The organism is Billgrantia lactosivorans (assembly GCF_003254665.1).
Taxonomy (GTDB): Bacteria; Pseudomonadota; Gammaproteobacteria; order Pseudomonadales; family Halomonadaceae; genus Halomonas; species Halomonas lactosivorans.
On record NZ_QHGY01000014.1, the window covers coordinates 1 to 56126 of the forward strand.

General features: G+C 68.0%; 50 protein-coding genes, 2 tRNA genes, 1 other RNA gene and 1 pseudogene (1 of these 54 running past the window's edge). 31 read left to right on the forward strand and 23 right to left on the reverse strand.

Going from position 1 to position 56126, the window contains the following annotated elements; all coding sequences use genetic code 11:
• Positions 1-344, reverse strand: a pseudogene (locus tag DIS04_RS18100) (pyruvate kinase); the annotation flags it as partial.
• Positions 345-732: 388 nt separating this feature from the next.
• Here DIS04_RS18100 and gap point away from each other — a divergent pair.
• Entirely contained in the window at positions 733-1755 is a 1023-nt protein-coding gene (gene gap, locus DIS04_RS18105; RefSeq protein WP_111415195.1) for a type I glyceraldehyde-3-phosphate dehydrogenase, read from the forward strand.
• Positions 1756-1864: 109 nt separating this feature from the next.
• On the opposite strand, the gene DIS04_RS18110 is transcribed toward gap, so the two are convergent.
• From DIS04_RS18110 to DIS04_RS18120, 3 genes are all read right to left on the reverse strand, one after another.
• Positions 1865-3169 (reverse strand): aspartate kinase, encoded by a 1305-nt coding sequence (locus DIS04_RS18110; RefSeq protein WP_162623117.1) that lies wholly within the window; start codon positions 3167-3169, stop codon positions 1865-1867.
• A 143-nt stretch (positions 3170-3312) separates the two neighbouring features.
• Positions 3313-4464 carry a carboxynorspermidine decarboxylase gene (gene nspC, locus DIS04_RS18115; protein WP_111415197.1) on the reverse strand — a complete coding sequence of 384 codons (1152 nt, stop codon included), beginning with the start codon at positions 4462-4464 and terminating at the stop codon, positions 3313-3315.
• The gene (locus tag DIS04_RS18120; protein ID WP_111415198.1) at positions 4461-5660 is read right to left on the reverse strand and encodes a saccharopine dehydrogenase family protein; all 1200 of its coding nucleotides are present in this window, start codon (positions 5658-5660) and stop codon (positions 4461-4463) included. Before DIS04_RS18120 ends, nspC begins: the two co-directional genes overlap by 4 nt.
• A 350-nt stretch (positions 5661-6010) precedes the next feature.
• Here DIS04_RS18120 and DIS04_RS18125 point away from each other — a divergent pair, with 350 nt between their 5' ends.
• Positions 6011-6754, forward strand: coding sequence for a Crp/Fnr family transcriptional regulator (locus DIS04_RS18125; RefSeq protein WP_245904604.1), 744 nt, complete (start codon positions 6011-6013; stop codon positions 6752-6754).
• Positions 6755-6807: 53 nt separating this feature from the next.
• Here the strand turns inward: DIS04_RS18125 and ssrA are convergent.
• Positions 6808-7187, reverse strand: a transfer-messenger RNA (tmRNA) gene (gene ssrA, locus DIS04_RS18130).
• 122 nt (positions 7188-7309) lie between these two features.
• Positions 7310-7801, reverse strand: coding sequence for an SsrA-binding protein SmpB (gene smpB, locus DIS04_RS18135; protein WP_111415200.1), 492 nt, complete (start codon positions 7799-7801; stop codon positions 7310-7312).
• Positions 7802-7927: 126 nt separating this feature from the next.
• Between smpB and DIS04_RS18140 the strand changes: the two genes are divergently transcribed.
• Together DIS04_RS18140 and DIS04_RS18145 are read left to right on the forward strand one after the other, a co-directional pair.
• A complete protein-coding gene (locus tag DIS04_RS18140; RefSeq protein ID WP_111415201.1) occupies positions 7928-8362 on the forward strand; it encodes a type II toxin-antitoxin system RatA family toxin in 435 nt (144 codons plus the stop codon).
• Position 8363: 1 nt separating this feature from the next.
• The gene (locus DIS04_RS18145) at positions 8364-8660 is read left to right on the forward strand and encodes an RnfH family protein (protein WP_111415202.1); all 297 of its coding nucleotides are present in this window, start codon (positions 8364-8366) and stop codon (positions 8658-8660) included.
• Positions 8661-8675: 15 nt separating this feature from the next.
• Here the strand turns inward: DIS04_RS18145 and DIS04_RS18150 are convergent, their stop codons facing one another.
• The gene (locus DIS04_RS18150; protein WP_111415203.1) at positions 8676-9170 is read right to left on the reverse strand and encodes an outer membrane protein assembly factor BamE; all 495 of its coding nucleotides are present in this window, start codon (positions 9168-9170) and stop codon (positions 8676-8678) included.
• 72 nt (positions 9171-9242) lie between these two features.
• Here DIS04_RS18150 and fur point away from each other — a divergent pair, with 72 nt between their 5' ends.
• Positions 9243-9689, forward strand: coding sequence for a ferric iron uptake transcriptional regulator (gene fur / locus DIS04_RS18155; RefSeq protein ID WP_111415204.1), 447 nt, complete (start codon positions 9243-9245; stop codon positions 9687-9689).
• Between the two features lie 77 nt (positions 9690-9766).
• On the opposite strand, the gene recN is transcribed toward fur, so the two are convergent.
• Entirely contained in the window at positions 9767-11443 is a 1677-nt protein-coding gene (recN, locus tag DIS04_RS18160; RefSeq protein WP_111415205.1) for a DNA repair protein RecN, read from the reverse strand.
• A 224-nt stretch (positions 11444-11667) separates the two neighbouring features.
• Here recN and grpE point away from each other — a divergent pair, with 224 nt between their 5' ends.
• From grpE to DIS04_RS18185, 5 genes are all read left to right on the forward strand, one after another.
• Positions 11668-12297, forward strand: coding sequence for a nucleotide exchange factor GrpE (gene grpE, locus DIS04_RS18165; protein ID WP_111415206.1), 630 nt, complete (start codon positions 11668-11670; stop codon positions 12295-12297).
• A gap of 118 nt (positions 12298-12415) precedes the next feature.
• The gene (gene dnaK / locus DIS04_RS18170) at positions 12416-14347 is read left to right on the forward strand and encodes a molecular chaperone DnaK (RefSeq protein WP_111415207.1); all 1932 of its coding nucleotides are present in this window, start codon (positions 12416-12418) and stop codon (positions 14345-14347) included.
• A 105-nt stretch (positions 14348-14452) separates the two neighbouring features.
• Positions 14453-15604, forward strand: a complete 1152-nt coding sequence (gene dnaJ / locus DIS04_RS18175; RefSeq protein ID WP_111415208.1) for a molecular chaperone DnaJ — start codon at positions 14453-14455, stop codon at positions 15602-15604.
• A gap of 206 nt (positions 15605-15810) precedes the next feature.
• Entirely contained in the window at positions 15811-16092 is a 282-nt protein-coding gene (locus tag DIS04_RS18180) for a DUF2218 domain-containing protein (RefSeq protein WP_111415209.1), read from the forward strand.
• Positions 16089-17003: a DMT family transporter gene (locus DIS04_RS18185; protein WP_245904605.1), complete on the forward strand. Its 915-nt coding sequence runs from the start codon at positions 16089-16091 to the stop codon at positions 17001-17003. The genes DIS04_RS18180 and DIS04_RS18185 overlap by 4 nt, the downstream gene beginning before the upstream one ends.
• Here DIS04_RS18185 and DIS04_RS18190 read toward each other — a convergent pair.
• The gene (locus DIS04_RS18190) at positions 17000-18976 is read right to left on the reverse strand and encodes an MBL fold metallo-hydrolase (protein WP_111415211.1); all 1977 of its coding nucleotides are present in this window, start codon (positions 18974-18976) and stop codon (positions 17000-17002) included. The two genes, DIS04_RS18185 and DIS04_RS18190, sit on opposite strands and share 4 nt — an antisense overlap.
• Positions 18977-19108: 132 nt before the next feature.
• Here DIS04_RS18190 and dapB point away from each other — a divergent pair, with 132 nt between their 5' ends.
• The 4 genes from dapB to greA all read left to right on the forward strand — a co-directional run bounded on the left by dapB (position 19109) and on the right by greA (position 25079).
• Positions 19109-19915 (forward strand): 4-hydroxy-tetrahydrodipicolinate reductase, encoded by an 807-nt coding sequence (gene dapB, locus DIS04_RS18195; RefSeq protein WP_111415212.1) that lies wholly within the window; start codon positions 19109-19111, stop codon positions 19913-19915.
• 256 nt (positions 19916-20171) lie between these two features.
• Positions 20172-21317: a glutamine-hydrolyzing carbamoyl-phosphate synthase small subunit gene (gene carA, locus DIS04_RS18200; protein ID WP_179951304.1), complete on the forward strand. Its 1146-nt coding sequence runs from the start codon at positions 20172-20174 to the stop codon at positions 21315-21317.
• A 58-nt stretch (positions 21318-21375) separates the two neighbouring features.
• Complete coding sequence (gene carB, locus DIS04_RS18205) at positions 21376-24606, forward strand: carbamoyl-phosphate synthase large subunit (RefSeq protein WP_111415214.1); 3231 nt, start codon at positions 21376-21378, stop codon at positions 24604-24606.
• The gene (gene greA / locus DIS04_RS18210; protein ID WP_111415215.1) at positions 24603-25079 is read left to right on the forward strand and encodes a transcription elongation factor GreA; all 477 of its coding nucleotides are present in this window, start codon (positions 24603-24605) and stop codon (positions 25077-25079) included. The genes carB and greA overlap by 4 nt, the downstream gene beginning before the upstream one ends.
• 102 nt (positions 25080-25181) lie before the next feature.
• Here greA and yhbY read toward each other — a convergent pair whose 3' ends face one another.
• Positions 25182-25508: a ribosome assembly RNA-binding protein YhbY gene (gene yhbY, locus DIS04_RS18215; protein ID WP_111415216.1), complete on the reverse strand. Its 327-nt coding sequence runs from the start codon at positions 25506-25508 to the stop codon at positions 25182-25184.
• A gap of 162 nt (positions 25509-25670) precedes the next feature.
• On the opposite strand from yhbY, the gene rlmE reads away from it, so the two are divergent.
• From rlmE to pnp, 15 genes are all read left to right on the forward strand, one after another.
• Positions 25671-26327, forward strand: a complete 657-nt coding sequence (rlmE, locus tag DIS04_RS18220) for a 23S rRNA (uridine(2552)-2'-O)-methyltransferase RlmE (RefSeq protein WP_111415217.1) — start codon at positions 25671-25673, stop codon at positions 26325-26327.
• A gap of 227 nt (positions 26328-26554) precedes the next feature.
• Positions 26555-28567 (forward strand): ATP-dependent zinc metalloprotease FtsH, encoded by a 2013-nt coding sequence (gene ftsH, locus DIS04_RS18225; protein ID WP_111415218.1) that lies wholly within the window; start codon positions 26555-26557, stop codon positions 28565-28567.
• Positions 28568-28654: 87 nt separating this feature from the next.
• The gene (gene folP, locus DIS04_RS18230) at positions 28655-29521 is read left to right on the forward strand and encodes a dihydropteroate synthase (RefSeq protein ID WP_179951302.1); all 867 of its coding nucleotides are present in this window, start codon (positions 28655-28657) and stop codon (positions 29519-29521) included.
• Positions 29514-30863 carry a phosphoglucosamine mutase gene (gene glmM, locus DIS04_RS18235; RefSeq protein WP_111415219.1) on the forward strand — a complete coding sequence of 450 codons (1350 nt, stop codon included), beginning with the start codon at positions 29514-29516 and terminating at the stop codon, positions 30861-30863. Before folP ends, glmM begins: the two co-directional genes overlap by 8 nt.
• 72 nt (positions 30864-30935) lie before the next feature.
• Complete coding sequence (gene tpiA, locus DIS04_RS18240; protein WP_111415220.1) at positions 30936-31685, forward strand: triose-phosphate isomerase; 750 nt, start codon at positions 30936-30938, stop codon at positions 31683-31685.
• Positions 31686-31689: 4 nt separating this feature from the next.
• Positions 31690-32049 (forward strand): preprotein translocase subunit SecG, encoded by a 360-nt coding sequence (gene secG / locus DIS04_RS18245; RefSeq protein ID WP_111415221.1) that lies wholly within the window; start codon positions 31690-31692, stop codon positions 32047-32049.
• A gap of 24 nt (positions 32050-32073) precedes the next feature.
• Positions 32074-32160 (forward strand) — tRNA-Leu (locus DIS04_RS18250).
• 135 nt (positions 32161-32295) lie between these two features.
• A tRNA-Met gene (locus DIS04_RS18255) sits at positions 32296-32372 on the forward strand.
• 211 nt (positions 32373-32583) lie between these two features.
• Positions 32584-33045, forward strand: coding sequence for a ribosome maturation factor RimP (gene rimP / locus DIS04_RS18260; RefSeq protein WP_111415222.1), 462 nt, complete (start codon positions 32584-32586; stop codon positions 33043-33045).
• Between the two features lie 56 nt (positions 33046-33101).
• Positions 33102-34595 carry a transcription termination factor NusA gene (gene nusA, locus DIS04_RS18265; protein ID WP_111415223.1) on the forward strand — a complete coding sequence of 498 codons (1494 nt, stop codon included), beginning with the start codon at positions 33102-33104 and terminating at the stop codon, positions 34593-34595.
• Between the two features lie 27 nt (positions 34596-34622).
• Positions 34623-37148, forward strand: coding sequence for a translation initiation factor IF-2 (gene infB, locus DIS04_RS18270; RefSeq protein ID WP_111415224.1), 2526 nt, complete (start codon positions 34623-34625; stop codon positions 37146-37148).
• Between the two features lie 18 nt (positions 37149-37166).
• A complete protein-coding gene (gene rbfA / locus DIS04_RS18275; protein WP_111415225.1) occupies positions 37167-37577 on the forward strand; it encodes a 30S ribosome-binding factor RbfA in 411 nt (136 codons plus the stop codon).
• Complete coding sequence (gene truB, locus DIS04_RS18280; protein ID WP_111415226.1) at positions 37577-38494, forward strand: tRNA pseudouridine(55) synthase TruB; 918 nt, start codon at positions 37577-37579, stop codon at positions 38492-38494. Before rbfA ends, truB begins: the two co-directional genes overlap by 1 nt.
• Positions 38495-38596: 102 nt before the next feature.
• Positions 38597-38866: a 30S ribosomal protein S15 gene (gene rpsO / locus DIS04_RS18285; protein ID WP_111415227.1), complete on the forward strand. Its 270-nt coding sequence runs from the start codon at positions 38597-38599 to the stop codon at positions 38864-38866.
• A gap of 199 nt (positions 38867-39065) precedes the next feature.
• On the forward strand, positions 39066-41198 hold the full coding sequence (pnp, locus tag DIS04_RS18290; protein ID WP_179951305.1) for a polyribonucleotide nucleotidyltransferase: 2133 nt from the start codon (positions 39066-39068) through the stop codon (positions 41196-41198).
• 198 nt (positions 41199-41396) lie between these two features.
• Here the strand turns inward: pnp and DIS04_RS18295 are convergent, their stop codons facing one another.
• The 11 genes from DIS04_RS18295 to dksA form a co-directional block, all read right to left on the reverse strand.
• Positions 41397-42572, reverse strand: coding sequence for an acetyl-CoA C-acetyltransferase (locus DIS04_RS18295; protein ID WP_111415229.1), 1176 nt, complete (start codon positions 42570-42572; stop codon positions 41397-41399).
• Between the two features lie 111 nt (positions 42573-42683).
• Complete coding sequence (gene panD / locus DIS04_RS18300; RefSeq protein ID WP_111415230.1) at positions 42684-43064, reverse strand: aspartate 1-decarboxylase; 381 nt, start codon at positions 43062-43064, stop codon at positions 42684-42686.
• 35 nt (positions 43065-43099) lie between these two features.
• The gene (panC, locus tag DIS04_RS18305) at positions 43100-43948 is read right to left on the reverse strand and encodes a pantoate--beta-alanine ligase (protein WP_111415231.1); all 849 of its coding nucleotides are present in this window, start codon (positions 43946-43948) and stop codon (positions 43100-43102) included.
• Positions 43949-43978: 30 nt separating this feature from the next.
• Positions 43979-44770, reverse strand: coding sequence for a 3-methyl-2-oxobutanoate hydroxymethyltransferase (panB, locus tag DIS04_RS18310; RefSeq protein WP_111415232.1), 792 nt, complete (start codon positions 44768-44770; stop codon positions 43979-43981).
• A gap of 110 nt (positions 44771-44880) precedes the next feature.
• On the reverse strand, positions 44881-45384 hold the full coding sequence (folK, locus tag DIS04_RS18315) for a 2-amino-4-hydroxy-6-hydroxymethyldihydropteridine diphosphokinase (RefSeq protein ID WP_111415233.1): 504 nt from the start codon (positions 45382-45384) through the stop codon (positions 44881-44883).
• Positions 45381-46781 (reverse strand): polynucleotide adenylyltransferase PcnB, encoded by a 1401-nt coding sequence (gene pcnB / locus DIS04_RS18320; RefSeq protein ID WP_111415234.1) that lies wholly within the window; start codon positions 46779-46781, stop codon positions 45381-45383. The genes folK and pcnB overlap by 4 nt, the downstream gene beginning before the upstream one ends.
• Positions 46782-47641: 860 nt before the next feature.
• Positions 47642-49036: a sigma-54-dependent transcriptional regulator gene (locus DIS04_RS18325; RefSeq protein WP_111415235.1), complete on the reverse strand. Its 1395-nt coding sequence runs from the start codon at positions 49034-49036 to the stop codon at positions 47642-47644.
• Positions 49014-51971: an ATP-binding protein gene (locus DIS04_RS18330; RefSeq protein ID WP_111415236.1), complete on the reverse strand. Its 2958-nt coding sequence runs from the start codon at positions 51969-51971 to the stop codon at positions 49014-49016. Before DIS04_RS18330 ends, DIS04_RS18325 begins: the two co-directional genes overlap by 23 nt.
• Positions 51961-52137 carry a hypothetical protein gene (locus tag DIS04_RS20575; protein ID WP_179951303.1) on the reverse strand — a complete coding sequence of 59 codons (177 nt, stop codon included), beginning with the start codon at positions 52135-52137 and terminating at the stop codon, positions 51961-51963. The genes DIS04_RS18330 and DIS04_RS20575 overlap by 11 nt, the downstream gene beginning before the upstream one ends.
• 9 nt (positions 52138-52146) lie before the next feature.
• Complete coding sequence (gene gluQRS / locus DIS04_RS18335; protein WP_111415237.1) at positions 52147-53025, reverse strand: tRNA glutamyl-Q(34) synthetase GluQRS; 879 nt, start codon at positions 53023-53025, stop codon at positions 52147-52149.
• A gap of 87 nt (positions 53026-53112) precedes the next feature.
• A complete protein-coding gene (gene dksA, locus DIS04_RS18340) occupies positions 53113-53550 on the reverse strand; it encodes an RNA polymerase-binding protein DksA (protein ID WP_111415238.1) in 438 nt (145 codons plus the stop codon).
• A gap of 226 nt (positions 53551-53776) precedes the next feature.
• Here dksA and DIS04_RS18345 point away from each other — a divergent pair, with 226 nt between their 5' ends.
• Together DIS04_RS18345 and sfsA are read left to right on the forward strand one after the other, a co-directional pair.
• Positions 53777-54937: an aminotransferase class I/II-fold pyridoxal phosphate-dependent enzyme gene (locus tag DIS04_RS18345; RefSeq protein WP_111415239.1), complete on the forward strand. Its 1161-nt coding sequence runs from the start codon at positions 53777-53779 to the stop codon at positions 54935-54937.
• A gap of 10 nt (positions 54938-54947) precedes the next feature.
• The gene (gene sfsA / locus DIS04_RS18350) at positions 54948-55706 is read left to right on the forward strand and encodes a DNA/RNA nuclease SfsA (protein ID WP_111415240.1); all 759 of its coding nucleotides are present in this window, start codon (positions 54948-54950) and stop codon (positions 55704-55706) included.
• Here sfsA and DIS04_RS18355 read toward each other — a convergent pair.
• Together DIS04_RS18355 and DIS04_RS18360 are read right to left on the reverse strand one after the other, a co-directional pair.
• Complete coding sequence (locus tag DIS04_RS18355; protein WP_218938195.1) at positions 55665-55994, reverse strand: Rieske (2Fe-2S) protein; 330 nt, start codon at positions 55992-55994, stop codon at positions 55665-55667. The genes sfsA and DIS04_RS18355 overlap by 42 nt on opposite strands.
• A 3-nt stretch (positions 55995-55997) precedes the next feature.
• Positions 55998-56126 carry the end of a DUF4426 domain-containing protein gene (locus DIS04_RS18360; RefSeq protein ID WP_111415241.1) on the reverse strand. It continues 333 nt past the right edge of the window, so the window shows 129 of its 462 coding nt (coding positions 334-462); the start codon falls outside the window, past its right edge; its stop codon occupies positions 55998-56000.

Here is a 56126-nt window from a genome sequence, read left to right on the forward strand (position 1 = left end):
AGCCCGCCGCCCTGCTTGTTGATGCCCTTGTTGTTGGAGAGCCTGCCGCCGGTGACCACGGTGGTGTGGACCTGTTCGCCCGCGACGCGCTCGACCACGAGCACCAGGCGGCCGTCGTCGAGCAACAGGCGGTCGCCGGCGCTGACGTCGTCGGCCAGCTGGGCGTACTCGCAGCCGACGCGGCCGGCGTCGCCGGCTTCGGTGTCCATGCCCATGTCGAGCACGAAGGGCTGGCCCTCCTCGAGCGTGACCGCGCCGTCGCGGAAGCGCGCGATGCGGATCTTGGGCCCCTGCAGGTCGCCCAGCGCGGCGACGCTCTTGCCCAGGCGGTCGGCGATCTGGCGNATGTGCGGCGGTGGCTTCGGCATGTCGAGGCGCCTCCTGAAGGGAAGGAAAGGTTGTCAGACTACAACAATAGCCGTTTCGCGGTAAGTTTACTACATCGTGTCCTGGCGCGAGCTGCCCCCTCTTCGCCCTGCATGGGCTGGCGATTTCGCTAGGTTGCGAAGGGTCTCGAGGCGCGCGGGTGAATCCAGGTGGATCGATTCATCAAACCGCTTATGTTGTAAAGTTACTAAAAAAATCTTGAGTCCCTGATCGGTTTGCGTCACATTTAGGAGACAGACTGACAGGAGCCGCAGGCTGCCCAGCCGGCATCGCCGATGCCCGAACTCTGCCCACCGGCTCTATCCCTACCTGAAAGCTACAGAGACGCTCTGGAGGAGAGAGGACATGACGCTCAAGATCGCCATCAACGGCTTCGGTCGCATCGGTCGCAACGTGCTGCGCGCTCTGTACGAGAACGGCTACCGCAACCGGGTGAAGGTGGTGGCCATCAATGACCTGGGCGACCCCGCCCTCAACGCTCACCTGCTGCGCCACGACACCGTGCACGGTCACTTCCCGTTCAAGGTGACACACGACGAGGAGAGCCTCAGCGTGGACGGCGACCGCATCGCCATCCTCTCCCAGCGCGATCCGGCCGCGCTGCCGTGGCAGACGCTGGGCGTCGACCTGGTGATGGAGTGCACCGGCCTGTTCACCAAGCGCGAGGCCGCCGCCAAGCACCTCGAGGCCGGCGCCAAGCGCGTATTGATCTCCGCGCCGAGCCCCGACGCCGACGCCACCGTGGTCTACGGCGTCAACGAAGACGTGCTGGGCCCCGAGCACAAGGTGGTCTCCAACGCCTCCTGCACCACCAACTGCCTGGCACCGGTGGCCAAGGCGCTCAGCGAGACGGTGGGCATCGAAAACGGCCTGATGACCACGGTGCACGCCTACACCAACGACCAGAACCTCTCCGACGTCTACCACAGCGACCCCTACCGGGCGCGCAGTGCCACCCACTCGATGATCCCGACCAAGACCGGCGCCGCCGCCGCGGTGGGCCTGGTGCTGCCGGAGTTGGCCGGCAAGTTCGACGGCCTGGCGGTGCGCGTGCCGGTGATCAACGTCTCGCTGGTCGATCTGGTCTTCACCGCCAGCCGCGAGACCACCAAGGAGGAGATCAACGCCATCATCGCCAAGGCCGCCGAGGCCTCGCCGGTCCTCGCGGTCAACGCCCAGCCGCTGGTATCGATCGACTTCAACCACGACGCCCACTCCTCCACCTTCGATGCCAACCACACCCGTGTGAACGGCCGCCTGGTCAAGGTGATGGCGTGGTACGACAACGAGTGGGGCTTCTCCAACCGCATGCTCGACACCGCCCTGGCCATGCAGGCCGCGAGCGACGCCAAGCGCGAGGCGGCCTGAGGCCTGGATTGGCCGATCGGCCAGAAGGCTGAATCGGAACGCCGGGGCGGGAAACCGCCCGAGCCGAACAGGTCGCGCCTGCCCATGAGCAGGCGCGGCGCTTTCCCTTCTAGCGCTCTTCCGGTATGTGCCAGGTGGCGGGGCAGTCGCGGCTGCGGAACAGACGCTGGGCGGTGGTGGCGTTGCGCCGCTCGGCCAGTGCCTCGCGACCCTCGCTGAGGATATCCAGCATTCCCCGCTGGGGATGGCGCACGGTCAGCAGCGTCAGCGCCTCCTCGCGATTGACGTCGTAGTCGGCCTCGAGCGCGCCGATCAGACCCTCGAGCCGCTCGGGCCTGTCGTCCAGACAGAGGGCGAAGCGCATGGCGCTGCTGTCGACCAGGTTGGCGTGCAGGCCGGCCTCCACCAGGCGGCCCAGGATGTCGTGCTGGCGCGGTTCGTCCATGAACGAGAAGTCGCGCGGGCGCACCTCCACCCAGACCTGGTTCTCGCGCAGGATGCAGCAGGGGACGTCGGCATCGAAGCGGCGTTCGGCGTCGATCACGCTGGGGGCGGCGTCGGGCGTCTCGAAGGAGCGCACCATCAGCGGGATCGATTTTTCCTGAAGCGGCCCCAGCGTCTTGGGGTGGATCACCTTGGCGCCGTGCCAGGCCAGTTCGGTGGCCTCGGCGTAGGAGATCCGCTCGAGCTGCACGGCGTTGTCGAAGCGCCGCGGGTCGGCGTTGAACAGCCCCGGCACGTCCTTCCAGATCACCACCTCGCGGGCCTCGAGGCAGTGGGCGAAGATCGCCGCGCTGAAATCGGAGCCCTCGCGGCCCAGCGTGGTCGAATCGCCCTCCGCCGTGCCACCGATGAAGCCCTGGGTCAGGATCACCCGGTCGCTGCCCGCCAGGCGCTCGCGAACGGCCGCGGCGGTGGCCGGCCAGTCGACGTTCGCGGCCTGATGGCAGGCATCGGTGCGCACCAGCTGGCGGGCGTCTTGCCAGTCGGTGGCGATGCCGCAGTGGTCGAGCCAGGCCGCGACGAGGGTGGTGGAGATCAGTTCGCCGTAGCAGACGGTCTCGTCGTAGTGCCTGGCGTAGGCATCGCGGCGGTGCTCGCGGTGCTTGGCGTCGAGCTCGTCGAACAGGGCGTCTATCCGCTCGGCGGGGGAGTCCGGTGAATCGCCGAACAGGGATTCGATCGCCTGGCGATGCCCGGTCTGCAGCGCCTCGAGGCACTCGCGGTAGTCGTCTCTGCGGCCCTCGTCGCGGGCGGCGGCGAGCAGCGCCTCGAGCTTGTTGGTGGTCTTGCCCATGGCCGAGACCACCACGACCAGCGGGCGCTCCCGGTGGGCCTCGATCAGCGGGGTCAGGTGGCGAATGGCATCGGCATCCTTGATCGAGGCGCCGCCGAACTTGAACACGGTCGTCATGTCGGGCTCTCCCTGTCTGGTGACGTCGTGCCCTACACCATGGGACATAACGCCGGCCGGGGAAAGGGGAGGCCGGCATGCCGTGCAAGTGGCGGTGCAGATACGAAAAAAGCCCCCGCGGGGGCTTTCTCGTGCCGACGCGCCTAGCTGAGGCGCTCCTTGTAGGCCTCATAGCCGAAGCGCTTCACCGTGCGCACCTCGCGGCTGACCTCGTCGACCCGGCAGATCGACGGCAGGCGAATGCCGTTGAAGGTGGTGGTCTTGACCATGGTGTAGTGGGCCATGTCGGTGAACACCAGGCGGTCGCCGATGGCGAGCGGCTGGTCGAACGAGTAGCGACCGATCACGTCGCCGGCCAGGCAGGTCGTGCCCCCGAGGCGGTAGGTGTGGGCCTTCTCGTCCGGCTCGCCGGCACCGATGATCTGCGGCCGGTAGGGCATCTCCAGCACGTCGGGCATGTGCGCGGTGGCCGAGGTGTCGAGGATGGCGTTGGGGCCGTCGTTCTCGACGACATCCAGCACCGTGCAGACCAGGTAGCCGGTGTTCAGCGCGATCGCCTCGCCCGGCTCGAGGTAGACGGTGAGATGCGGGTGGCGCTCGCGGAAACCGCGGATCACCCGCACCAGCCGCTCGATGTCGTAGTCGGGGCGGGTGATGTGGTGTCCACCGCCGAAGTTGACCCACCGCTTGTCGGCGAGGTACTGGCCGAACCTGGCCTCGAAGGCCTCCAGGGTGCGCTCCAGGGCGTCGCTGTTCTGCTCGCACAGGGTGTGGAAGTGCAGCCCCTCGAGCCCGGCGAGATCGGCCCCCTCGAAGTCCACCGCCCGCGTGCCCAGCCGCGAGCCGGGCGCGCAGGGATCGTAGATCGCCACCTTGCCCTCGGAGTACTCGGGGTTGACCCGCAGCCCGCACGAGACCTGGCGCGGCGCCGCCGCGACGGTGGCGCGGAAGCGCTGCCACTGCCCCGGGGAGTTGAAGCTGACGTGGTCGGCATAGCGCAGTACCACGCCCATCTCCTCCTCGGTGAAGGCCGGCGAATAGACGTGCACCTCGCCGCCAAAGGTCTCCGCGCCCAGGCGCGCTTCGTCCTGTCCGCTGGCGGTGGTGCCGACCAGGTACTGGCTCACCAGCGGGAAGGTGTCCCACATGGCGAAGCCCTTCAGCGCCAGCAGGATCCGTGCCCCGCTTGCCTCCTGGACCTGCCCGAGCAGCTCCAGGTTCTTGCGCAGCAGGGCATCGTCGACCACGTAGGCCGGCGACGGACAGGCGTGGATGTCGAAGTCGGGGTAGCTCATGCCAGCGGATCGTGGTCCGGGTCGAGTTCCACCACCTGCCACGGCAGGCCCATGTCGCCGATGCGCGCCATGAAGGGATCGGGGTCGAGCTGCTCGACGTTGAACACGCCCGCGCCCTTCCAGATGCCTTCCAGCATCAGCATGGCGCCGGTCACCGCCGGCACGCCGGTGGTGTAGGAGATCGCCTGGGACTGCACCTCGCGGTAGCAGGCCTCGTGGTCGCAGATGTTGTAGATGTACACCTTGCGCCGCTTGCCGTCCTTGATGCCGTCGGCAATGATGCCGATGTTGGTCTTGCCCTTGGTGCGCGGGCCGAGCGAGGCCGGGTCGGGCAGCACCGCCTTGAGGAACTGCAGCGGGGCGATCTCGCAACCGTTCACCTCGATGGGCTCGATGCTGGTCATGCCGACGTTCTCGAGCACCTTGAGGTGGGTGATGTACTTCTCGGAGAAGGTCATCCAGAAGCGGATGCGCTCCAGTCCCTTGATGTTCTTGCTGAGCGACTCGAGCTCCTCGTGATAGAGCAGGTAGATGTCCTTCTCGCCGATGCCGTCGAAGTCGAACTTGCGCTTCTCGGCCAGCGGCGGGGTCTCCTTCCACTCGCCCTTCTCCCAGTAGCGGCCGTTCGCGGTGATCTCGCGAATGTTGATCTCCGGGTTGAAGTTGGTGGCGAAGGGGTAACCATGGTCGCCGCCGTTGGCGTCGAGGATGTCGATGCGGTGAATCTCGTCGAACAGGTTCTTCTGGGCGTAGGCGCAGTAGATGTTGGTCATGCCCGGGTCGAAGCCGCAGCCCAGGGTGGCCATGTTGCCCGCCTCGACGTAGCGGTCGTGGAAGGCCCACTGCTCCTTGTACTCGAACTTGGCCTCGTCCGGGTGCTCGTAGTTGGCCGTGTCGAGATAGGGCACCCCGGTTCTCAGGCATGCCTCCATGATGGTCAGGTCCTGATAGGGCAACGCCACGTGGATCAGCACGGCCGGCTTGAACGACTCGATCAGTTGCACGAGGTCGTCGACGCTGTCGGCGTCCACCTGTGCCGTCTGTATGGGACGTTTCAGCTGGGCCGCGATGGCCTTGCACTTCTCTTCGTTGCGGCTGGCCAGGCAGATCTCGCTGAAGACTTCGGGATGCTGTGCACACTTGTGGGTGACGACGCCTCCGACGCCACCGGCGCCGATAATCAGGACTTTGCTCATGGGCCTCTCGAATCCAGATCGGGAATGTCTATGAAAGGGTAGGGTCTTATCGGATTTTCGGCCATCTCGTCATGCCCGTGCCCGATGCCAACCCGGTCTTGCATCGCTTGCGCGCTGATGATGGCCCCCAGCGCAGCCGGGAGCAAGTGATTTTGTCCTGCCGCATTAGACCAAAGCAGGGGTGGGGGAAGGGTCGTGGCCTCTCGGGCGGGCGGTGGCCGGAGGCCGCCACGGTGGAGGTGTGCCGACGATCGTCCGGCCATTATCGAGCGTCGATAACCTGCGTTATGAATCTCTATATAAGCTTGTGTTTTAGTATGCTTCGACCTAACAAGCCGGAGAGGCAGAGCGTGACCCTACTCGACAGTGTTGTGATGCAGGGACTTGGCCGTCACGGAGCGCTGACGGAGGAGGACAAGACCCTGTTGCTGGGCCTCGAGCTCAATCCAAGGCGCGTGTCGGCCGGGGAGGTTCTGTGGCAGGAGAGTGCCGACGTGGACCTGTTCTGCGTGATCAAGGAGGGGTGGGCCTACTCCTACCGCAACCTGGGCAACGGCTCGATGCAGATCCTCAAGGTCTACCTGCCGGGCGATATCATCGGCATGCGGGACTTCGGTTTCGCCCGGCGCCTGGCGGGGGTGGCGATGATCAACGAGGGCGTGATCTGCCCCTTCACCCACCAGCAGCTGTTCGAGATTTTCGGCTGTTCCCCGGCCCTGGCTGTCGGCCTCATCGCCATGACGGTGCGCCAGCAGGCGATACTCACCGAGCGCCTGGTCTACCTGGGCCGCTACGCCGCCCACGAGCGTCTGGCGCACTTCCTCTACGAGCTCTACCTGCGCCTCAAGCGGATCGGCGCGGTGGAGGACAACGGCTTCTTCATGCCGCTGTCCCAGGAGCAGGTCGGCGATGCGCTGGGGCTGAGCGCGGTGCACGTGAGCCGCACCTTCTCGATGCTGCGCGACGAGGGCCTGGTCGTGCGCGACCGCCAGCACGTGACGCTGCCCGACCCCGAGGCGCTGGCGCGGCTGGTCGAGTTCAACGACACCTACATCGACGAGGCCCTGCCGGCGGTGTTCCAGAGTTTCACCTAGGAGGGCCTCGGAAACGAAAAAAGCACCCGAGGGTGCTTTTTTCGTTGCTGAATTGGTGGAGGCGGCGGGGATCGAACCCGCGTCCGCCGGTACTCGCTCTTCGGCTCTACATGCTTAGGTCCGTCTTTTCGTTTAACGCTGCTGGCTCCGACGGGCAGGATCCAGCAACGCGATTCCTCTAAGGTTTAGCGATTGGCGAGAGGACACCACCAACCGCGATCCCATCAGTCTTGGCTCATATCCCCTCCGCGATGAATGGGCACATCGCTTTGGGGCCGGACTAGAAGCTAACAGCTATTAAGCTGCCAGCGCGCCCTGAGCGTAGGTGTCGTCGTTTGCGACTATTTAGTCGTGATGTTGGATTTACGAGATACATCACGCTCTCGGCATGCACCTAGGAGGTTGTCACCGGCGTCGAAGCCATGTCGCCCCCGTAGCAGGCCCATCTTACCGCATGGGCAACGCTATGACACCTGTTGGGTGGAGTGGTTCCTGCCTTTCCCCGATATTTGCCGATTCCCGGGAGCCACCCTCCGTGTCTCCCACTCCGACACCTCATGCCTTGGTATGTTCCCGCATGATGCGACCCTTCTGGCGCTGCCAGTCGCGGTCCTTCTCGGTGGCGCGCTTGTCGTGCAGCTTCTTGCCCGTCACCAGGGCCAGTTCGCACTTCACCCGGTTGCCCTTCCAGTACAGCTTGAGCGGCACGCAGGTATGCCCCTTCTCCTGCGAGCGCGAGAAGATCCTGGCGATCTCCTTCTTGTGCAGCAGCAGCTTGCGCGTGCGCGAGGGATCGGCGATCTCGTGGGTACTGGCGGTGTTGAGCGGCGTGATGTGGCTGCCCAGCAGCCAGGCCTCGCCGTCCTTCACCAGGATATAGGTATCGGTGAGCTGGGCCTTGCCGGCACGCAGGCTCTTCACCTCCCAGCCGGCCAGCACCAGGCCGGCCTCGAAGGTCTCGTCGATGTGGTACTCGAAGCGAGCCTTCTTGTTCTGGGCGATGACGCTGCTGCCGGGACCCTTGCCCTTGCCTTTCTTGTTGGCCATGGAACCTCATGTCATGTTCTGCCGTGGCACGCTGCCTTCGATGTGGGGGGAAGCGTGGTACCATTCAAGGCGTGAAATAACCGCTCATGATACGCCCTGGGCACTGTGAAGTCAGCGGAGAGCTCAATGCCAATGGTCAATCGGTCCGCCCTGGTGCGGCACACCCCTCAGGACATGTTCGAACTGGTCAACGACTTCGAGCGCTATCCCGAGTTCCTGCCGGGCTGTCGGCGGGCACGGCTGCTCGAGCGCGACGAGTCGCACCTGATCGGTGAGATGACCCTGGGGCGGGCGGGCCTGGAGCAGAGCTTCACCACGCGCAACGACCTGATCGAGCCGGAGCGCATCGAGATGTCGCTGGTCAGTGGGCCCTTCAAGCGCCTGCGCGGGCGCTGGCTGTTCCTGCCGATGGGCGAGGGCGCCTGCAAGGTGTGCCTGGAGCTGGAGTTCGAGTTCGCTAACCGCCTGCTGGGCATGGCCTTCGGCAAGCTCTTCCAGCAGGTGGCCGGCCAGCTCGTCGACGCCTTCACCCGTCGCGCCGACGAACTGTACGGGCGCTGACGTGGGTCTCGCGGTGGAAGTCGCCTTCGCCCTGCCCGACCGGCAGCAGGTAGTCGCGCTGGAGGTGGCGCCGGGCACCACGGCGCGCCAGGCCGTCGCCCTGGCCGAGCTCGAGAGGCGCTTCCCCGAGGTGCCGGCCGCGTTCTTCGCCGAGGCGGACCTGGGCATCTTCGGCAAGCGGCTGCGCGACCCCGACGACCACCGCCTGCGCGCCGGCGACCGGGTCGAGGTCTACCGTCCGCTCGAGATCGACCCCAAGCAGGCGCGCGCTCGGCGCGCGGCGCGTGCCGGGCGCTAGCGAGAGACGCCTGGGCTAGAGCGCGGGGGAGCTGGAAGCCGGCTCGCCGCCCTGCGGCACGGTGCCGCCCGCGTCCGGGGCGCGTTCGGGCGTGCGTTCCGGGGTGGCTTCGGGCTGGCCCTGGGGCATCATGCCGGCGGGGTCGGCGCTCTCCGCCGCCGGGCCGATGTCGTCCTGCGCACGCAGCTCGATGTCCTCGGAGAAGTCGCCCTCCTGCTGGACGTTGGCCAGGCGCTCGCCGTCGAAGGTCAGCGTCAGTCGGCGCTGCTGCACGCCGCCGTAGGCCTCGTCGAGGCGGAAGACGTAGTCCCACTGGTTGGCATCGAAGGGCGCTTCCAGCAGCGGCCTGCCCAGCAGGCCGACGACCTGCGTGCGGGTCAGGCCGGGCTGGAGCTGCTGGACCATGCCCTCGGTGATGTAGTTGCCCTGGGGGAGGTCGCGCTTGTAGACGCAGCCGCTGACCACGGTCAGGGCGATGACGAGAGGGATGGTTTTGATCAGCTTTTGCATTTGTGTCCGTTCTTCACTATCGTGGATTCGGTCGATCATACCCGACCCTACCTGATACTGCGAAGAGCGACCATGGCCGACCAGAACCATGAACTGCGCAAGGCGGGCCTCAAGGTCACCTTGCCCCGAGTGAAGATCCTGCAGATTCTCGAGAATGCCACGGGCCAGCACCACCTGAGCGCCGAGGATGTCTACAAGACCCTGCTGGAAGCCGGGGAAGATGTCGGCCTGGCCACCGTCTATCGCGTGCTGACCCAGTTCGAGTCGGCCGGGCTGGTGATTCGCCACAACTTCGATGGCGGCCACGCCGTGTTCGAGATCTCCCAGGAGGAGCACCACGACCACATGGTGTGTCTCGACAGCGGCGAGATCATCGAGTTCTTCGACGAGACCATCGAGCGCCGCCAGAAGGAGATCGCCGAGGAGCACGGCTTCGAGCTCGTCGACCATGCCCTGGTGCTCTACGTGCGCCCGCGGGGCTCCAGTGCCACGCGCCAGGAAGGCGCGCCGCGCAAGTAACCGCCTTCGCTCGACGACACGACACGGCCCCGATCCTCATCGGGGCCGTTTGCGTTGGGCGCGGCGGGCCGCCGTCGCTAGTGGGAGGCGCCCTGCTGGCTGGCATCGAGCATCTCGCGGGCGTGGGCCAGGGTGCGGTCGGAGAGGCTCACTCCGCCGAGCATGCGGGCCAGCTCGCTGACCCGGCCGGCCTCGTCGAGCAGCGCCATGCGCGTCAGGGTGGTGTCGCGCTTGGCCTGCTTCTCGATATGCAGGTGATGATGGGCCTGGGCCGCTACCTGGGGCAGGTGGGTCACGGTCATCACCTGGCCGTTGGCGCCGAGCCGGCGCAGCAGCTGGCCGACGATCTCGGCGGTGGCGCCGGAAATGCCCACGTCGACCTCGTCGAACACCAGGCTGGGAATGGTCGAGTGGCGCGCCGCCACCACCTGGATCGCCAGGCTGATGCGCGACAGCTCGCCGCCGGAGGCGACCTTGGCCAGCGGCCGCGGCGGCTGGCCGGGGTTGGTGCTGATCAGGAAGCGCACCGCCTCCATGCCGTCCGCCTGCGGCGACTGCCGGGCCTCCACTTGCACCTCGAAGCGCGCCTTGCCCATGGCCAGGAAGGCGAGCTGTTCCTGCACCGCCTTGCCGAAGCGGCCCGCCGCCTGGCGGCGGGCCTCGCCCACCGCACGCGCGCCTTCGCGCCAGCTGTCGCGCAAAGCCTCGACCTCGCCGCGCAGCGCCTCGAGGTCGTGCTCGCCGCCTTCGAGGCCTTGCAGTTCGCTGTGCAGCCGGCGGTGCAGCGCGGGCAGCTCCTCGGGCATCACGTGGTGCTTGCGGGCGATGCGGTGCACCTCGCCCAGGCGCGATTCGACCCAGGCCAGGCGCTCCGGGTCGAGCTCGGTGGCGTCGGCGAAGCGATTGAGTTCGCGTACCGCCTCCTCGACCTGGATGCGCGCCTCGCCGAGCATGGCGAGCACCTCCGCCAACGCCCCTCGGTCGCTGCCCGGCAGCGGGTCGAGGCGCTGGCTCGCCTGATTGAGCAGCGCCAGCACGCCGCCCTCGTCGGCGTCGCAGCACTCGGCGGCGAACTGCGCCTCGCGCAGCGTCTCCTCGGCATGGGCGAGCTGCTCCTGCTCGTGCTCCAGGGTGGCGAGCTCCTCCTCGCCCAGCGCCAGGGCGTCGAGTTCCTCGACCTGGTAGCGCAGCAGTTGGCGGCGTGCCTGCACCTCGTCGCCGCTCTCGGTCAGCTGCCTGAGGCGGCGGCGGGCCGCCTGCCAGCGGCGGAAGGTCTCGGTCAGCTCGCCGACCGCGGCGCGATTGCCGGCGAAGTCGTCGAGCAGACGCAGGTGGGTCTCCTCGCGCAGCAGCAGCTGGTGAGCGTGCTGGCCGTGGATCTCGACCAGGTGCTCGCCCAGCGCCTTGAGGTCGGCCACTGTGGCCGGCTGGCCGTTGATCCACGCCTTGGAGCGGCCCCCGGCGGTCACCACGCGGCGCAGCAGGCAGTCGTCGTCGGGCAGTTCGCGCTCCGCCAGCCAGCGGCGGGCGGCGGGCAGCGCGGCGATGTCGAAGCGCGCCGAGATATCGGCGCGTTCGCCGCCGTGGCGCACGCTGCCGGCGTCGGCGCGTTCGCCCAGGCACAGCCCCAGGGCCCCCAGCAGGATCGACTTGCCCGCCCCGGTCTCGCCGGTGATGGCGGTCATGCCGCCGGCAAGCTCCAGGTCGAGCGTATCGACGATGGCGTAGTCGCGAATGGCAAGCTGCGTCAGCATGGGACCTCCCGGTAGCCGGCTCACAAGGCTGGATATCCATACACGGTATTGCGTTTTTATACAGTAGTCGAGGCGGGCGCTCAACGCACCCGTTGCCGCATCGGCGTACCGGCTCTCTTGAGATTGCGGGCACGACCCCCATATAGGCCGCAGACCGTAAAGGCTTTCACCGAATCGAAACCGTTCCGACCCTCGCCGGGTCGGTGTTGCTTCAGGAGATGCGCATGGCTAAAGAACCCCAGACCCCGCTTGACGACGAGCTGGAAAGGCGCGAGCAGGAGGCCCGGCCGGAGCCGATGGAAGGCGAGCTGGACGATGCGGCCGGCGTCGGGGACGACGAGGCCGTCGCGTCCGAGGAGCCGACGACGGTAAGCGACAACCCCGAGGCCGACATGCTGGCCGCCCAGGTCGAGGAGCTGGAGCAGAGCCTGGCCGAGGCCAAGGATCAGGCGCTGCGCGCCGCCGCCGAGGCGCAGAACGTGCGCCGCCGCGCCGAGCAGGAGGCCGAGAAGGCGCGCAAGTTCGCCCTCGAGCGCTTCGTCAAGGAGCTGCTGCCGGTGGTCGACAGCCTGGAGAAGGCGCTCGAGGCCATGGGCGAGGGTGCCAGCGACGCCCATCGCGAGGGCGTCGCCATGACGCTGAAGATGCAGCAGGACGTGCTCGCCAAGTTCGGCGTCGAGCCGGTCGAGCCGGCCGGCGAGCCGTTCGACCCGCAGTACCACGAGGCGATGGCCATGGTGCCCAACCCCGAGCTCGAGCCCAACAGCGTGATGGAAGTGGTGCAGAAGGGCTACCTGCTCAACGGCCGCCTCGTCCGCCCGGCCATGGTGGTGGTCAGCCAGGCCGCCGGCTGAAGGGCGAAGGAAAACGGGGGCGGGACTTGAAAAGCTCGTTGGCGCCCCCCAGATAGACGTCAACCGCGGCAGATGCCGCTGAAATGGAATCAAGGCAAACGATTTTCGAGGATTTCCTATGGGACGCATCATCGGTATTGACCTGGGGACCACCAACTCCTGTGTGGCCGTGCTCGACGGCGACAGCGCCAAGGTGATCGAGAACGCCGAAGGCGCCCGCACCACGCCCTCCATCATCGCCTACACCGATGATGGCGAGATTCTGGTGGGGCAGGCGGCCAAGCGCCAGGCGGTCACCAACCCGCAGAACACCCTGTATGCCATCAAGCGCCTGATCGGTCGTCGCTTCAAGGACGACGTGGTGCAGAAGGACATCAAGATGGTGCCCTACGGCATCGTCGAGGCCGACAACGGCGACGCCTGGGTCGAGGTGAAGGGCAAGAAGCTGGCACCGCCGCAGGTCAGCGCCGAAGTGCTGAAGAAGATGAAGAAGACCGCCGAGGACTACCTGGGCGAGACCGTCACCGAGGCGGTGATCACGGTGCCGGCCTACTTCAACGACTCCCAGCGCCAGGCCACCAAGGACGCCGGGCGCATCGCCGGCCTCGAGGTCAAGCGCATCATCAACGAGCCCACCGCGGCGGCGCTGGCCTACGGCATGGACAAGGCGCGCGGCGACAAGACCATCGCCGTGTACGACCTGGGCGGCGGCACCTTCGACATCTCGATCATCGAGGTGGCCGACGTCGATGGCGAGACCCAGTTCGAGGTGCTGGCCACCAACGGCGACACCTTCCTGGGTGGCGAAGACTTCGACATGAAGCTGATCAACTACCTGGTCGATCAGTTCAAGGCCGACAGCGGCATCGACCTCTCGGGCGACAACCTGGCCATGCAGCGCCTCAAGGAAGCCGCCGAGAAGGCCAAGATCGAGCTGTCCAGCGCCCAGCAGACCGACGTCAACCTGCCCTACATCACCGCCGACAACACCGGGCCCAAGCACCTCAACGTCAAGGTGACCCGGGCCAAGCTGGAGTCGCTGGTGGAGGAGCTGGTGCAGCGCTCGCTGGGGCCGTGCAAGACCGCGCTGTCCGACGCCGGCCTGTCCGCCTCGGAGATCGACGACGTGATCCTGGTCGGCGGCCAGACCCGCATGCCGCTGGTGCAGAAGAAGGTCGCCGACTTCTTCGGCAAGGAGGCGCGCAAGGACGTCAACCCGGACGAGGCCGTGGCCGTGGGCGCGGCGATCCAGGGCGGCGTGCTGGGCGGCGACGTCAAGGACGTGCTGCTGCTCGACGTCACCCCGCTGACCCTGGGGATCGAGACCCTGGGCGGCGTGATGACCCCGCTGATCGAGAAGAACACCACCATCCCGACCAAGAAGACCCAGACCTTCTCGACCGCGGACGACAACCAGACCGCCGTGACCATCCACGTGCTGCAGGGCGAGCGCAAGCAGGCGTCGCAGAACAAGTCGCTGGGTCGCTTCGACCTGGCCGACATCCCGCCGGCGCCGCGCGGCGTGCCGCAGATCGAGGTGGCGTTCGACCTCGATGCCAACGGCATCCTCAATGTCTCGGCCAAGGACAAGGCCACCGGCAAGGAGCAGTCGATCGTCATCAAGGCCTCCAGCGGTCTCACCGATGAAGAGATCGAGCAGATGGTGCGCGACGCCGAGGCCCATGCCGACGAGGACAAGAAGTTCGAGGAGCTGGTGGCCCTGCGCAACCAGGCCGACGGCATGATCCACGCCTCGCGCAAGACCCTCGAGGAGGCGGGCGACAAGGCCAGCGACGAGGAGAAGCAGGCCATCGAGACGGCCATCTCCGAGCTGGAGGAGGCGCTCAAGGGCGACGACAAGGACGCCATCCAGACCAAGCTCGATGCGCTCACCGAGGCCTCCGGCCAGCTGGCGCAGAAGATGTACGCCGAGCAGGCCGAGGCCGCCCAGCAGGCGGGCGATGAAGGTGCCGAAGCCGGTGCCAAGCAGGACGAGGACGTGGTCGACGCTGAGTACGAAGAAGTCAACGACGACCAGAAGAAGCAGTAATCGCCAAGGCGATGCCACGGACGACGGTAGCGCGGGGGGACGACTCCCGCGTTGCCGTTTCCGCGGATCGGGCAGAACTGCCTAGACCAGGAGGCGCACGGACCCATGTCCAAACGCGATTATTACGAAGTGCTCGGCGTCGAACGCGGCGCCGACACCAAGGACATCAAGAAGGCCTACCGACGGCTGGCGCAGAAGTACCACCCGGACCGCAACCCGGGCGATGACAGCGCCGCCGAGAAATTCCGCGAGGTGTCGGAGGCCTACGAGGTGCTGGCCGACAGCGAGAAGCGTGCCGCCTACGACCAGTTCGGCCACGCCGGCGTCGACGGCCAGGCCGGCGGCTTCGGTGGCGGAGGCTTCGGCGGCGCGGGGGCCGGTGGCTTCAGCGACATATTCGGCGACGTCTTCGGCGACATCTTCGGCGGCGGCGGCGCTCGCCGCAGCCCCCATGCGCCGCAGCGCGGCAGCGACCTGCGCTACAACCTGGAGCTCGATCTCGAGAGCGCCGTCGCCGGTACCACGGTGGACATCCGGGTGCCGCGCCACGTGGAGTGCAATCGCTGCGACGGCAGCGGTGCGGAGCCGGGTTCCTCCAAGGAGACCTGCCCCACCTGCAACGGCCATGGCCAGGTGCGCATGCAGCAGGGCTTCTTCGCCGTGCAGCAGACCTGCCCCACCTGCCATGGCAGCGGCGTGCACATCAAGGTGCCGTGCCACAAGTGCCATGGCGAAGGGCGCATGCGCGAGACCCGCACCCTGTCGGTGAAGATTCCCGCCGGGGTGGACAGCGGCGATCGCATTCGCCTCAACGGCGAGGGCGAGTCGGGGATCAACGGCGGCCCGCCGGGTGACCTCTACGTGCAGGTGGCGATCAAGCCGCACCACATCTTCCAGCGCGACGGCAAGCACCTGCAGTGCGAGGTACCGATCAACTTCGTCGACGCCGCGCTGGGCGGCGAGCTTGAGGTGCCGACGCTGGACGGGCGGGTCAAGCTCAAGATCCCGCCCGAGACCCAGACCGGCAAGCTCTTCCGCCTGCGCGGCAAGGGCGTCAAGCCGGTACGCGGCGGCCCCCCCGGCGACCTGCTGTGCAAGGTGGTGGTGGAGACCCCCGTCAACCTCAACGAGGAGCAGAAGGCACTGCTGCGCCAGCTCCAGGAGAGCCTCGACGGCAGCAACAGCCGCAGCCACTCGCCGAAGAAGACCAGCTTCTTCGACGGCGTGAAGAAGTTCTTCGAGGACATGAAGCCGTAATCCAGGCGCTGGCCCGCTGGCCCGCTGGCCCGCTGGCCCGCTGGCCCCCGGTGCCCTTGGCACCGGGGGCTTTTGCTTTGTGGCGGCTATCCACTGGTTCGCCGGCTCGAACCTCTCGTTCCGCTTGGCGCATCGTGCCGGGGCTGGCGCCGAACCGCCCCGGCGTCTTAGTCTGTTGACTTCCAATACGAATGGAGATCGTTGCTATGCCGATGTCGCGTGCCGAGATCGCCACCGAGTCCGGGGCGAGGCTGATGAACCGCCTGTGCAAGCACTGGGCGCACAAGCTGGAGGTGGAGCAGGGAGAGGAGGAGAGCCGCGTAGCGTTCGACGAGGGCTCCTGCGTGATGCGCGTCGAGCCGGGCAAGCTGGTGGTGGCCGTCGAAGCGCTGGAAGAAGAGAGCCTCGACCGCCTGGAGGGTGTCATCGACGCTCACCTGCAGCGGATGGCGGGCGACGAGGAGCTGGCCATCGTCTGGGAAAATTGAGCGCGCCGTCGGCGCCGCGCCTCGCTCATCTGGGCATGCTGCTGTGGGCACTGCTGGTGGGGCTGTCGTTTCCCGCCGTGGGGCTGATGAGCGAGCTGCCGCCACTTTCGCTCACCGCCCTGCGCTTCGCCATCGCCTGCGCCGGGCTGTGGTGGCTGGCGCGACGCTCGCGCGACTTCCTGCCGTCCTGGCGTCTGCTGCCGCTCTATGCGCTGATGGGCCTGTGCCTGGCCGGTTTCTTCGGCGCCATGTTCTGGGCCGCCCACCACGCCACCGCGCTCTCCATGGCCACGCTCTATGTCACCGTGCCGCTGCTGGCGTACCTGCTGGGGCTCGGCTTTCGCGTCGAGCAACTGAGCTGGCAGCTCCCGGCCATCCTGGCGCTGGGCGCGACGGGGGCGCTGGGGCTGGCCTTCGCCGAGGCGCTCAGCCACGGTGACGCCATGCAACTGGGCGTGGGCGAGGCGGTGTTCTTCCTCGGCTGCGTGTCGTCGGCGCTCTATCCGGTGCTGAGCAAGTGGGGGCTGGCCCGCGGCTGGCTGCCGGCGTCGGCGGCGGTGCGCACCTTCTGGAGCCTGGGCCTGGGCGGGCTCGCCATCGGCCTGCTGGGCCTCGCCATCGAGCCCGCCGGCCAGCTCATGGCGATGCGCTGGCAGGACCTGGCCCTGGTGGTCTATCTCGGCCTCTTCTCCAGCGCGCTGACCTTCTGGCTGATGCAGCGCGCCACCGCGGTGCTCACGCCCGGCGCCGTCACCGCCTACGGCTACCTGGTGCCGTTCGTCTCGATGCTGCTGCTGTTCGCCACCGCGCCCGAGCAGATCGGCTGGCACTGGCTGCCGGGCAGTGCGCTGGTGCTCGCCGCCATCGGGCTGCTGCTGCGTCAGGATGGCCAAGGGGCTCAAGCGCGCTAATCCAGTGCCTCGCTATCCGGCTCGCTGCCAGGCGTGGCGGCCAGCCGCGGGAAGTGGCGGCGAATCTCGGCGTAGAGGGCGCGGACGTCCTCCGCATGGCGGCGCGAGAAGTGGAACGGCACCAGCTGGCCGACCTCCGCCGCGGCGGCGATCTCGCCGCAGGCGCGGGCGGTCAGGTGGCCGGTGCGCCGGGCCTGCTCGGCCTGATCCTCGCGGAACGAGGCCTCGCAGAACAGCACCTCGGCGCCCTGGGCAAGTCGCTGCAGGCGCTCGCGGTTCTCGGGCGTGTCGCCGAAGTCGGTGGCGTAGACCAGGCGCTGGCCCGGCTGCGAGAACAGCAGCAGCTCCGCCAGCTCGGCGACCGGGCGCCGGCTGCCATCGGGCAGCGCGATATCGCCCGCGTCATCGCGCTCCAGCTTGCGCTGCTTGAGCTCGCCGAGCCAGGGTCCCGGCGCCCAGCCGTGGGCCTCGAGCCCCTCCTTGCGCACCTTGAGCTGGGTTTCCGGTTCATAGGCGAAGGCCAGTACCGGGGTGCCGTGGTCCAGGGTGATCGCTCTGACGCGAAAGCCGGGCTCTGCGTGGATCACACCGGCGTCCACCTCACGCGGGGAGAGCGCCTTCATCGGCTCTCCGGCCACCAGGCGGTAATGTGCCAGGCGCTCGCCGTGCAGCTCGAAGACCTCGAAGCGCGGCGCCTTCTCCTCGACGCGATCCCACAGGATGCCGCGCATCAGCCCGTCCAGATGCCCGGCGAGCCCGGGCGGGCCATAGCACCGGCACGGCGTGTACTCGCCGATGCGTGAGCGCAGCAGCCATAGAAAGCCGCCGATGTGGTCGAAGTGGGCATGGCTGATGAAGACATCGCTGACCTGATGCGCCAGCCGTGCCGACAGGCGCCCGGGGTCGCCCAGGTCGAACAGCAGGCTGCGCTTGCGGTGACGCAGGCGCAGGTGCAGCAGCGGGTCGCCGAACACGCCGTTGACCAGCGTGGCACGCAGGCCGTCGAGGCGCAGCGTGGGCCGCGGCGCGTGCTGCGGCGGCTGGAGCGCCGAGCTGAGCGCCGGCTCGTCGTCGGGGGCCGTGGCCCGGGGCGGGCGATAGGGGCGTGCCGTGCCGAGATGGCCGTCGGCATGGCGCCTGGCGTCACGTAGCACCAGGGTGCGAGGGGCGTCACCCGGTGGCGGCGCCAGCAGCTTGAGCCGCTCACCTTCCAGCGCCAGCAATTCCCCCAAAGCCAGGGTGCGGCCGGTAGCGTCGAGCAGGCCGACCTGGCGCCCATCCCAGGCGTGAGGGGCGTCGCGCGGAGGTGGGGTGCCGACGATGGCCAGGCCGGCAAGATCGATTTCCTGAGCAGTGGCCGCGGCCAAATAGGCATCCCACGCCTCGGTACGTCGCTGGGTGCGAAGCTGGCGCCCCGGGTGGCGTGCCTCCGGGGCGGCGGTCAATGTCAGGACTTCCAGGCCCAGCGCCGCACGCTCCTGCGCGTAAGGGTCGGGCGCGTTTTCCGGCGCTAGCCGCACCACGGCGCCAGCGCTGCTGGCGCTGATGAGTGCTGCGAGCAGCTCGGCGCCGCCGATGCCGCGTTCCACACCTGGCGCGTCGATCAGTAGCGGGCCGGCTTCGATGCGTTCAGCCAGACCACGCACCGCCTCGGCCAGTGGCAGGCGAAAGCGCGCGCTGTCGAGGGTGGCCAGGGCCGCGATGGTCTCCAGCCGCCAGTCGCCTCCTTTCTCCAGCGTCGAGTCCCAGCGCCCCAGGCTCACGGCACCGGGTGGGCCGAAACCGGGCAGGCCGGGGTCGGCGGCCAGGCAGCGGCAGGCCTGGCCCTGACGGGCCAGCGCGGCCGCGGCGGACCGGGCCAGGGTGGTCTTGCCGCTGCCGGGCGGGCCGGTCAGCAGCACACGGGAATGACGCGCCAGCAGCTCGAGCAGGGCGGCTTCATGGGTCGAATCGGACGGCATCGGGCTCGGCATGGCGTTCCTTGCATCGCGTCGTCATGACCAGTGTGGGTGATTGTTGCGCCGCTGCCCAAGGCTCGGCCCGACGGTCCGTCGCTCTGATATACTGCCCCTCGATCCCACTCTTCAGATTTCGCAGGAGTCCGCATGACCCGTATCGCCATCGTCGGGGTCGCCGGCCGCATGGGCCGCACCCTGGTCAACGCCGTGCAGCAGGATGCCGGGGCCAGCCTGGCCGGCGGCATCGTCGAGCCGGGCAGCACGCTGGCCGGGGCCGATATCGGCGAGCTGGCCGGGCTGGGCAGGCTGGGCGTCGCCGCGGTGGATTCGCTCGATGCCATCGTCGACGACTTCGACGTACTGATCGACTTCACCGCGCCGCGGGTGACCCTGGCCAACCTGGCCTTCTGCGCCGCCCACGGCAAGCGCATGGTGATCGGCACCACCGGGCTCGCCGACGACGAGCTGGCCGAGCTCGACGGCTACCGCGAGCGGCTGCCCTTCGTCTTCGCCCCCAACATGAGCGTGGGGGTCAACCTGACCCTCAAGCTGCTCGAGACCGCCGCCCGGGCGCTGGGCGACGAGGGCTACGACATCGAGGTGATCGAGGCCCACCACCGCCACAAGGTCGACTCGCCCTCCGGCACCGCGCTCAGGATGGGCGAGGTGGTGGCCGAGAGTCTCGGTCGCACGCTCAAGGAGCACGGCGTGTTCGAGCGCGTCGGCCAGTGCGGGCCACGCACCGACAAGGAGATCGGCTTCGCCACGGTGCGCGCCGGCGACATCGTCGGCGAGCACACGGTGATGTTCGCCACCGAGGGCGAGCGCATCGAGATCACTCACAAGGCCTCGAGCCGCATGACCTTCGCCAGGGGCGCGGTGCGCGCGGCGCGCTGGGTGGCCGAGCAGGGTAACGGGCGCTACGGCATGCAGGACGTGCTGGGCTTGGACTAAAGGGGTGGTCGAGAAGGGCAGAATCCTGTAACATCTCCAAAATTTTGGCCGGGCGCCTGAAAACAGCAGTCCAACTGCGCGCTTGTTGCGTGGCCAGCCCCCGAGCAAACAGACAACAAGCGGGATGAAACCGGTTCCTTATCGGCTTCGTCCCGCTTTTTTACGAGCCGAATCTGTCGCTGTGACGATAGCCGCCGAGCCTGCGCCCCTCAGGCTCGCATCAGCATGGGAGGACCTTGTCTTGAACAGCCCCGCATTGAACAGACCCGCGATACTGGCCCTGGAAGACGGCAGTATCTTTCACGGCACCGCCATCGGCGCCGATGGGCAGACCAGCGGCGAGGTGGTGTTCAATACGGCCATGACCGGCTATCAGGAGATCCTCACCGACCTCTCCTACACCCGGCAGATCGTGACCCTGACCTACCCGCACATCGGCAACACCGGCATCAACGCCGAGGACGTCGAATCGGGCTCGATCGCCGCTGCCGGCCTGGTGATCCGCGACCTGCCGCTGATCGCCAGCAACTTCCGCTCCGAGCAGTCGCTCTCCGACTACCTCAAGGGCCAGAACGTGCTCGGCATCGCCGACATCGACACCCGCCGCCTGACCCGCATCCTGCGCGACAAGGGCGCCCAGAACGGCGCGATCCTGGCCGGCGCCGAGGCCGAGGGCGCCGACGCCGTCGAGCGCGCGCTGGCCGCGGCGCGCGACTTCCCCGGGCTCAAGGGCATGGACCTGGCCAAGGAGGTCTCGTGCCGCGAGGCCTACGAGTGGAGCGAGGGCGAATGGGTGCTGGGCCAGGGCAACGTCGATGCCGGCGGCAGCGAGCGCCCCTTCCGCGTGGTGGTCTACGACTACGGCGTGAAGTACAACATCCTGCGCATGCTCGCCTCGCGCGGCTGCCGCCTCAGCGTGGTGCCGGCCCAGACCCCGGCCAGCGAGGTGCTGGCGCGCAATCCGGACGGCATCCTGCTGGCCAACGGCCCCGGCGACCCCGCACCCTGCGACTACGCCATCCAGGCGATCCGCGAGATCCTCGAGACCAACGTGCCGGTGTTCGGCATCTGCCTCGGCCACCAGCTGCTGGCGCTGGCCGCCGGGGCCAAGACGGTGAAGATGAATCACGGCCACCATGGCGCCAACCACCCGGTCCAGGATCTCGACAGCGGCCGCGTGATGATCACCAGCCAGAACCACGGCTTCGCCGTCGACGAGGCGAGCCTGCCGGGCAACGTGCGCGCCATCCACCGCTCGCTGTTCGACGGCACGCTGCAGGGCATCGAGCTGACCGACCGTCCGGCCTTCAGCTTCCAGGGCCACCCGGAGGCGAGCCCCGGGCCGCGCGACGTGGCGCCGCTGTTCGATCGCTTCGTGACGATGATGCGAGAGCGCCGCTGAGCCGCGCCCTCCAACGCCTCATAGCCAGTATCTACCGATTTCAGCCGCGGGAACCGACATGCCCAAGCGTACCGACATCAACAGCATCCTGATCATTGGCGCCGGCCCCATCGTCATCGGCCAGGCGTGCGAGTTCGACTACTCCGGCGCCCAGGCCTGCAAGGCCCTGCGCGAGGAGGGCTTCCGGGTCATCCTGGTCAACTCCAACCCGGCCACCATCATGACCGACCCGGCCATGGCCGACGCCACCTACATCGAGCCGATCACCTGGCAGGCGGTGGAGAAGATCATCGAGGCCGAGCGCCCCGATGCCATCCTGCCCACCATGGGCGGCCAGACCGCGCTCAACTGCGCGCTCGACCTGGACAAGCACGGCGTGCTCGAGAAGTACGGCGTGGAGATGATCGGCGCCAACGCCGACGCCATCAACAAGGCCGAGGACCGCGACCTCTTCGACCAGGCCATGAAGCGCATCGGCCTGGAGTGCCCCAAGGCCGAGGTGGCCCACAGCATGGCGGAGGCCTGGCGCATCCAGGAGTCGCTGGGCTTCCCGGTGATCATCCGCCCCTCCTACACCATGGGCGGCTCCGGCGGCGGCGTGGCCTACAACAAGGAGGAGTTCGAGGAGATCTGCACCCGCGGCTTCGAGCTCTCCAACAATCATGAGCTGCTGATCGACGAGTCGCTGCTGGGGTGGAAGGAGTACGAGATGGAGGTCGTTCGCGACAGGAACGACAACTGCATCATCGTCTGCTCGATCGAGAACTTCGACCCCATGGGCGTGCACACCGGCGACTCCATCACCGTGGCCCCGGCGCAGACGCTGACCGACAAGGAGTACCAGATCATGCGCGACGCCTCGCTGGCGGTGCTGCGCGAGATCGGCGTCGAGACCGGCGGCTCCAACGTGCAGTTCGGCGTCGACCCGGATACCGGGCGCATGGTCGTGATCGAGATGAACCCGCGGGTGTCGCGCTCCTCGGCGCTGGCCTCCAAGGCCACCGGCTTCCCGATCGCCAAGATCGCCGCCAAGCTGGCGGTGGGCTATACCCTGGACGAACTCTCCAACGACATCACCGGCGGGCGCACCCCGGCGTCCTTCGAGCCGTCGATCGACTACGTGGTCACCAAGATCCCGCGCTTCACCTTCGAGAAGTTCCCCCAGGCCAACGACCGCCTGACCACCCAGATGAAGTCGGTGGGCGAGGTGATGGCCATCGGGCGGACCTTCCAGGAGTCGCTGCAGAAGGCGCTGCGCGGGCTCGAGACCGGCAACGACGGCCTCGACCCCAAGGTCACTGACTTCAGCGACGACGCCATGGCGCATATCAAGGGCGAGCTGCAGGCCGCCGGCGCCGAGCGCATCTTCTACGTCGCCGATGCCATGCGCAGCGGCATGAGCGTGGCGGAGGTCTTCGAGCTGACCAAGATCGACCCCTGGTTCCTGGTCCAGCTCGAGGACCTGGTGCGCATCGAGCAGGAGGTGGCCAGGCGTTCGCTCTCCGAGTTCACCCCGCGCGAGCTGTTCGGCCTCAAGCGCAAGGGCTTCTCCGACGCGCGCCTGGCCAAGCTGCTCGGCGTCTCCGAGAAGGAGTTCCGCCGCACGCGCCAGAAGGCCGGCATCCGCCCGGTCTACAAGCGCGTCGACACCTGCGCCGCCGAGTTCGCCTCGAACACCGCCTACATGTACTCCACCTACGAGGAGGAGTGCGAGGCCGAGGTCAGCGAGCGCCGCAAGATCATGGTGCTGGGCGGCGGGCCCAACCGCATCGGGCAGGGCATCGAGTTCGACTACTGCTGCGTCCACGCCGCCTTCGCCATGCGCGACGACGGCTTTGAAACCATCATGGTCAACTGCAACCCGGAAACCGTCTCCACCGACTACGACACCTCCGACCGCCTCTACTTCGAGCCGGTGACGCTGGAGGACGTGCTGGAGATCGCCGACAAGGAGCAGCCGGTCGGCGTGATCGTGCAGTTCGGCGGCCAGACCCCGCTCAAGCTGGCCCGCGAGCTCGAGGCCGCCGGCGTGCCGATCATCGGCACCACCCCGGACGCCATCGACCGCGCCGAGGACCGCGAGCGCTTCCAGCAGATGATCGACAAGCTGGGCCTCAAGCAGCCGCCCAATGCCACCGCGCGCAGCTTCGACGAGGCCTTCGTCAAGGCCGAGGCGATCGGCTACCCGCTGGTGGTGCGCCCGAGCTACGTGCTCGGCGGCCGCGCCATGGAGATCGTCTACTCGGCCGACGAGCTGGAGAACTACATGACCCACGCGGTCAAGGTCTCCAACGACTCGCCGGTGCTGCTCGATCACTTCCTCAACGCCGCCATCGAGATCGACATCGACGCCGTTTCCGACGGCCACGAGGTGGTGATCGGCGGCATCATGCAGCACATCGAGCAGGCCGGCGTGCACTCCGGCGACTCCGCCTGCGCGCTGCCGCCCTACTCGCTGCCCGCCGAGGTGCAGGACGAGATGCGCGACCAGGTCAAGCGCATGGCGGTCGAGCTCGGCGTGGTGGGGCTGATGAACGTGCAGCTGGCGTGGCAGGACGGCGAGATCTACGTCATCGAGGTCAACCCGCGCGCCTCGCGCACCGCGCCCTTCGTCTCCAAGTGCATCGGCACCTCGCTGGCCCAGGTCGCCGCCCGCTGCATGGCCGGCACCAGCCTGGCCGAGCAGGGCTTCACCCGCGAGGTCGTACCGCACTTCTACAGCGTCAAGGAGGCAGTGTTCCCGTTCAACAAGTTCCCCGGCGTCGACCCCATCCTGTCGCCGGAGATGAAGTCCACCGGCGAGGTGATGGGCTCCGGCGATACCTTCGCCGAGGCCTTCTACAAGGCGCAGCTGGGCGCCGGCGAGGCGATTCCCAAGCTCGAAGGCGAGCGCAAGGCGTTCCTCTCGGTGCGCGAGCCGGACAAGGCGGGTGTTATCGAGATCGCGCGTTCTCTGCTAGGATTGGGGTTCACACTGTGCGCGACCCGCGGCACCGCTGCCGCCCTCGAAGCTGCCGGCCTCGAGGTGGAGGTCGTGAACAAGGTTTACGAAGGTCGTCCGCATATCGTCGATCTGCTCAAGAACGACGACATCGCCTATATCGTCAATACCACCGAGGGTCGCCAGGCGATCAACGACTCCTCGGTGATCCGCCGTACCGCGCTGGCCCGCAAGGTGCCCTATGCCACCACCCTGGCAGGGGCGAGTGCCGTTTGCATGGCGCTGGAGTACGGCAACGAGATCACGGTGCGGCGGCTACAGGAACTGCATGCAGGAGCAACACAATGAACAAGGTCCCGATGACCGTTGCCGGTGAGGCACGCCTGCGCAAGGAGCTCGAGCAGCTCAAGAGCGAGGCGCGGCCGAAGGTGATCGCGGCGATTGCCGAGGCCCGTGAGCACGGCGATCTCAAGGAGAACGCCGAATACCACGCGGCGCGCGAACAGCAGGGCTTCATCGAGGGGCGCATCCAGGAGATCGAGAGCAAGCTCGCGAGCGCCCAGGTGATCGACGTGCACAAGCTGCCGCAGACCGGCAAGGTGATCTTCGGCGTCACCGTCGAGCTGATCAACCTCGGCAACGACGAGGAGGTCTCCTACCAGATCGTCGGCGAGGACGAGGCCGACATCAAGAGCGGCAAGATCTCGGTCACCTCGCCCATCGCCCGCGCCCTGATCGGCAAGGAGGAGGGCGACGTGGTGGTGGTCAGCACGCCGGGCGGCGAGGTCGAGTACGAGATCTCGAGCGTCGAGCACCGCTGAGCGACGAGCCACGAACCAGCAAAAGCCCGCGACAGTTTGTCGCGGGCTTTTGCGAATTCGCTCACGGCTCGGAGCCCGAGGCTCGCCGTCGTGTGTCAGCGCCTAGTGGCGCCCGTGGTGATTCTCGAAGCGCTTGACGTTGGACAGCTTCGGGTTGGCCTGGGGGTTCCTGCGGTAGAGCAGCGCCATCTTGCCGATGGTCTGCACGCGCTCGGCGCCGCTGGCGGCCAGCAGCTCCTCGAGCATGGCCGCGCGGTCGTCGCGTTCGGCCAGGGCCAGCTTGACCTTGATCAGTTCGTGGTCGGCCAGCGCGCGGTCGAGTTCGGCCAGCACTCCTTCGGAAACCCCGTTCTCCGACACCGTCACGACCGGGTTGAGGTGGTGGCCGATGCTGCGGAATGCTTTCTTTTGTGCCTGTGACAAGCTCATGGTATCTTGCGTCTTCCCGGTTGCGCGTAACCTGCCATGGTACGGTGAAATGCGCGCCGGCGAAAGCAGGGCGAGGCCCGAGTTCGGCCCCGACCCGCTCCGCGTCTCACCGAACCGGGCCGACGCGCCCGCGAGGTTCGGATCTTCAGTCAAGGTGATCGTGTGGCCCGATCCACGTCCTCGCCCCGCGGCGGCAAGCCGGCGGCCAGCAAGAGCTCGGCTTCCTGGCTCAGGGAGCACTTCGACGACCGCTTCGTGCAGCAGAGCTGGCAGGACGGCTATCGCAGCCGCGCCAGCTACAAGCTGCTCGCGCTCGATGACAAGGACCGCCTGTTCAAGCCCGGCATGAGCGTGATCGACCTGGGCGCGGCCCCCGGCGGCTGGAGCCAGGTGGCGGCGGACCGGGTGGGGCCGGAAGGGCTGGTGATCGCCTCCGACATCCTCGAGATGGACGCCCTGGCCGGGGTCGAGTTCATCCAGGGCGACTTCACCGAGGAGGCCGTGCTCGAGGCGATCCTCGCGGCCCTGGCCGAGCGCCCGGTGGACCTTGTGATGTCCGACATGGCCCCCAATATGAGTGGTATGAGCGCCATCGACCAGCCCCAGGCGATGTACCTGGTGGAACTGGCCCTCGATCTGGCGCGCCAGACCCTGCGCCCCGGCGGTCGCTTCCTGGCCAAGGTGTTCCAGGGCGAAGGGTTCGATGCCTACCTGAAGGAGCTGCGCGCCAGCTTTTCCAAGGTAGTGACCCGCAAGCCGGAGGCTTCCCGCGCCCGTTCGCGTGAGGTCTACCTGCTGGCGGATGGATTCCGCGGCTGAGCCGATACCCTCGGCTCGGCACTTCCCGACCGGCGAAGCCGGTCCTGATAGCGACAGACTAACGGCGCAATGGCCGGACAGCGCGGCCCAACTGTGTCACAGTGTGGGGCAGGAAGGCCGGGCGGTCGACGGAACATGCCATGCCCGCCTGTGGTCATACTGTGGTCCGCTGTGGACTGGAGTGCCAGGCGTTACGGCCGAGAGATGCTTGCAATGAGGGTGGTCCCTTGAACGATATGGCGAAGAACCTGATCCTGTGGTTGGTCATCGCGGCGGTGCTGCTGACGGTGTTCAACAACTTCTCTGTCGATGGCACGCCGCAGACGATGAACTACTCGCAGTTCGTCCAGCAGGTGCAGAACCAGCAGATCCGCAGCGTGACCATCGATGGCTACACCATCACCGGCGAACGCGCCGACGGCTCGCAGTTCCAGACCATCCGGCCGGCGGCGGAAGATCCCAAGCTGATGGACGACCTGCTCTCCCACAACGTCACGGTGGTGGGCAAGGAGCCGCAGCAGCAGAGCCTGTGGACGCGGCTGCTGATCGCCAGCTTCCCGATCCTGCTGATTCTCGCCATCTTCATGTTCTTCATGCGCCAGATGCAGGGGGGCGCCGGCGGCAAGGGTGGGCCGATGAGTTTCGGCAAGTCGAAGGCCAAGCTGCTCTCCCAGGACCAGATCAAGACCACCTTTGCCGACGTCGCCGGCTGCGACGAGGCCAAGGAGGAGGTCGAGGAGCTGGTCGACTTCCTGCGCGATCCCTCCAAGTTCCAGCGCCTGGGCGGCACCATCCCCCGCGGCGTGTTGATGGTGGGGCCGCCGGGCACCGGCAAGACGCTGCTGGCGAAGTCCATCGCCGGCGAGGCCAAGGTGCCGTTCTTCTCGATCTCCGGCTCCGACTTCGTCGAGATGTTCGTCGGCGTGGGTGCCTCCCGCGTGCGTGACATGTTCGAGCAGGCCAAGAAGCAGGCGCCGTGCATCATCTTCATCGACGAGATCGACGCCGTGGGCCGCTCGCGCGGCGCCGGCATGGGCGGCGGCAACGACGAGCGCGAGCAGACGCTGAACCAGCTGCTGGTGGAGATGGACGGCTTCGAGGCCAACGAGGGCATCATCGTCATCGCCGCCACCAACCGCCCCGACGTGCTCGACCCGGCGCTGCTGCGCCCCGGCCGCTTCGACCGCCAGGTGGTGGTGCCGCTGCCCGACATCCGCGGTCGCGAGCACATCCTCAACGTGCACCTGCGCAAGGTGCCGCTGGCCGACGACGTCAAGCCGTCGCTGATCGCTCGCGGTACGCCGGGCTTCTCCGGCGCCGACCTGGCCAACCTGGTCAACGAGGCGGCGCTGTTCGCCGCGCGGCGCAACAAGCGCCTGGTCGGCATGGAGGAGCTCGAGCTGGCCAAGGACAAGATCATGATGGGCGCCGAGCGCCGCTCGATGGTCATGACCGACAAGGAGAAGCTCAACACCGCCTACCACGAGTCGGGTCACGCCATCATCGGCCTGCTGATGCCGGAGCACGACCCGGTCTACAAGGTCACCATCATCCCGCGCGGGCGTGCCCTCGGCGTGACCATGTTCCTGCCCGAGCAGGATCGCTACAGCCTGTCGCGCCAGCAGATCATCAGCCAGATCTGCTCGCTGTTCGGCGGCCGCATCGCCGAGGAGATGACGCTGGGGCCGAACGGCGTCACCACCGGGGCCTCCAACGACATCAAGCGCGCCACCGAGCTGGCCCACAACATGGTCGCCAAGTGGGGCCTGTCGGAGGAGATGGGGCCGATCATGTACGACGAGGACGAGTCGCACCAGTTCCTCGGCGGCCCGGGCCAGGGCGGCGGCAAGCTCAAGTCCGGCGAGACCACCACTCGCCTCGACAAGGAGGTGCGCAAGATCATCGACGAGTGCTACGCCAAGGCGCAGCAGATCCTCGAGGAGAATCGCGACAAGCTCGACGCCATGGCCGAGGCGCTGATGCAGTACGAGACCATCGACGCCGACCAGCTCAAGGACATCATGGAGGGCCGCAAGCCGCGCCCGCCGAAGGACTGGGAGGACGGCGACTCCGGCAGTGGTGCCCCCATCACCGGCGAGGCCGAGCCCAAGCGCGAGGAGGAGCCCGCCCAGGCGCCTGCCGACGGCAGCGGCGATGGCGGCGACCAGGGCGACGAGGACGAGGACGAGGAGCCGCGCCGACGCCCCTCCGACCCGTTGGGCGGCCCAGCCGGGTCGTGACGACCCTGCATGACACCAGGCGCCCCCATCGGGGCGCCTTTGCCGTGGGGGCATCCGACCCCAGGCCCGCGCCACAGGACCCATGACATGACAGACAACCCCGCACCGACCTGGCTGCCGTGTGGGCGGCACCGCCTCGACCTCTCCTATCCCCGCATCATGGGCATACTCAACGTCACGCCCGACTCCTTTTCCGATGGCGGCCGTCATCTCGCCCTCGACGACGCCCTGCGTCATGCCGAGCGCATGCTCGCCGAGGGCGCGGCGATCATCGACGTGGGCGGCGAATCGACCCGCCCGGGCGCTCAGGCGATCACCCAGCAGCAGGAGCTGGACCGGGTGGCGCCGGTGGTCGAGCGGCTGGTGTGCGAACTCGATGCGCTGGTCTCGGTGGACACCAGCAGTCCCGCGGTGATGCGCCAGACCGCGGCGCTGGGCGCCGGCATGATCAACGACGTGCGCGCGCTCACGCGCGAGGGGGCGCTGGAGTCGGCGCTCGGCACGGGCCTGCCGGTATGCCTGATGCACATGCAGGGCGAGCCGCAGGACATGCAGCAGGCGCCCCGCTATGATGCACCCATCGAGGAGGCCGTGATGAGCTTCCTCGCGGCGCGCGTGGCGGCCTGCGAGGCCGCCGGCCTGCGCCGCGAGCGCCTGCTGCTCGACCCCGGCTTCGGCTTCGGCAAGTCGGTCGAGCACAATTTGCGCCTGCTCAATCGCATGGAGCGTCTGGCCGAGCTCGAGCTGCCGCTGCTGGTGGGCATGTCGCGCAAGAGCATGATCGGCAAGGTGCTGGGCCGGCCGGTACAGGAGCGGCTGCCGGGCGGGCTGGCGCTGGCGTCGCTGGCGGTCGAGCGGGGCGCCAGAATCTTGCGTGTCCATGACGTTGGCCCGGTGATGGACGCGGTGAACATGACCTGGGCCGTGCTAAGGGAAGGCTGCGAGAATGACTAGAAGATACTTCGGTACGGATGGCATACGGGGCACGGTCGGGGAGTACCCCATCACCCCCGACTTCATGCTCAAGCTGGGCTGGGCGGTGGGGCGGGTGCTGGCCCGCGAGTCGGGCCGCGCGCGGGTGCTGATCGGCAAGGACACGCGCATCTCGGGCTACATGTTCGAGTCGGCCCTCGAGGCGGGCCTGTCGGCAGCCGGCGTCGACGTGGCGCTGCTCGGCCCGATGCCCACGCCCGGCATCGCCTACCTCACGCGCACCTTCCGTGCCGACGCCGGCATCGTCATCTCGGCCTCGCACAACCCCTTCGCCGACAACGGCATCAAGTTCTTCTCCACCGACGGCACCAAGCTGCCCGACGCGATCGAGGAGCGCATCGAGGCGATGCTCGACGAGCCGCTGACAACGGTGGCGGCGAGCCGGCTGGGCAAGGCGGTGCGCATCGACGACGCCGCCGGCCGCTACATCGAGTTCTGCAAGTCGACGATCCCCAATCGCGTCAGCCTGCACGGCCTGCGCATGGTGCTCGACTGCGCCCACGGCGCCACCTACCACATCGCGCCCAGCGTCTTTCGCGAGCTCGGCGCCGAGGTCAGCCTGGTCGGCGCCAGCCCCGACGGGCTCAACATCAACCGCGAGGTGGGCTCCACCTCGCCTGCCACCCTGCGCGCCGCGGTGATCCAGCAGAGCGCCGACCTCGGCATCGCCTTCGACGGCGACGGCGACCGGGTGCTGATGGTCGACGCCGACGGCTGCGAGATCGACGGCGACGACATCCTCTACCTGATCGCCCGCGATCGCCATGAGCGAGGCCAGCTGGTGGGTGGCGTGGTCGGCACCCTGATGACCAACTTCGGCCTGGCCATGGCGCTCGAGGGCATGGGCATTCCCTTCGAGCGCGCCAAGGTCGGCGATCGCTACGTGGTCGAGCGGCTGGTGGAAAAGGGCTGGCAGCTGGGCGGCGAGTCCTCCGGCCACATCGTCTGTGCCGACGTGCAGAGCACCGGCGACGGCATCGTCTCGGCGCTGCAGGTGCTGGCGCTGATGGTCAGCGAAGGCAAGCCGCTGCAGGCCCTGCTCGCGGGGCTCGAGAAGGTGCCCCAGGCGCTGGTCAACGTGCGCCTGACCCCGGGCAGCGACGCCAAGGCGCTGATGGCGAGCCCGGCCGTCCAGGAGGCGGTGACCCGCATGGAGGCGGAGCTGGGCGACGAGGGGCGCGTACTGCTGCGCCCGTCCGGTACCGAGCCGCTGATCCGGGTGATGGTCGAGGGGCGGGCGCACCTCGATGTCGAGGGGCTGGCGAGTCGCCTGGCCGCCCAGGTCGAGCAGGAGCTGGGTTGACATCCGCTCCAGCGGTTGTCTTGGCCTGGCGCCTCCTATACCATTTCGCTCCACTTTGAAAGAGGACGCAGCATGCGAACGCCGCTGATCGCCGGGAACTGGAAGATGAACGGTTCGGCCGCGCTGGTCGAAGAGTTCGGTCGTGCCTTCGCCGGAACGACGCTCCCGGCGCCGCTGGACGTGGTCATTCTGCCCCCCTTCCCCTATCTGGATGCGGCGCGGCGGGCCTTCGAGGGCAGCTCGCTGCGCCTCGGCGCGCAGACGCTCAACCCGCTCCACTCCGGTGCCCGCACCGGCGAGGTGAGCGGGCGCATGCTCAAGGAGTTCGGTGTCGAGTTCGCCCTGGCGGGGCACTCCGAGCGGCGCCAGCTCTACCGCGAGGACGACGAGGCCGTGCACGACCGGCTGCTGGCGGCGCTCAACGCCGACATCACCCCGATCCTGTGCGTCGGCGAGACCCTCGAGGAGCGTGACGCGGGCAGGACCCTGGAGGTCGTGCTGCGCCAGGTGGGCTACGTGATGGCGCGGCTGGAGCCGGATCAGCGCGCGCGCGTGGTCATCGCCTACGAACCGGTGTGGGCCATCGGCACCGGGCGCACGGCGACGCCGCAGCAGGCCCAGGAGGTCATGGCCGCCATCCGCGACTACCAGGCCGGCTTCGATCGGGACCTCGCGGCAGGCCTGCGCCTGCTGTACGGCGGCAGCATGAACGCCGGCAACGCGGCTGAGCTGTTGGCCCAGCCCGACATCGACGGCGGCCTGGTGGGCGGCGCTTCGCTCAAGGTCGACGATTTCCTAGCCATTTGTCAGTCAGCAGGTTGAATCCATGCAAGTTGCCATTCTCATGATCCACGTGGCGATCGCCATCGCCCTGGTCGTTCTCATCCTGCTTCAGCAGGGCAAGGGTGCCGAAGCCGGCGCAGCCTTCGGCGGCGGTGCCTCACAGACCGTGTTCGGCTCGCGCGGCAGCGGTAGCTTCCTCTCGCGCACCACGGCGGTGCTGGCGGCGGCCTTCTTCGCCACCTCGCTGACCCTGGCCTACTTCGCCAGCCAGACGGGCGATGCGCCGGAGGTGGGCATCCCCGACTCGCGCCTGATCGAACAGCAGCGCGGGCTGCCGACCCTTGACGACGAGGCAGATGACGTGGATAATACCGCGCCAGTGCTGGAGGAAAGCGAGGAGTAGGTCGCGCCTCCGGCAACCTAGCAAGCCGAAGTGGTGGAATTGGTAGACACGCTATCTTGAGGGGGTAGTGACCTTACGGTCGTGCGGGTTCAAGTCCCGCCTTCGGCACCATCTGAAACGCCGTGGTCCTGCGGGATCGCGTGTCGTCAGACGCAGGATTGGCACCAGGAAGATGTGGGCGCCCGCTCGGCTCGAGTCAGCTTGACTCAAGCCTGTAACGCGCCTACAATCGCCGACCTGGAATGTTGCGGGGTGGAGCAGTCTGGTAGCTCGTCGGGCTCATAACCCGAAGGTCATCGGTTCAAATCCGGTCCCCGCTACCATTTTCCGGCAGGCATCCGATCGGGATGCAGGATGTCGAAAGTGGTACGACAGGTTTCTTGTGAAAGGCCCCTTCCTGCGAAGGGGCTTTTTGTTAGCAGCATACTGCCGGCCCGGCCGGCAGTGGTTGTCCGGGCAACGCCAATCAGCCACCTAGCTTTCCTGTTCACTCCCGGCCAGGTGCCTGATGCAACGGCTGTAGGAGCTTTCTCTGTGGCACTCAAGGACGCTGCGCTATATGCGCTGATCGAGCCGGTGGTCACCGCCATGGGTTTCGAGCTCTGGGGCATCGATTATCGCCCCCAGGGCAAGCAATCCCGGCTGGTGATCTACATTGATCATGCCGACGGTGTGAGCGTGGATCACTGCGCCGACGTCAGTCGCCAGGTGAGTGCCGTGCTCGACGTGGAGGATCCCATTCCGGGTGAATATCGCCTGGAGGTGTCGTCCCCGGGCATGGACCGTCCGCTGTTTACCCTCGACCAGTTCGCCCGCTTTGCCGGACATCAGGTGGCGCTGAAGCTACGCGTTCCCTTCGACGGGCGGCGCAAGTTCCAGGGGCTGCTGGCCGGCATCGAGGAGGACGAGGTGCTGCTGCAGCTCGACGGCGAGGAGTACTGCTTTCCCATCGAAAGCATCGATCAGGCTCGGGTGGTCCCCCGGTTCGAAGACTGAGGTCGCCGGCCAAGGTTGCTGGCGCACAAGAACAGGTTTTCTGGCGAGGCATAGGCATGAGTAAAGAAATTTTGATGGTCGTGGATGCGATCTCCAACGAGAAGGGCGTGCCCCGGGACGTGATCTTCGAGGCCGTCGAGGCGGCGCTGGCCAGCGCATCGCGCAAGCGCTTCGAAGGGCGCGAGGTCAGCGTGCGGGTGCATATCGACCGTCAAACCGGCGAGTACGAGACCTTCCGCCGCTGGGAGGTGGTGGAGGACGACGAGTTCGAGAACCCCGACGCCGAGATCAAGCTCTCCTATGCCGAGCGCCGCGATCCGCCGCTGGGGCTGGGGGACGTGGTCGAGGAGCAGATCGAGAACGCCGCCTTCGGCCGCATCGCCGCCCAGACCGCCAAGCAGGTCATCGTGCAGAAGGTGCGCGAGGCCGAGCGTGCCGAGGTGGTGCGCCAGTACGCCGAGCGCGAGGGCGAGCTGGTCGCCGGCATCGTCAAGAAGACCACCCGCGACGGCCTGATCATCGATCTCGGCGACAACGCCGAGGCGTTCCTGCCGCGCAGCGAGATGATTCCCGGCGAGCGCTACCGCATGAACGACCGCGTTCGCGCGCTGCTGCTCAAGGTCGACGCCGAGGCGCGCGGGGCGCAGCTGATCCTGTCGCGCACCTGCCCCGAGCTGATCATCGAGCTGTTCAAGATCGAGGTGCCGGAGATCGCCGAGCAGCTCATCGAGATCAAGGGCGCGGCGCGCGACCCCGGCTCGCGGGCCAAGATCGCGGTCAAGACCAACGACCGGCGCATCGACCCGGTCGGCGCCTGCGTGGGCATGCGCGGTTCCCGCGTGCAGGCGGTATCGAGCGAGCTGCAGAACGAGCGGGTTGACATCATCCTGTGGGACGACAACCCCGCTCAGCTCGTCATCAACGCCATGGCGCCGGCCGATGTCGCCTCGATCCTGGTCGACGAGGACGCCCACGCCATGGACGTGGCCGTGGCCGAGGACAACCTGGCCCAGGCCATCGGCCGCAGCGGCCAGAACGTGCGCCTGGCCTCCGAGCTCACCGGCTGGCGGATCAACGTCATGACCGAGGGCGAGGCGGAAGACAAGCGCGAACAGGAGATCGACAGCCTGGTCGAGCACTTCATCCAGCACCTGGAGGTCGAGGAAGACCTCGCCCGGCTGCTGGTGGAGGAGGGATTCACCACGCTGGAGGAGATCGCCTACGTGCCCCTCGAGGAGATCCTCGAGATCGAGGAGCTCGACGAAGAGCTGGTGGAAGAACTGCGTGCGCGTGCCAAGGATGAACTGCTGACGCTGGCCATCGCCTCCGAGGAGGAGCTGGACGGCGCACAGCCGGCCGACGACCTGCTGGAGATGGATGGCATGGAGCGTCACCTGGCCTTCATCCTGGCCAGCCGGGGCATCGTCACCATGGAGGACCTCGCCGAGCAGTCCGTCGACGATCTGATGGACATCGAGGGCATGGACGAGGAGCGCGCTGCAGCACTGATCATGACTGCCCGTGCGCCCTGGTTCGAGAACGAACAGTAAACGGGTCACGGGCTGAGGAGGGTCGAGATGTCGGAAATGACCGTTAAGGATTTTGCAGCGAAGGTGGGCCGCGACGTGCCCCGCCTGCTGGAACAGATGAAAGAAGCCGGGCTCGAGCACAAGTCCGAGAGCGATGCCGTGTCCGAGGAGGACAAGCGCAAGCTGCTCGACTACCTGACCAAGAGCCATGGCGGCAGCGGCGCAGGCGCGCGCAACCGCATCACGTTGACGCGCAAGACCCGCAGCCGGATCAAGACCGGCGAGCGCGGCAAGACCATCGAGGTGCAGGTGCGCAAGAAGCGCACCTACGTCAAGCGCGCCGAGGAGGAGGCGCCGGCGCCCGAGCCGGCGGAGGAGTCCGGGCCGCGTCAGCTGGTGGGCGACATGGCCGACTCCCAGGCCAAGCGCGAGGCGCTGGAGGCCCAGGAGGCCGAACAGGCCAAGGCGAGCGCCGCCGAGCAGGCCGCCCGCGAGGAGGCCGCCAAGGCCGAGGCGCCCAGGGCCGCGGCCGAGCCCGAGCTTCCGGTGCCCGAGCTGGTGGCCTCGGAAGAGCCGGCCGCCGAGCCCGAGCCGCCTGCGCCGCCCAAGGAGGGTCGCACCGATCGCCGCACCGCGCCGCCCAAGAAGGCCTCGGCCAAGAAAGGGCGTCACGACCGTGACGACGACGACCGCGGCGACCGCGAGGAGCGTCGCCGTGGCGGCGGCAAGAAGGTCAAGCGCGCCGAGCGCCGCGGCGGCCGGCGTGGCTCCAGCCAGTCCGGTGGCGGCAAGCACGGCTTTCAGAAGCCGACGCAGCCGATCGTGCGCGAGGTCTCGATTCCCGAGTCGATCAGCGTCGCCGAGCTGGCCGACAAGATGTCGATCAAGGCCAACGAGGTCATCAAGACTATGTTCACCATGGGTGCGGCGGTGACCATCAACCAGACCATCGATCAGGACACCGCGGCGATCGTGGTCGAGGAGATGGGCCACAAGCCCAAGCTGATCAAGGACGACGCCCTCGAGACCGAAATGCTCGAAGGCATCTCCTACGAGGGCGAGGAGATCACCCGCTCGCCGGTGGTCACGGTGATGGGTCACGTCGACCACGGCAAGACCTCGCTGCTCGACTACATCCGCAAGGCCAAGGTGGCCACCGGCGAGGCCGGCGGCATCACCCAGCACATCGGCGCCTACCACGTCGAGGACGAGCACGGCGGCGTGACCTTCCTCGACACCCCGGGCCACGCGGCGTTCACCGCCATGCGTGCGCGCGGTGCCAAGGCCACCGACGTGGTCATCCTGGTGGTGGCGGCCGACGACGGCGTCATGCCGCAGACCATCGAGGCGATCGAGCACTCCAAGGCGGCCGACGTGCCGATGGTGGTGGCGGTCAACAAGATCGACAAGCCGTCGGCGGACCCGGACCGGGTCAAGAACGAGCTCTCCCAGCACGGCGTCATCTCCGAGGAGTGGGGCGGCGACACCCAGTTCGTCCACGTCTCGGCCAAGACCGGCGAGGGCATCGAGGACCTGCTGGAGGCGATCCAGCTGGTCTCCGAGGTGCTCGAGCTGAAGGCCGTGCCGGAGGCGCCGGGCAAGGGCGTGGTGGTCGAGTCACGCCTCGACAAGGGGCGTGGCCCGGTGGCCACCGTGCTGGTCCAGAACGGCACCCTGAAGAAGGGCGACATCGTGCTCGCCGGCCTGCACTACGGCCGCGTGCGCGCGCTGACCAACGAGCTCGGCCAGCACGTCGACGAGGCGGGTCCCGCCATGCCGGTGGAGATCCAGGGCCTCGACGGCACCCCCGACGCCGGTGACGACTTCATGGTCGTGGCCGACGAGAAGAAGGCCCGCGAGGTCGCCAACTTCCGTCAGGGCAAGTACCGCGAGGTGCGCCTGGCACGCCAGCAGAAGGCCAAGCTGGAGAACATGTTCAGCCAGATGGGCCAGGACGAGGTGGCCAAGGTCAACATCGTGCTCAAGGCCGACGTGCAGGGCTCGCTGGAGGCGATCAAGGGCGCGCTCGAGGAGCTCTCCACCGACGAGGTGCAGGTGGCCGTGGTCTCATCCGGCGTGGGCGGCATCACCGGCACCGACGCCAACCTGGCGCTGGCTTCCGAGGCCATCGTGGTCGGCTTCAACGTGCGTGCCGACGCCGCCGCCCGCGAGATCATCGAGCGCGAGGGGCTGGATCTGCGCTACTACAGCGTCATCTACCAGCTCATCGACGAGGTCAAGCAGGCCATGAGCGGCATGCTGGCGCCGGAGTGGAAGGAGGAGATCGTCGGCGTGGCCGAGGTTCGCGACGTCTTCCGCGCGCCCAAGATCGGCGCCGTGGCCGGCTGCATGGTGGTCGAGGGCACCGTCTTCCGTAACAAGAAGATCCGCGTGCTGCGCGACAACGTGGTCATCTACGAGGGCGAGCTCGAGTCGCTGCGCCGCTTCAAGGACGACGTGCAGGAAGTGCGCAGCGGCATGGAGTGCGGCATCGGCGTCAAGAACTACAACGACGTCCAGGTCGGCGACAAGATCGAGGTCTTCGACCAGGTCAAGGTCGAGCGGACGCTGTAATCGCAGCGGGAGTGGAGCATGCGCGAGTTCAAGCGTACCGACCGGGTCGGCGACCAGCTGCAGAAGGAGCTGGCCGTGCTGATCCAGCGCGAGGTCAAGGACCCGCGCCTGGGCATGGTCACCGTCAGCGGGGTCACGGTCAGCCGTGACCTCGGCTACGCCGACGTCTACGTGACCCTGCTGGGCGAGGACGGCCCCGAGCGCATCAAGGAAAACCTCCAGGTGCTGAAGCAGGCGGCGGGCTTCCTGCGCAGCCAGATCGCCCGGCGCATCAAGCTGCGGCACGTGCCGGAGCTGCGCTTCCACTACGACGAGAGCGTGGTGCGCGGTCAGCGTCTCTCCTCGCTGATCGACGAGGCGGTCGAACGCGACCGCTCCCGGCATGCCGGGGAAGAGGGCGGACCGGGCGACGAGGGAGAGCGCGACTGATGGCGCGGCGTCGGCGCGGCCTGCCGGTCGACGGTGTGCTGCTGCTCGACAAGCCCAAGGGGGAGTCGAGCAACCGCATCCTGCAGCGCGCCCGGCGCCTGCTGCAGGCGCAGAAGGCGGGCCACACCGGCACGCTCGACCCCATGGCCACCGGGCTGCTGCCGGTGTGTCTGGGGGAGGCGACGAAGTTCTCGGCCCACCTGCTCGAGGCCGACAAGGTTTACCGTACCCGGGTGCAGTTGGGCGCGGTGACCGCCACCGGCGACGCCGAGGGCGAGGTGATCGAGCGCCGCGAGGTGCCGTCGCTGACGGCGGCGGACGTCGAGCGGGTGCTCGAGCGCTTTCGCGGCGAGATCGAGCAGGTGCCGCCGATGTACTCGGCGCTCAAGCATCAGGGCCGCAAGCTCTACGAGCTGGCCCGCGAGGGCAAAAGCGTCGAGCGTGCAGTGCGGCGCGTGACGGTGTATGATGCCCGGCTGCTCGCCGTCGAGGCCGATGCCTTCGAGCTCGAGGTGCGGGTGAGCAAGGGCACGTACATCCGCACCCTGGCCGAGGACATCGGCCGGGCGCTCGGCTGCGGGGCCCACATCACCGCCCTGCGACGGCTCGCCACCGGCCCCTTCGACAGCCGCGGCATGCTGCCCCTGGAGGCGCTCGAAGCGCTGCCGGGCCAGGACCAGCGCGAGGCGACGCTGCTGCCGGTCGACGTGCTGGTGGCGCACCTGCCGCGGCTCGACGTGGACGCGGCGGCCAGGCGGCGACTGATGCACGGCCAGCCGGCCGGGGTCGACCGGGGCGCGGTGAACGTCGGCGAGCTGGCAAGACTCTACTGCGACGAGGCCTTCCTCGGCCTTGGCGTGGTGACGGGGCCACAGGAGGTGGCGCCGAAGCGGCTGCTCAATACGGCGGCCGGATGAGGGGCGGACGACTCGCCGCCCGCAAGGAGAGACGCCCGAGACTGCAAATATGCGTGGTCTCACACATTCACGTTTCAGGCATATTGCTTACTGGAGACACAGATGGCACTTACCGCTGAACAGAAGGCCGAGATCGTCAAGGAATTCGGCCGTGGCGACAACGACACCGGTTCCCCCGAGGTTCAGGTGGCCCTGCTGAGCGCCAACATCGACGGCCTGCAGGACCACTTCAAGACCAACAAGCAGGATCACCACTCTCGTCGTGGCCTGATCCGCATGGTCAACCAGCGCCGCAAGCTGCTGGACTACCTGAAGCGCAAGGACCTGTCGCGCTATCAGGCGCTGATCCAGCGTCTGGGCCTGCGTCGCTGAGAAAAGGTATTTCGTAACGCGAAATCCGCCCTTACTTCGGCCATTCGAAACGGGCAGTTCCCTCGGGGGCTGCCCGTTTTGCGTTTTGTCAGGGGGAAAAGGGGTCGTATAGGTGGCTCTCGCGCGCGTCAACCCCTAAAATGGTCGCCGAGTCAAAAACGACCCATACATGAGTAGAGACAAGTTGAAGGAAGTCGCCGTGAACCCGGTCAAGAAAACGTTTCAGTACGGTCGCAGCACCGTCACCCTGGAAACCGGGCGCATTGCCCGCCAGGCCACTGGTGCCGTCATGGTCACCATGGACGATACCGTGGTGCTGTGCACCGTGGTCGCTCGCAAGGACCCCAAGCCCGGACAGGATTTCTTCCCGCTGTCGGTGCACTATCAGGAGAAGACCTACGCGGTGGGCAAGATCCCCGGCGGCTTCTTCAAGCGCGAGGGGCGTCCCACCGAGAAGGAGACCCTCACCTCGCGGCTGATCGACCGCCCGATCCGCCCGCTGTTCCCCAAGGGCTTCATGAACGAGGTGCAGGTCATCTGCACGGTGCTCTCCACCGACCGCAACCATGACCCGGACATCGCCGCCATGCTCGGCACCTCCGCGGCGCTGACGATCTCCGGCGTGCCGTTCAACGGCCCCATCGGTGCCGCCCGCGTCGGTTTCGACGAGGACAAGGGCTACTTCCTCAACCCCACCGTGGAGGAGCTGGCCGGCTCCGAGCTGGACATGGTCGTCGCCGGCACCGAGAAGGCCGTGCTGATGGTCGAGTCCGAGGCCGACGAGCTGCTCGAGGACGAGATGCTCGGCGCCGTGCTCTACGGCCACCAGGAGATGCAGGTGGCCATCCGTGCCATCAACGAGCTGGCCGCCGAAGCCGGCAAGCCCAAGTGGGAGTGGCAGGCGCCCGCCGAGAACACCGCGCTGAAGCAGGCCGTCGCCACGACCTTCGAGGCCAAGGTCGGCGAAGCCTATCGCATCACCGACAAGATGGCGCGCCAGGACGCGCTCGCCGCGCTCAAGGAGCAGGCGGTGGAGCAGCTGGCCGGCGAGGAAGAGGGGCAGTTCGACGCCGACGAGGTCAAGGGCGCCTTCGCCAGCCTCGAGAAGCGCGTGGTGCGCTCGCGCGTGGTCAAGGGCGAGCCGCGCATCGACGGCCGCGACCAGAAGACCGTGCGGCCGCTGGCCATCGAGGTGGGCAGCCTGCCCAAGACCCATGGCTCGGCGATCTTCACCCGCGGCGAGACCCAGGCGATCGTCATCGCCACCCTGGGCACGCTGCGCGACGCCCAGCTGATCGAGTCGCTGGAAGGCGAGCGCAAGGATCGCTTCCTGCTGCACTACAACTTCCCGCCCTACAGCGTGGGCGAGGCCGGCTTCATGGGCGGCCCCAAGCGCCGCGAGATCGGCCACGGCCGCCTGGCGCGGCGCGGCGTGCAGGCGATGCTGCCCGACGAGGCGGATTTCCCCTACACCATCCGCGTGGTCTCCGAGATCACCGAGTCCAACGGTTCGAGCTCCATGGCCTCGGTATGCGGTGCCTCGCTGGCGCTGATGGACGCCGGCGTGCCGATGAAGGCGCCGGTGGCGGGCATCGCCATGGGCCTGGTAAAGGACGACAACGGCTTCGCCGTGCTCACCGATATCCTCGGTGACGAGGACCACCTCGGCGACATGGACTTCAAGGTGGCAGGCTCCTCCGCCGGCGTCACCGCCCTGCAGATGGACATCAAGATCGAGGGCATCAACGAGGAGATCATGGAGATCGCCTTGCAGCAGGCCCACGAGGCCCGCCTGCACATCCTCGAGCAGATGAACGCGGTGATCGCCCAGAGCCGTTCCGAAGTGTCCGAGAACGCGCCCTCCATGGCCACCATCAAGATCGACCCCGAGAAGATCCGTGACGTCATCGGCAAGGGGGGCGCCACCATCCGCAAGATCTGCGAGGACACCGGCGCCTCCATCGACCTGGACGACGACGGCACCGTACGCATCTACGCCGAGGACAAGGCGGCGGCCAAGAAGGCCATCGACATCGTGCTGTCGATCACCGCCGAGGCCGAGATCGGCAAGCTCTACCGCGGCAAGGTGGTGCGCATCGCCGACTTCGGCGCCTTCGTCAACATCATGCCGGGCACCGATGGCCTGGTGCACATCTCCCAGATCGTGCCCGAGCGGGTCAACGACGTGCGCGACTTCCTCAACGAGGGTGACGAGGTGGTGGTCAAGGTGCTCGACATCGACAACCGCAACCGCGTGAAGCTCACCATCAAGGAGATCACGCCGGAAGAGAAGGCCGCCTTCGAATCCGAACAGGCCGAGACCGCGCTGTAAGCGCCACTCGACGCAGAAAAGCGAACCGCCCCCATGGCCTGGCCATGGGGGCGGTTTTTTTACGTGCCGTGGCTGATCCGGGAACAGGCCCGAAGTGTCGGACCATCGAGGGGCGCTGTAAACCCTTCCCCCCGGGCGCTACCGACGCCATCCCTGGCGTAGGCCCCCCTCTACGGCCTGTTCCCGGCGCCGCTCTGCTTATCGTTCAATGGCGAGAGCGACACCCTGGCCGCCGCCGATGCAGAGGGTGGCCAGGCCCTTCTTGGCGTCGCGGGCGATCATCTCGTGCAGCAGGGTCACCAGCACGCGGCAGCCGGAGGCGCCGATGGGGTGGCCGAGCGCGATGGCGCCGCCGTTGACGTTGACCTTGGAGGTGTCCCAGCCGAGCTCCTTGTTGACCGACAGCGCCTGGGCGGCGAAGGCCTCGTTGGCCTCGACCAGGTCGAGATCGTCCAGGCTCCAGCCGGCCTTCTCCAGGCAGCGGCGGGTGGCCGGTGCCGGGCCGATGCCCATGATCGACGGGTCGACGCCGGCGTTCGAGTAGCCGGCGATGCGCGCCAGCGGCTCGAGGCCGAGTTCACGGGCCTTGTCGGCGGAGCAGATCATCACCACGGCGGCGCCGTCGTTGAGCGAGGAGGCGTTGCCGGCGGTGACGGTGCCGTCCTTCTTGAACGCGGGGCGCATGCCGGCGAGCTTGTCGGCGGTGACCTCGCGCGGATTCTCGTCGGTATCGAAGACCACCGGGTCGCCCTTGCGCTGGGGGATCTCCACCGGCACGATCTGCCCCTTGAAGCGTCCTTCCCTGATGGCGGCGGCAGCCTTCTGCTGCGAGGCGGCGGCGAACTCGTCCATGGCTTCGCGGGTGATGCCGTACTTCTCGGCCAGGTTCTCCGCGGTGATGCCCATGTGGTAGTTGTTGAAGGCGTCCCACAGGCCGTCGTGGACCATGGTGTCGATGGCCTTCCAGTCGCCCATGCGCTGGCCGTTGCGCGAGTTGGGCAGCACGTGGGGCGAGGCGGACATGTTCTCCTGGCCGCCGGCGAGGATCAGCTCGGCGTCGCCGCAGCGGATCGCCTGGGTCGCCAGGTGCAGCGCCTTGAGGCCGGAGCCGCACACCTTGTTGATGGTCATGGCGGGAACGGCAGCCGGCAGGCCGGCCTTGATGGCGGCCTGGCGCGCCGGGTTCTGGCCCACGCCGGCCGTCAGCACCTGGCCGAGCAGCACCTCGTCGACCTGCTCGGCGGCCACGCCGGTCGAGGCGAGGATGTCCTTGATCACCAGGGCGCCGAGGTCGCTGGCGGGAATGCCGGCGAGCGATCCCCCGAAGGCGCCGATGGCGGTACGGCGGGCGGCAACGATCACCACTTCTTGCATTGGAATTCTCCTGAGTCGTTCGGACGCTGAGAGGACCAGCATAGGCGACTCTTGTGCGCTGCGGCAATGGCCATGCGCAGATGGTCCCCGCTCGCGCCGTCAGCCAGGCCGTCAGGCGAACTGGACGGGAATGGCGTTGCTGGTGTGGCTGACGGCATTGCCCTCCTGCAGGTAGACGAGACGCGGCTGGTGGTTCTCCAGTTCGGCCTCGCTGTAGTGAGCATAGCTGCAAATGATCACGCGGTCGCCGGGGCCGGCCAGGTGCGCGGCGGCGCCGTTGATCGAGATGACCCGCGAGCCCTCCTCGGCGCGAATGGCATAGGTGGTGAAGCGCTGGCCGTTGGCGACGTTGTAGATCTGGATCTGCTCGTTCTCGCGGATGCCGGCCATGTCCAGCAGTTCGCCGTCGATGGCGCAGGAGCCTTCGTAATTGAGCACGGCATGGGTGACACGGGCCATGTGCAGCTTGGCCTTGAGCATGACGGTGAACATGCGGGCTTCTTCCTCCGGGTGTATCGCACGCCGCTTTAGCGCGGCAGGGTCAGGGTCAGGTTGTCGATCAGGCGGGTGGGGCCCAGGCGAGCCGCGGTGAGCAGCACGGCCTCGCGGGTGGCGGCGGTCACCGGGCCGAGGTCGGCGGCACGAAGCTCCAGGTAGTCGGGCGCGAAGCCGGCCTCGCGCAGCCGCGCCAGGCCGGCCGCGAGGGTGGGGGCGACGGGCTCGCCGGCCTCCAGCGCCTCGCGCAGCGCGGCCAGGGTGCGCTGCAGCTCGGGGGCCGTGGCGCGCGCGCGGCTGTCGAGGTAACCGTTGCGCGACGACAGCGCCAGGCCGTCGTCGGCGCGCACGATGGGGACGCCGACGATCTCGATGGGAAAATGCAGGTCGTCGACCAGCTTGCGGATCACCGCCAGCTGCTGGTAGTCCTTCTCGCCGAAGCAGGCCACGTCGGGCTGCACCAGGTTGAAGAGAATGCTGACCACGGTGGAGACGCCGTCGAAATGGCCGGGCCGCGAGCCGCCGCACAGCCCCTCGCTGACGGCGGGAACGCAGACCCGGGTCTGCGCGTCGAGTCCGCGGGGGTAGAGGGTCGCCACGGTGGGGGTGAACAGCAGGTCGCAGCCCGCCGCCTCGAGCTTCGCCTGGTCGTCGGCCAGGGTGCGCGGGTAGGCATCGAGATCCTCGCCCGGCCCGAACTGCAGCGGGTTGACGAACACCGTCGCCACCACCACGTCGGCATGGCGGCGTGCCGTCTCCACCAGCGCCAGGTGTCCGGCGTGCAGGTTGCCCATGGTCGGCACCAGGCCGATGCGCTGGCCGCGGCGCCGGTATTCACCGAGGGTCTCACGCAGTGCAGGGATGTCTCGCAGGGTACGCATCAGCGGGCCTCCTCAAGGCAACGAGCGGAACTAGAAGCAGTGTTCCTCGGCCGGGAAGCGGCGCGCCTTGACGTCTTCGTGATAGCGGCGGAAGGCGCCGGCGATGTCGTCCGCCTCGGCCATGAAGTTCTTGACGAAGCGTGGGGTGCGGCCATGGGTGACGCCCAGCACGTCGTGCATGACGAGGATCTGGCCGTCGGTGTCCGGGCCGGCGCCGATGCCGATCACCGGCACGTCGAGGGCCTCGGTGATCGCACGACCGAGGCTTGCCGGCACGCACTCCAGCAGGATGACCGAGGCGCCGGCCTCGACCAGCGTGCGGGCATCCTCGAGGATCTGGGCGGCGCGCTCGGCGTCGCGCCCCTGGACCTTGTAGCCGCCGAGCTGGTAGACCGTCTGCGGGGTCAGGCCCAGGTGGGCGCAGACCGGCACGCCGCGGCGGGTCAGCTCGCGAATGCCGTCGGCCATCCACGCCTCGCCTTCCACCTTGACCAGTTCGGCGCCGGCGCGCATCAGCGCGCCGGCATCGTCGAGCATGCGTTCAGTGGTGGCATTGCTCATGAACGGCAGGTCGGCCATCAGCAGGCTCGCGCCCTTGGCTCGGGCCGCGCAGCGCGTGTGGTAGCAGATGTCGGCGAGGGTCACCGGCAGCGTGCTGGCATGGCCCTGCAGCACCATGCCCAACGAGTCGCCGACCAGCAGTACCTCGATGCCCGCCTCGGCGGCCGTGCGCGCGAAGGAGGCGTCGTAGGCGGTCAGGCAGCTGAAGGTTTCACCTGTGCGCTTGTAGGCCTGCAGCGTGCTTAGCGTGACGGTTTTCATGGCGTGCTCTCGTTATGTTTCGGGGCGCCTGGCGCGGAGCGGCGGTGCCAAGGCTGCGCCTGATTGTTACCCGAATGCGGCGGTCGTGTCGACCGGTAACACCTCGCGCCTCAGCTGGCGTCGTCAGGTAACACTTCGACCTCGCCGGGCGCGGCAAGTGCTTCCGCCAGCGCCGCAATACGACGCCCGTCCGGTAGCCGCAGCCCAGGCGCCAGCTCGAGGAGCGGCAGCAGGACGAAGGCGCGCGTCGCCATTTCGCGATGCGGTACCTGCAGCCGTGGCAGCGTCAGGAACTCGTCCCCGTACAGTAGCAGGTCGAGATCCAGGGTGCGGGGCCCCCAGTGGCGCAGCCGGATGCGGCGGTGGCGCTGTTCCAGGGCCTGCAGCTGGTCGAGCAGGGCCAGTGGCGAGAGGCGCGTGCGCAGGTGGGCGACGGCGTTGATGAAATCCGGCTGGTCCTGCGGCCCGACCGGGCGGCTGGCATAGAGCCGCGAGGCGGCGATGCGCCGGCTCAGCGGCAGGCGGTCGAGCTCGTCGAGCGCGCGGCGGACCTGAGCGATCGGCTCGTCGAGATTGCTGCCGAGCGCGACATACACATCGACGAGAGGGGTCATGAGGAGCCGGGCGAGCTCCGCCGTCGACGCTTGCGCGGGCGCCGGCGGCGAGAGTCGTTGCCACCCGGTCCGGCATCGGCCCCCGCCTTCTCCAGCAGTCGCCGCTGTTCGTGCTCGTCGCCCTCCTGATAGGCGGTCCACCAGGCGCCGAGGCCGGGCTCGATCTCGCCGGCGGCCTCGCGCAGCAGCAGGAAGTCGTAGGCGGCCCGAAAGCGCGGATGCTCGCGGGTCTGCAGCGCACGCTTGCCGCGCCGCTGCGGCAGGCGCTGCTGCAGATCCCAGATATCGCGCATCGGCAGGCTGAAGCGCTTGGGGATCGAGATGTGCTTGAGCTGGCGCGACAGCGCTTGCTGCGAGGCGAGCTGCAGGGCGGGAATGGGCGGCATGCCCTCGGCCTCCAGCGCGGCCTGGCGGTGCTGTACCGGCCCCCACAGCAGGGCGGCGAAGAGGAAGGCCGGCGTGACCGGGCGCTCCTCGTGGATACGCCGGTCGGTGCTCGCCAGCGCCTGCTCGATCAATGCCTCGACCCACGGCTGCTCGGCCATCGTCTCCTCGGCCTCGGGGAAGAGCATGGCGAACAGACCGTAGTGGCGCAGCAGGCGGAAGGTCTCCACGCCATGACCGGCCATGAACAGCTTGAGCACTTCGTCGAACAGGCGCGCCGGGGGGATCTGCAGCAGCAGGGGCGCCAGCTCGCCGATCGGCGCCTCCGAGTCCGGCGCGATGTGGAAGTCGAGCTTGGCCGCGAAGCGCACGGCGCGCAGCATGCGTACCGGATCCTCGCGGTAGCGAACGGCGGGGTCGCCGATCAGGCGCAGGGTGCGCGACTCGATGTCCTGCATGCCGTCGGCAAAGTCGTGGATCGAGAAGTCGGCGATGCTGTAGTAGATGGCGTTGACGGTGAAGTCGCGGCGGATGGCGTCTTCCTGGATGTTGCCCCAGACGTTGTCGCGCAGCAGCAGCCCGTGTTCCGACTGCTGGGCGACCTGCTCGCCGTGGTCGTCGCCGTGGGTGCCACGGAAGGTCGTGACCTCGATCACCTCGCGGCCGAAGCGCACGTGCACGATGCGGAAACGCCGGCCGATGATGCGCGAATTGCGAAACAGCTCCCGCACCTGCTCCGGCGTGGCGTCGGTCGCGACGTCGAAATCCTTGGGCATCTTGCCGAGCAGCGAGTCGCGTATGCAGCCGCCCACCAGGTACGCCTCGAAGCCGGCGTTGTGCAGCCGATAGAGGACCTTCAGGGCCGCCTCGCTGAAGTGCTGGCGCGAAATGGGGTGTTGGTCGCGGGGAACGATTCGAGGGCCTGCCTGCCCCCCGGAAGCGTCCTGGGGGCCGAAGAGGGTCCTGAAGTGCGCACCAGGGCTCTGCAGAAAGCGGGTAAATCCTTTGAACATGCGGCGATTTCGACTCGCAGTGTGCGAAAGTTGTAGAGTGTAGCCGACCACCGACACCTTGCAAAGCGGCGGAGGCTTTCATCGCAGGGACCGGGCAGGAGAGCGCAAAGCAAAAGAGGAGGCCGCTGGGCCTCCTCTGACAAGCTAAACGGTGCTGCGTCCTTGCGGCTGTTTCTTCTTCGTGATGGCGCATCGCCTTGAATACGCACCACAGTCACCAAGAGTCACAGGCAAACAATGTTGTTGTGATTGTTCACGTTCCTGGTGGCGACCGCCTCGTATTCAAAACAATAATCCAACCACGACGGCACAGGAGGTATGCCTGCCTTCGGCTTGTTGATGTTGTTGCCGAAGGTGCGCTTTTGCGGCCATTGTTCTTGTTGTGGGCCGGGGCTGGCGCGTCGCGTCCTGGGATCCGGTGCTTCGCTCGGGTCTTGTTGTTGTGGAGCAAATAAAGCGAAGGGCGGCTCGCTGGGGCGTCTTGTCGTTGTTGCCCCTGGCCGCATCCTCTTCACGACCTGCCATTGTTGTTGTTGGCGCAGGCCCTGCCTTCCCTGATGCCTTGTTCTTGTTGTTGGCTCGGGTGGCAGCCGGATGTTGTTTTTCTTGCCCAGTATGTTGCACGGCACATGCCAAGGTGTTTTTTAGTCCAATGAAAACAGTCGATTGGCGGCCCGTTGTGAGGGAGGGACCGCTCGGCATGGCCAATGTGTTACCCCTGCTGCGCCATGTCGGGGCAGATTCTGGGTGGGAAGGTAACACCTGGTGCAGGCAAGCCTGTCGGGGCATGAAAAAGCGCCTGCGGCCAACCGGCCGAGGCGCTTGAACGTTAGTCGTACGCTGGCGAGGCGTGTCGAGCGTCAGGCGCTGCTGCGCCGGGCCTGCTTCTTGCGCGGGATGCCCAGGCGCTGGCGCCGCTCCCACAGGCACTTGCGGCTGATGCCCAGCTTCTGGGCGAGCTCCGTTTCGCTCATGTGGTCCTGATGCTCCAGTACGAAGTGCTGGAAGTAGTCCTCCAGCGAAAGGTCCTCTTCGCCTTCGCCTTCCTCGTCGCGTGCCGGTTCGGTGGGCGTCGGTCTCGGTTCGGCGACGCTGCGAAGCGGGGTGACCGGCCCGGGGTTCAGCCCCAGGTCGTCGGGATGGATCAGGTGGCCCTCGGCGAGGATGACGCCACGCTCGAGGGCGTTCTCGAGCTCGCGCACATTGCCGGGCCAGGGGTAGTCGCGGATCTCGTGGCGTGCGGCCCGAGACAGGCGCAGTCCGTCACGCCGGTGGCGCCGACACGCCTTCTCCAGCAGTACTTCGGCGATCAGCAGGATATCGTCCTCGCGCTCGCGCAGCGGCGGCAGGTCGATCTGCATGACATTGAGGCGGTAGTAGAGGTCGAGGCGGAATTCGCCGGTCTTGGACAGGGCGCGCAGGTCGCGGTGGGTGGCGGCGATCAGGCGCACGTCGACATGGCGGGTCTCCACCGAGCCGATGCGGCGGATCTCGCCCTCCTGCAGCACGCGCAGCAGGCGCGCCTGGGCGTCCAGCGGCAGCTCGCCGATCTCGTCGAGGAACAGGGTGCCGCCGTCGGCGGCTTCCACCAGGCCGGTACGGGCGGCGCTGGCGCCGGTGAAGGCCCCCTTCTCGTGACCGAACAGTTCCGACTCGATCAGGGTCTCGGGGATGGCGGCGCAGTTGACGCAGATGAGCGGCGCATGGGTGCGCTGGCTCTGCTGGTGGATGGCGCGGGCCACCAGCTCCTTGCCGGTGCCCGACTCGCCCTGGATCAGCACGGTGACGTCGGCCGGGGCGGTCTTGCGGATGCGCGTGTAGACCGCCTGCATCGCCGCGCATTCGCCGATCATCTGCTGGCGCGAGCCGCCGGCATCGGTGATGTCGGGCGGCGGGGCGCGATGGGCCGACTGCTGGTGGAGCACGCGGGCCACGGTCTCGAGCAGCTCGTCGTGGTCGAAGGGCTTGGCCACGTAGTCCACCGCGCCCTGCTTCAGCGACTCGACCGCCGAGCGCATGCTGGCATAGCTGGTCATGATCAGCACCGGCACCGGCGCGGCCTGCTCGATCAGGTCGGTGCCGGGTTCGCCGGGCAGGCGCAGGTCGCTGATCACCAGGTTGAAGCCGCGCGGCTCCAGGGCCAGGGCCTCGTCCACGCAGCCGGCCTCGCTGACGTCGTAGCCGTGGCGCTCCAGCAGGCGGCGCAGCGCGGTACGGATGATGGCTTCGTCTTCAACGATCAGTATCCGGCTCATCGGTATGTTCACCATCCTGTCGTTCGGTGGGCAGCCACAGGCAGATGCGGGTGCCACGTTCCTGCCCTGGGGGCGGTGATTCGATCTCGATCCTGCCGTGGTGCTCGGCCACGATGCTGTAGACCAGCGGCAGGCCAAGCCCGGTCCCTTCTCCCGGCGGCTTGGTGGTGGTGAAGGGCTCGAAGAGGTGCTCGCGAACCCGGTCGTCGAGCCCGTGCCCCTCGTCGGTGACGGTGACCTTCAACATGTCGCCAGCCGGCTCGGCATCGATCACCACCTCGCCCTCCGGCTCGCTGGCGTCGCGTGCGTTGCTCAGCAGGTTGATCATGACCTGCTGCAGCCGCTGGGCGTCGCCGAGCACTTCGAGTTCGGCGGGGCAGAGGTTGCGATAACGAACATCCTCTCCCGAGCGCGCCAGCCGGATCAAGTGCAGCGCCTCGTCGGCGATGGCGGCGATGGAGACCGGGGCCAGGACGGAGCCCTTGACGTGGCGGCCGCCGTGGGCGAAGCCGACCAGCGAGCCGACGATGCGCGAGATGCGGTCGGTCAGCTGCTGGATCTGGCGAGCGGTCTCCAGCACCTCGGGGTCGTCGGTGTCGTAGCGCAGGTTCTGTGCCAGCGACGAGATGCCGGTCACCGGGTTGCCGATCTCGTGGGCCACCCCGGCCGCCAGCTGGCCGATCGAGGCCAGCCTCGCGGCGTGCACCAGTTCGTCTTCGAGCCACTTCATCTCGCTGTGGTCCTCGATCAGGATCACGGTGCCGCCGCGCACGTCGTCGTCGGCCTGCAGCTCGGCACGATGGAAGGTGAGGTAGCGAACGCTGCCCTTGAGCTCGACCGGCTGCTTGTAGAGGTGGTCGTTGGGCTCGTTCAGGGCGCGTCCCAGCAGCTCGCCCCAGGGCGGCGGCAGGCCGTCGCGGCGCGACCCCACCACGCTCGCGCCGTCGATGCCGGAGAGTTCGGCCAGGGCGTCGTTCCACATCAGCAGCTCGTCGTCGACGCCGAAGGCGCACAGCCCGACCGGCAGCCGGGCGAGGATGCGGCGGTGGTAGCGGCGCAAGCCGTCGAGCTCGCGCGCCAGCCCGGTGAGACGCGAGCGATAGGCCTCCAGCCGGCTCTCGACAAAGTGAATGTCGTCGGTGGGCTCCTGGCCGCTGCGGCGGTAGGGCAGGTAGCGGTCGACGATGTCCTGCGCCACCGAGGGCCCCATCAGCCCGGAGAGGTTGGCCTGGATGCGATCGCGCAGCCGGCGCAGGGCGTAGGGACGGCCGTCGAGCGGCGACATGCCGAGGTCGGTGAGGGCGCGTTCGACCTCGCGCTGGGCGACGTCCTCGCCCAGCACCTGGGCCAGCGGTTGCTTGAACTCCTCGCCGTTGGTGGCGATCAGCGGCAGCCGCTTGGGGCGGATCACGGCGTCCACCGAACACGCCTCGGCGGCGGCGCGCTCGCCCTCGGAGGTGGGCGTGGCCAGCGAGACGATGATGAAGACGAGGATGTTGAGCGCCAGCGAGACCAGGGTCACCACGTACCAGTCGGGCTCGCCGACGAGCAGCTCCAGCCCCGGCGGGATCAGCAGCAGGGTGGGCAGGCCGGTGAGCAGCGGCAGCCACAGCCCGGCGAGCCAGATCAGGACGCCCACGACCAGGCCCGAGACCATGCCCTTGCGGTTGGCGCCTGGCCAGTAGAGCAGCGCCAGCAGCCCCGGCAGGCACTGGGCCATGCCGACGAAGGCCGCCAGGCCCAGGGTGGTCAGGTCGTGGTGGACACCCACCGTGCGGTAGAACAGCCAGCCGCCGAGAATGACGCCGGCCATCAGCGCCCGGCGCAGCCAGCGCAGCCAGCGATAGAGGTTGGGCTGGGCCTCGGGCGGGTGGGCGACCAGCAGCATGTGATTGAGGATCATGCCCGACAGCGCCATGGCGATGATCACCATGGTGCCGCTGCTGGCGGCGAGGCCGGCGAGGAAGGCCAGCGCCTGGATCCAGAAGGCGTCGGACAGGCCGAAGGCCAGGTAGGCGGCGCTTGCCACCTCGTGGCTGCCCAGGCGCTGACCGGCCCACAGGATCAGCGGCACGGGGAGCGCCATCAGCAGCAGAAACAGCGGCAGCGACCAGCTCGCCTGCAGCAGGGTGTGGCGCGACAGGGTCTCGGCGAAGGTGATGTGGAAGATGTGCGGCATCAGCAGCGCCGTCGCGAAGAACAGCAGCAGCAGCGTGCGCCAGTGGGCGGCGTCGGGCTGCATCACGCTGGCCTGGTAGGCCTGCCCGGGGCCGTCCAGCCAGATCTGCAGGTCGGCGGGACCGTCGAACACCACGAACAGGGCGAACGCGCCCAGCGCCAGCATGGCGACGAGCTTGACCACCGAGGTGAAGGCAATGACGGCGAGCAGGGTGTCGTGTCGGGCGGGCCCCTTGCCGTGGCGCGTACCGAAGATCATCGCGAACAGCGCGATCAGCGTGCACAGCACCAGGGCGAGCAGTGCCGGCGAGCCGGCGCCGGTCATGCGCTGGATGGCATCGCCCAGGGTCTGCACCTGCAGGGCCAGCAGCGGCAGCACCGCCAGCAGGCTGATCAGCGTGATCAGGGTGCCGACCCAGCGTGAGCGGAAGCGAAAGGCGAACAGGTCGGCCAGCGAGGCGAGCTGGTGGGTCCGCGCCATGCGCTGGATCGGCACCAGCAGCACCGGTGCCAGCAGGAAGGCCCCCGCCGCGCCCAGGTAGTAGGTGAGATAGCCATAGCCCGAGCCGGCGGCCAGCTCCAGGCTGCCGTAGATCGCCCAGGCGCTGGCATAGACGCCGAGCGCCAGGGTGTAGACCGCCGGGTGGCGGGTCACGCTGCGGCTGAGCCAGCCCCGTTCCACCGCCAGTGCGCAGAGGAACATCAGCGACAGGAAGCCGATGCCGAGGGTGAACACGCTGGCCAGGCTAGCGTTCATCGAGCTTCCTCTTCTGCTCCAGCCACAGCGTCAGCGCGATCAGCACGCCCCAGATGGCGAAGGGGCGATACCAGGCGACACCGGGGGTCGACCAGCCGCTCATCAGCAGGGGCGACAGCAAGTAGCCGCCGAAGACCAGAAACAGCATGATGCGATAGACGTACATGAAGGTTCGTCACTCCCTGCGGTGGGCCTCGGGGCGGATGCGGCGCGGCTCCCAGTGGTCGCTGGCCCAGGCGAGCTGCTCGTCCACCGGCGCCGTGCGAAGCTCTGCGGGCGGTACCTGGTCGAGTGCCACCAAGGCACGATGGAGTATTGAACGCACCATCTCGTCCTCCAGCGGCAGCGCCGGCGCCAGGTTCTGCTTGGACAGCTTCTGGCCGTCGCGGCCGATGATCAAGGGCAGGTGCAGGTAGCGCGGCTCGGGCAGCCCCAGGGCATGCTGCAGCTGGCGCTGCCAGGGCGTGTTGTCGAGCAAGTCGAAGCCGCGCACCACTTCGCTGATGCCCTGCTCGGCGTCATCCACCACCACGGCGAGCTGATAGGCCCAGAGGCCGTCCTTGCGCTTGAGCACCACGTCGCCGAGCTCGGCGGGGTCGAAGCGCTGCTCGCCGAACAGGCGATCCCGCCACGTCACCGGGCGCAGGCCGAGGTCGCTGCGCAGGCGCCAGGCCACCGGCTTGCCCGGCTCGCGCACCCCGTCACGACACCAGCCGGGATAGCGAGGAAAGTCGCGCCACTGCTTGCGCGAACAGCTGCAGGGATAGGCCAGGCCGAGCGCCGTCAGGCGCTCCAGGGCGTCGCCATAGGCGTCGCCGCGGTCATGCTGCCAACGCACTGCCCCGTCCCAGTGCAGGCCGAAGGCCTCGAGCTGGCGCAGGATGGTGTCGGCGGCGCCTGCCGGGCAGCGCGGCGGGTCGATATCCTCGATGCGCACGAGCCACTCGCCACCGGCCCGGCGCGCGTCGAGAAAGCTGGCCAGGGCGGCGATCAGCGAGCCGAAGTGCAGGGGGCCCGAGGGCGTGGGCGCGAAGCGGCCGCGGTAGCCGGTCATGGCCGGCTCCTGGCGATGGTGGCCAAGACGCAAACGGGCACCCTGCGGTGCCCGTTGCGACGGAGAGCGAGGCGCATCACCCCGGCATCAGCCGCCGAGCTGCTTTTCCTTGAGCTCGGCCAGGGTCTTGCAGTCGACGCACAGGGTCGCGGTGGGGCGAGCCTCCAGGCGACGGATGCCGATCTCGACGCCGCAGGCCTCGCAGAAGCCGTAGTCGTCCTCATCGATCTTCTCGAGCGTCTCGTTGATCTTCTTGAGCAGTTTGCGTTCACGGTCGCGGGTGCGCAGCTCCAGGCTGAACCCCTCTTCCTGCGTGGCGCGGTCCGCCGGGTCGGCGTAGTTGTTCGCCTCCTCCTGCAGATGACGCACCGTGCGATCGACCTCTTCCATGAGCTCCTGTTTCCAGCCCAGCAGGATCTGTCGGAAGTGCTCCAGCTGCTGCTCGTTCATGTACTCTTCACCCGGAGCCGCCTCGTACGGGGTGAATTTTTTGGGCGCTTCCGCTTTCTTGTCTGCTACTGGCATGGGACTGCCTCATTACTTGAGTGACTGCTGATCAATACCCGCCAACATGGTGCAAGGTATCTCACGCCAAAGGCATGCTTGTTTATCGGAATTCGGCGCATTTTGCAATACCCGACGAGAACGGCCGAGGCCTCCCGGCAGGCCAAATCGATGGTATGGTTTTTTGACCGTCGGAGCGGGAAAAGTGCCCGCCGTCGGCCACCTATCTTGCGTTCAGGAGTTTGCCATGTCGTGGAATCCGCGCGTTGACCGCGTCGCACCCTTCCGTGTGATGAGCCTGCTGGAGGCCGCCCAGGCGCGCGAGGCGGCGGGCCATGACGTCATCCACCTGGAGGTGGGAGAGCCCGACTTCGCCACCCCCGAACCGGTAGTGGCGGCCGGTCAGGCGGCACTGGCGGCGGGGCACACGCGCTATAGCCCGGCCGCGGGGCTGCCGGCCCTGCGCGAGGCGATTGCCGGCCACTACCGCGAGCATTTCGGCGCCGAGGTCGACCCGCGGCGGATCCTGGTCACGCCCGGTGCCTCCGGGGCGCTGCTGCTGGCCAGCCAGCTGCTGGTCGGTCCCGGCGACCGCGTACTGATGGCCGACCCCAACTATCCCTGCAACCGTCACTTCATGGCCCTGGCCGGCGCCGCGCTGGACACCGTGCCCGTCGGCCTGGAGAGCGGCTGGCAGCTCGATGCCGGCCTTGTCGCGCGCCACTGGCACGATGCCACGCGACTGGCGATGCTGGCCACGCCGTCGAACCCCACCGGGCACATGCTCGGCGCGGCACAGCTTCAGGCGGTCGCCGACACGGTGGCGGCGCGCGGCGGCCACCTGCTGGTGGACGAGATCTACCAGGGGCTCTGCTACGACCTCGAGCCGCTCTCGGTGGCCTCGCTCACCCCGGATGCCTTCGTGGTCAACAGCTTCTCCAAGTATTTCGGCATGACCGGCTGGCGCCTGGGTTGGCTGCTGGCGCCGGAGGGCGCCGTGGAGCCGCTGACCCGGCTGGCGCAGAACGTCTTCCTTGCCGCCCCCACCCCGGCGCAGCATGCGGCACTGGCGGCCTTCACTCCCGAGTGCCGCGAGCTGCTCGAGGCCCGCCGCCACGAGCTCGGCCGCCGCCGCGATGCACTGCTGGCCGGACTCGCCCGGCTGGGCCTGGCGCCGTCGCTGCCGCCCCAGGGCGCCTTCTACCTGTGGCTCGACGTCTCGCGCTACAGCCGCGACAGCCAGGCCTTCTGCCAGCGCCTGCTGGAGGAGGAGAACGTCGCCATCACCCCCGGGGTGGATTTCGCCGTGCGTGGCGGCGAGCACCACGTGCGCATCGCCTTCACCACCGGGATCACGCGCCTGGAGGAGGCGGTCGGTCGGCTCGAGCGCTTCCTGGCGCGGCAGTAGGAGGCCGAGCGTGGAGTATCCCGACCTGGTGGCCGGCGTGCTGCTGCGCCGCTACAAGCGCTTCCTCGCCGACGTGCGTCTGGACGACGGCCGCGAGGTGGTGGCGCACTGCCCCAACACCGGCTCGATGCGGGCGGTCAACGTCCCCGGCTGCCGCGTGTGGCTGGCGCCGAGCGACAACCCGGCGCGCAAGCTGGCGTGGACCTGGGAGCTGATCGAGCTGACCCAGCCCGACGGCGGCGTGGCGCTGGCCTCGGTGCATACCGGGCGCACCAACCGCATCGTCGAGGAGGCCCTGCGCGCACAGCGTGTCGCATCGCTGGCCGGCTACGCCACGCTCAAGCGCGAAGCCAAGGTGGCAGGCGCGCGGCTCGACTTTCGCCTCGACGATCCCCGCCGCGGCAGCGCCTTCGTCGAGGTCAAGCAGGTGACCCTCAAGGAGTTCGACGGCCACGGCTACTTTCCCGATGCGGTGAGCGAGCGTGGGCGCAAGCACCTGCTGGCGCTGGCGGCGCTGGCCGAGCAGGGCCAGCGCGCGGTGCTGCTGTTCTGCGTCGCGCACACCGCCATTCGCGACGTGGCGCCGGCGGCGCATCTCGACCCGGCCTACGCCGTGACACTCAGGGCGGTGGCCGAGCGCGGGGTGGAGGTGGTCGCGCACGGCTGCGAGATCGGCTGGCGCGAGGGCCGGCCGGTGTCGATCGGCCTGGGGCCCCGGCTCCCGGTATCACTCACTCGCCAAGTAGACATTGCCCTCGGCGTCGACTGAGATCGCCACCGGCTCGAGGGAGCGCCCCTGGCAGGGGCCGAACACGCATTCGCCGCTCTCCGGCAGGAACAGTGCGCCGTGCATGCCGCACTGGATCAGCTCGCCCCTCGCCTCGAGGAACTCGCCCTCCGGCACGTTCAACGGCACGCGCTGGTGCGGACAGCGATTGACGAAGGCCGTGATCCGGCCATGCACCCGCACCAGGAAGGCGTTCCTGCCGTCGGGCAGCACGATGCCTCGCGAGGGGGCGGCGTCGAGCTCGTGCGCGCGGGCGAGCAGGGCGGCCACGGCTCAGCGCTCGATGTGGAAGCGCTGGATGAAGTTCACCTCGGCCGGCTCGCGATTGCGGTCGTAGCGCACCTCGAGGGAGAAGTGCATCGGTTCGTCGTCGCGTATGCGAAAGACGGCGATCTGCGACTG

What these genes read in the sequence shown, in the direction of transcription:
- DIS04_RS18325 (WP_111415235.1), bottom strand. Translation starts at nt 49,036, where the DNA reads ATGAGCCGGATACTGATCGTTGAAGACGAAGCCATCATCCGTACCGCG.
- folK (WP_111415233.1), bottom strand. Translation starts at nt 45,384, where the DNA reads ATGACCCCTCTCGTCGATGTGTATGTCGCGCTCGGCAGCAATCTCGAC.
- panD (WP_111415230.1), bottom strand. Translation starts at nt 43,064, where the DNA reads ATGTTCACCGTCATGCTCAAGGCCAAGCTGCACATGGCCCGTGTCACC.
- rpsO (WP_111415227.1), top strand. Translation starts at nt 38,597, where the DNA reads ATGGCACTTACCGCTGAACAGAAGGCCGAGATCGTCAAGGAATTCGGC.
- panB (WP_111415232.1), bottom strand. Translation starts at nt 44,770, where the DNA reads ATGAAAACCGTCACGCTAAGCACGCTGCAGGCCTACAAGCGCACAGGT.
- nspC (WP_111415197.1), bottom strand. Translation starts at nt 4,464, where the DNA reads ATGAGCTACCCCGACTTCGACATCCACGCCTGTCCGTCGCCGGCCTAC.
- greA (WP_111415215.1), top strand. Translation starts at nt 24,603, where the DNA reads ATGAACAAGGTCCCGATGACCGTTGCCGGTGAGGCACGCCTGCGCAAG.
- DIS04_RS18140 (WP_111415201.1), top strand. Translation starts at nt 7,928, where the DNA reads ATGCCAATGGTCAATCGGTCCGCCCTGGTGCGGCACACCCCTCAGGAC.
- DIS04_RS18180 (WP_111415209.1), top strand. Translation starts at nt 15,811, where the DNA reads ATGCCGATGTCGCGTGCCGAGATCGCCACCGAGTCCGGGGCGAGGCTG.
- folP (WP_179951302.1), top strand. Translation starts at nt 28,655, where the DNA reads ATGACAGACAACCCCGCACCGACCTGGCTGCCGTGTGGGCGGCACCGC.
- carB (WP_111415214.1), top strand. Translation starts at nt 21,376, where the DNA reads ATGCCCAAGCGTACCGACATCAACAGCATCCTGATCATTGGCGCCGGC.
- DIS04_RS18150 (WP_111415203.1), bottom strand. Translation starts at nt 9,170, where the DNA reads ATGCAAAAGCTGATCAAAACCATCCCTCTCGTCATCGCCCTGACCGTG.
- secG (WP_111415221.1), top strand. Translation starts at nt 31,690, where the DNA reads ATGCAAGTTGCCATTCTCATGATCCACGTGGCGATCGCCATCGCCCTG.
- infB (WP_111415224.1), top strand. Translation starts at nt 34,623, where the DNA reads ATGTCGGAAATGACCGTTAAGGATTTTGCAGCGAAGGTGGGCCGCGAC.
- dksA (WP_111415238.1), bottom strand. Translation starts at nt 53,550, where the DNA reads ATGCCAGTAGCAGACAAGAAAGCGGAAGCGCCCAAAAAATTCACCCCG.
- gluQRS (WP_111415237.1), bottom strand. Translation starts at nt 53,025, where the DNA reads ATGACCGGCTACCGCGGCCGCTTCGCGCCCACGCCCTCGGGCCCCCTG.
- recN (WP_111415205.1), bottom strand. Translation starts at nt 11,443, where the DNA reads ATGCTGACGCAGCTTGCCATTCGCGACTACGCCATCGTCGATACGCTC.
- dapB (WP_111415212.1), top strand. Translation starts at nt 19,109, where the DNA reads ATGACCCGTATCGCCATCGTCGGGGTCGCCGGCCGCATGGGCCGCACC.
- grpE (WP_111415206.1), top strand. Translation starts at nt 11,668, where the DNA reads ATGGCTAAAGAACCCCAGACCCCGCTTGACGACGAGCTGGAAAGGCGC.
- rbfA (WP_111415225.1), top strand. Translation starts at nt 37,167, where the DNA reads ATGCGCGAGTTCAAGCGTACCGACCGGGTCGGCGACCAGCTGCAGAAG.
- fur (WP_111415204.1), top strand. Translation starts at nt 9,243, where the DNA reads ATGGCCGACCAGAACCATGAACTGCGCAAGGCGGGCCTCAAGGTCACC.
- dnaK (WP_111415207.1), top strand. Translation starts at nt 12,416, where the DNA reads ATGGGACGCATCATCGGTATTGACCTGGGGACCACCAACTCCTGTGTG.
- glmM (WP_111415219.1), top strand. Translation starts at nt 29,514, where the DNA reads ATGACTAGAAGATACTTCGGTACGGATGGCATACGGGGCACGGTCGGG.
- gap (WP_111415195.1), top strand. Translation starts at nt 733, where the DNA reads ATGACGCTCAAGATCGCCATCAACGGCTTCGGTCGCATCGGTCGCAAC.
- DIS04_RS18345 (WP_111415239.1), top strand. Translation starts at nt 53,777, where the DNA reads ATGTCGTGGAATCCGCGCGTTGACCGCGTCGCACCCTTCCGTGTGATG.
- DIS04_RS18330 (WP_111415236.1), bottom strand. Translation starts at nt 51,971, where the DNA reads ATGAACGCTAGCCTGGCCAGCGTGTTCACCCTCGGCATCGGCTTCCTG.
- pcnB (WP_111415234.1), bottom strand. Translation starts at nt 46,781, where the DNA reads ATGTTCAAAGGATTTACCCGCTTTCTGCAGAGCCCTGGTGCGCACTTC.
- DIS04_RS20575 (WP_179951303.1), bottom strand. Translation starts at nt 52,137, where the DNA reads ATGTACGTCTATCGCATCATGCTGTTTCTGGTCTTCGGCGGCTACTTG.
- DIS04_RS18190 (WP_111415211.1), bottom strand. Translation starts at nt 18,976, where the DNA reads ATGCCGAGCCCGATGCCGTCCGATTCGACCCATGAAGCCGCCCTGCTC.
- yhbY (WP_111415216.1), bottom strand. Translation starts at nt 25,508, where the DNA reads ATGAGCTTGTCACAGGCACAAAAGAAAGCATTCCGCAGCATCGGCCAC.
- DIS04_RS18295 (WP_111415229.1), bottom strand. Translation starts at nt 42,572, where the DNA reads ATGCAAGAAGTGGTGATCGTTGCCGCCCGCCGTACCGCCATCGGCGCC.
- DIS04_RS18110 (WP_162623117.1), bottom strand. Translation starts at nt 3,169, where the DNA reads ATGACGACCGTGTTCAAGTTCGGCGGCGCCTCGATCAAGGATGCCGAT.
- nusA (WP_111415223.1), top strand. Translation starts at nt 33,102, where the DNA reads ATGAGTAAAGAAATTTTGATGGTCGTGGATGCGATCTCCAACGAGAAG.
- dnaJ (WP_111415208.1), top strand. Translation starts at nt 14,453, where the DNA reads ATGTCCAAACGCGATTATTACGAAGTGCTCGGCGTCGAACGCGGCGCC.
- tpiA (WP_111415220.1), top strand. Translation starts at nt 30,936, where the DNA reads ATGCGAACGCCGCTGATCGCCGGGAACTGGAAGATGAACGGTTCGGCC.
- DIS04_RS18120 (WP_111415198.1), bottom strand. Translation starts at nt 5,660, where the DNA reads ATGAGCAAAGTCCTGATTATCGGCGCCGGTGGCGTCGGAGGCGTCGTC.
- truB (WP_111415226.1), top strand. Translation starts at nt 37,577, where the DNA reads ATGGCGCGGCGTCGGCGCGGCCTGCCGGTCGACGGTGTGCTGCTGCTC.
- smpB (WP_111415200.1), bottom strand. Translation starts at nt 7,801, where the DNA reads ATGGCCAACAAGAAAGGCAAGGGCAAGGGTCCCGGCAGCAGCGTCATC.
- panC (WP_111415231.1), bottom strand. Translation starts at nt 43,948, where the DNA reads ATGCGTACCCTGCGAGACATCCCTGCACTGCGTGAGACCCTCGGTGAA.